Source organism: Bacteroides sp. f07 (assembly GCF_042854785.1).
In the GTDB taxonomy this organism is placed as follows: domain Bacteria; phylum Bacteroidota; class Bacteroidia; order Bacteroidales; family Bacteroidaceae; genus Bacteroides.
Genome location: NZ_BAABXI010000003.1, coordinates 1 through 57,671, shown reverse-complemented (window position 1 = coordinate 57,671; position 57,671 = coordinate 1). Strand labels below are relative to the sequence as shown.

Genomic DNA, 57,671 nt, shown 5'->3' with positions numbered 1-57,671 from the left:
TTCCATTACAGATCTTACTACAGGTGCACAGATTGCTGATGTTCCGGCGGTAGCAGACAAAGTTCTAGTACGTGGTAATGTTCCTACCAGTATGTCATTACCTACAAGCGGACTGATCACAGGAGTTGAAAATATGGAGGTTGAAGTTACAACTCAAAATGACAAAGGTAATATTCTTCTTGAGCATCTTGCCGCCTCTATTCTGACTTATGCCGGTGGAGGTGCCACTCCTATTGGTGGTATGCAAAATGGTGACAAATATGCCGAGATAGAATTAAAACCGGCTGTTGCCCGTATAGAAGTCGAGGGTTTGCAAGTTGCCAATGGAACCGCCATAAGCAGTTTCTCTTTGGACGGTATTTATTTGACCAATTTCTATCAAAAAATGAAAATGGGAGACGGAAGTTCTGTCACGAAAATACAATATGGTGCTGATCAGGCCAAGTATGATGAGAATGCTGTTGGTACCCTTTATACGACGGCAAATAAAGAAAAATTATTTGAAAAATTTGTATCACCATTAGGAGCGAGTGGTAATCCATTGGCGGTAGTTTGCACTCCTTCCACTAACCGTTGGGCTTATCATGTATTTGCTAATGATGCTACAACTGCTAACGACCAGTTACAATTGGTATTCAAGCTAAGTAACCTTCAAGCTTCTGCAGGAAGCGGCTTAGCTTTCCCTGCCGGTCACCAGTTCCTAACAGTCAGAGGTTTCAAGGATAATGCCGGTAATATCGTGAAATTGGAGAAAGGTAAAATATATACTATTTCTAAAACCGATTTTACTTTCGATGAAAGCAAGCTTTCTACAGTTCCTAATACAAATGCCGTTGGCGTTTGGCTTAAAGTAACTGTTAAACCTTGGACAGTTGTTGCGGTAAAACCAAATCTCTAAAATTAATACAAAGAAATAAATAAAGTTCCCCGATTGTTTGTGTTTACAAATTTGCTTTTGCAGGTAAGAAAAGAGAGTCCATTTCTATTCACACGTGTACCTTTACTATGTTGGGCATCTGCAAGCTACGATTTTCCCTGCCTCGTAAGCTTGCCTTTCGGGGAACACAAAGCTGAAAGAGAATTCTCCCCGCTCTATTCATTTATATTTAAAATATATTACTTTCAAAAAACGAGGGTTGTTTATTTCCATATATAATTAAATAATACACAGTTATTCACTTAAAATGACACTACACATAAAATTGTATAAAGCTGTACGCTTCCTGTTACTTCCCGCCCTTTTTTCTTTTCTTTTGTCGGGGTGTATTGGGGAGTCTTTAGAAGGATGTCCGTTGGATATTCTGTTGCAATTCACTTATAAGCCTGACGGGGCGTCTGCCGACCTTTTCAGGGACCGTGTGCAGCGAGTGACGCTGTGTGTGTATCGCACTGACGGCAGTATTGAGCATACACGGACACTTGAAAAGAATGAACTTGACCGCCTTCAAGGGGTTGAAATGTACCTGTCACAGGGTACTTATACAGTAGTTCTTTGGGCCAATGCCTCGAATACGCGTACCAAACTCGGCGGATTCATTGCCGGACAGACAATGAATGATCTTTTTGCCTCCCATCCTCAGGCAGAACGGTCGTCAACCATTCCGACGCTTGACCGTTTGCTTTTTGCCGCTGCCCGGTTGACCGTTGATGAACATAATGCGAAAACGAATGTCGTCAATTTCTCCCCCGGTACCATACGTGTAGGGGTACTGCTTGAAGGGATAAGCCTACAGCCGGTCGTTCATATAACTAATATGGCATCCGCTTTGCAACCGATGTATGACGAAACCGCCAGTAAGTGGAACCTGTATTCTGTGGTTCAGGGTAAAAGATTCGATCCGGAGGTGACTTATGAAGCTTCCACTAAACGTGCTGAAGTTTTCTCTGATATGCCGCGTTTTACGGAAGACACTCCCGGATTGGTTGAGATTATTGATCCGAATACGGGTGTTCACATTGTCCCGCCCATTTCGTTGGCTGATCTCATTCGCCGCTATCATATTTCTATCGGGCCCGCTAATGAGGTGATTATCCCCATACAGATAACTTTCGGTCCGGGCTATACCCGAATCACTATCAAAGACTGGCAGAGTCAATCTGTTAAACCCGGGGTATAGAAAACTGGACGGCTGATATCTCTCCTGCTAGATTGAAGTTACTATTATTAATTCATTTATTATCAATATATAATCATGCCTAACTCTATAATCACCCTATTCCGTCATCTGACCGGGAGTTTATTGCTTTTGTTTTTAGCAGTAAGTTGCCGGCAGGACGAATCTCTTCTTCCGCCTGCGCCTGGCAAAGGCGCAACGAGCGAAGTGACACTTTCCGTCAGGATTCCCGATTTCCGGGCGGCGAATACCCGTGCTGTAGACGAGAAAGGAATAGCAGAGATTACCGTACTGATGTTTGCCGATGAAGGCGGCACGGAAAAAGTCAAGGTGAAATATGATATTCCGGGCAGTTCGTTGCGCACACCCTCGGGCTCTTCGGATACGAGAACTTTCTCTGTGCCCGTTACTGCAGGTACATACAAACGTATAGCTCTTATAACTAATGCCCAAACAGAACTGGCAAGCATTGCAGCCGGTTCCACTTATGATGCTCTTAAGCAAGTGGAGGTCACGGGCAGGTTCGGACAAGCAGGAACGGGAACATACATCCCCATGTACGGTGAGCATGCCCCGGCGGGAGGCTTTGAGTTGAAAGCCGGTGTGTCGCAAACCATTGCGCAGGAAATACCCCTTATCCGTATGCTGGCCCGGGTGGATATTATCAACTCCATAACTTCGGGGGCCACGACAGCGGCAGGAAAGGTTTACTTCGTCAATCCTGTGGGCAACGGACGTGTTTGGGTAGATCTTGCTACATATAATACTACTTCTACACAGTCAGGATACATGACTCCCACACTACCTGTCGCACCGCAACCGGCAGTCGGTGGCGGACACCCGCTTGAGGGAATCGCAAATACCACCTCTCCGAATGTCATTACCTATTATCTGAACGAACAGTTGGCAACTGCCGGTGGCAGTCGTCCCTGTATCGTGATGTTTCTTAACTATCAGGGAAGAGAGTACTACTACCGAATGGATTATACATGGGATGGTATTAAGGGCGGCGGTGCACCTCCTTATGAAAAGGGTAAATACATGCCCATTCTGCGCAACCACCGTTATATTTTTACAATAAAAGAGGTGAAAGGTCCGGGGTTTGATACAATGCAAGAGGCAATAACCAGTCCGGAAAACTTTACCAACCATAACATCGTGGTGACGCCCATTGTGATAGATGAGGCATTCGCGGATATAGCGTTCAATGAGTCGGGGCATTTTCTGGCCGTAACACGTACGGAAATGCGGCTTCCACTTAATCAGACAATTGCTTCCACTGACAATAAGTTTGATTTGCGAACCAATTATCCTCCGGGCTGGAAGATCTCCTGTGTGGAAGCGGACGGAAGCACTGCTATTCCAAATACGGGCTGGCTGCAAGTTAATATATCTAATGGTTCTGCAGGAGCGAAATCAACAGTCTCTGTTCTGACACAAGGTGTCGGTGACAAAGAGGGATTGCTTGTGGTGCGCGCTGGTAGACTAATTACTCATATCCGGATAAATCAAAAAGATTTCTGTGGTTGGAACGGTACTGCAAAACCTTTACGTATCGGAAATAATGACTATCTTACTCATCGTTATGGAACAAAATGCTGGATGGTACAAAATTCCAAAGAGGGAAATCCTGAAACAGGATATCCTGGAGAAAATCCTATTAGAGCTTATTATTCTTATGAATATAGTAATGCAGTATCTCGAAATCCATGCCCTGTTGGCTGGCATATCCCGACCTTTACTGAAGGTGAGCAAATGGTTATGTTGGTTAAAGATAAACCTAATGGAATAGGTAAATTTTGGTGGGGACCTGAAGGAGCTGCCAATAATGCTTTTGAAGGGTGGATATACTTTTATAGAAATTACCTTGGCGAATCTGGTACTTCTGGATTGAATGGTTTTGGAACACATGGTCATTGGATTATTGAACCTCTTCCGGGAAGTCCGGGGGCAACTATTCAATCAGATTCAAGTAACATAACGTGCAGTGGACTATCCTTACAAAGAACAGTATATATGTCAGTCCGTTGTGTACGAGATTCCGATTACTGATATATTAAGATATATAAGAAATAAATACATTGCTAAAAACAAAGAAAAATGAAAATAGGATTTCAGACTTCCAATTTATTCGGTTTCGCCCGCGCAGCACGTCTGTGGAGGCGGCATGTCTCGGCTGTGCTGGGGACTACAATGATAGCAGCTCTCACGACCGGTTGCAGTGACGACATACAGCAGTCGATACCGCAGACGGACGGGCATACAGCTGTTATTTACCTGAGCTTCAAAATCGGTGCTTCATCAAAACCGGCCGCCGAAATGAACACCTCGCAAAGTGCCGAGACGCGTGCACCGATGCTACATGCTATAGATGAGAATGGTATCAATACTGTAGATGTACTTTCATTCAAGGTTGATCCTGCAGATCCTACGAATATAAAGAAAGGGACCTTCTTCTACCGTGCACAGGGTACATACAATGCGGGCACACAGACTGTACGCGTACAGTTGCTGGGAGCTTCCGAACATCAGACACTCGTGATACTCGCTAATGTCCGTGAACAGGTGAATACCCTTGCTGCCGCTTTAGGCGAACAGAAAGAGATGGTGATGAGCCGTCTCCTCCTGCCTGTCACGTCCGATGGCATGCCTGACTTGACGAACGGCATGCCTATGTGGGGAGAATTGCCCGACCAGGCTATTAATGAGACCTATGCACAATCTTCAATAACAGCTCCCACAGTGACGATGATACGTTCTTTGGTGAAAATCACTTATAAAGAGCACATTCCGCAATTACTATCTCCTTCAGGTGGTAATTTATGGTATAATGGAATAAAATTTTTGGTATATAATCACCGTAGCAAAGGACGTATTACTCCTAATAACTTTCAAGTGGTACCTCTTTCTGTAAGTACGCCTACTATCCCTGTCGGTGCAACAGGGATACAAGGAGTGCATCATACCTTACTTGATCATTCTGCTTTGACGGGTATTGGTGGCGAGGAATCGTTTTACATGTTTGAAGCGGACAATTCGAAAGTAAATTCAGGCTCCGCACTTGATGCTACTTGCCTTGTCGTGCAATTTCTCGGAGGTCCGGCGAGTGGTTGGCATCGTCTTGATTTTCGAGATTATATGCAACCGCCTGGTAGCGGTTTTATGGATTTATTGCGTGGGTATCACTATGTAATAGAACCAAAGGAATGGGACGGCAGCATGGGAGCAGCAACACCTGAAGAAGCGCTCAAGGGGAAGTATACACTTAAATGTAAGATTGTTCCGTGGAATGAGGTACAGGGAGAGGTTAAAGTAGATGGGAACAAACGGCTGAAAGTGGATAAAAGAGAGTTTGTATTTCCGGGGGATCCTAATGTAACGGGGGAAACCGAAGCATCACAGTTGCTCACTTTTAGCACGGAGAATACTGGTGGCTGGCGTATTGAAGGTAAACCTGACTGGATCAATCTTTCGCAAACCACAGGAGGTGACGGAACACCTGCGACTGTAACACTAACTGTTAATGGAGTTAATCCTAGTCGTACTGACCGGACAGCGACAATGAATCTCGTGGCCGGTAATCTGACCTATAAGATTCATCTCTCTCAACCTGATGCCTGCGGCAAGAATGGGGTGCCCAAGAAGATGCGCATCGGAAACAATGAATATTACACACACCGTTTCGGCGGGCAGTGCTGGATGCTGGAGAATTCATGTGAAGGAAATCCAGATAATATTTTGCCACCTTTGCCTGGGCAAACAAAGCAGCGGTACTTATGGAATGGTTTTGAGTTTGTTAAGCCAGAGAAAAATCATTGTCCATCCGGGTGGAGGATTCCTCTTTATACTGATGTTGTTCATCTGAGGCGGGATTTACATGATAATGTCACTGAACGTAACCTTTGGTTACATTGGCAACAGCCGGGCGTGATAGCCTATTATCCAACTTTTGATGCACATGGTGAGGTCGTAGGTCCATGGCCGGGTAGGGAATCAAAACGCTTTTGGCAAAATAACATGCTTGTTTGGGAAACAAGACAGCTACCTCGAATAGTTTCTTATACATGGAAACAACAAGATAATATATCAGCATTCTGGACACATCAGATGATTACTGACGTAAGTATGCACTCTGGTATTCAAGATATACCATCTCTCAGTGCTATGGGACATGCATATATGGCTCGTGTACCGATTGTCACACAAGCTCAATCCGATTATCAGTATCATTCATGTATTTTATTGGCTTCGATGATACAACAACCAGCCAAAGGCTTTTCCGATATATGGAGTTTAGTGAGGGAATTACTAACTACCTATGAAACAGTGAACAAAAATACTGGGGCGCAAGATTATGCACATTTTGATCCTCCTTGGGGGCATAATGAACAAATCGTAATACGTCGATTTGGCGGTGGAAAATACTGGTCTGCCCCATACAATGATATGCCATGGAAGTATTCAGGTACTAGATTTTATAATGATGCTGTTGGCTGTGTAGCTCCATCGGTAGACATTCTGAGAAGTCAGCAAACAGACAGCAGATTTGGCTATTATTTAACAAAACAGGATCATCGTGGTAGATATGAAAGAGATTATTATCCAGGATTGTCGGAATTGACGAATAGTACGAATCCCCCATATTACTCTCTTTATAGTTTTAACTCTGTCACCCAGGAAGGTTTGAGTGCTTATCTTGAGAATAGTCTTCCTCTTCGTTTTGTCCGTGAAGATTGATAGATTCTGTTTAGAACTTCCCTCCAGTATAGGGAAGTTCTGCTTCCTTTTTAATTTAAAAAGTATCTAAAATAATGAAATCACAAGTCTGTTCTTTTTTCTTTTGGGGGATGTTTGTTTTATTGTTTTGCTGTAGTTGTCATCAATCTGAAAGTAAAACGGAAGTCATGCTGCATTATGAAGGTTTGTCTCATGCAGTTGTAACGAATGATACGTCGGCTCTTCGTCGTGAACAACGCTATATGACAGATACGCTCTCATCTGATACACTTCTCAAATTCCCTCGCATGCACGATTATCTGTGTACATGGACTAATTCTTATATTTTTAGTAAACATATAGCAAAAGTTAGTTCACCCGGAAGTTCTGTTACTCTTGCCGTGGACTGCCTTTCTTCCGATGTTAAGCGTTTGGCTATACGTTTGCTGGATGCCGGCAAAGAACAGCAACTGGAGGCCATTTTACGGCCTGTGGCGAGTTGCCTAGTGAAACAGGGAATGAGCGATGCCGCTGCAGTTGCCGCTGCTACAACTGTAGGTATCGATGCAAATCCTGCCTGTCCGGGTGATATTGCCTACCGTCTACTCACTCGTTTGCTGCTTATAGGGAAAAAAGCTCCACGTTTATCCCATGCTGTTCCTTCAGTGTCAATCGGGCCGACGTTGCTGTTGTTCTATGAAACGGATTGTTCTAATTGTGAATCTGTTTTGCGTGATCTATGTGGCTTTTATCCTACCCTTAAGGATAAAAATATACGGGTGATCTCTATTGCTTCAGATGATAATGAAGAAACTTTTCTCTCTCGTGCTACCTCGTTACCATGGGCGATAAAATGGTATGAGCCTCAAGGTTTCTATAGTTCTGATTTTGAATCCTATGGCGTAGCGTTTACACCTACACTTGTACTCGTGGATTCGAATGGGTGTGTGGTGGGTTCTTACCGGACATTGGAAGAAACAACTCTCATTAGAAATGAGCTTTAGTCTTAACACTGAATGATATAAGTACGATGAACTTATTTTATTTATCAGCCTACACAGATATGCATATTGGGCACTCTGAATTATCCTGCTCGGGAGCTAAAAATTATTTGCTGTTACTGAACTCTTATCTGACACAAATCCCCAGATTGTATAATCGAGTTCCCGGGAAGGCATGGAATAATTCTCGTCCTGTTATTCGGCAAAATCCAAAAGGATGGTGGAATATTCTAAAATTTCTTATTATTCTCATCATTATTGTTCTTTTGTTCGTTCTATTATTTCTTGTGACTATATTGACTGAATAAGGATGGAAATTGGCTTGCTATTGTATATGTATATGAATATAAATATAAAAAAACAGGTGTCTACATTAATGAATATGGATGATTTATTTATATGTAAGAGTATTGATAACTTTAAAATAGAACTTGCATTACTCTGTTCACGAATTCAATTATACTATTTGATACAGTGGCGTATCTGGCGTCATCGAAATAAACGGAAAGTTCGTGAGGCCCAGAAACAACTAATGCAATTATCCAATATAAGAAGTGAATTTGCGGTAGGGCAGAGTAGTGAACAGCTGTATAAATACTATCTTCATCTTAATGAGTTTTACCGTCGTGAATTAGTATTGGTCGAATATATTCTTGAACAATATCCTGATTTATTGCTCATGCCGGAATGGAAGGTAGTAAAAGTTATGGAAGAATCAGAGGAATTAATAGAATTGAAACTAAGCGATATTGCTTCCTATTATCAACAAAATAAATTAAAACTGGATATTGAAGGTTAGTGGGTTACATGATGTATGATTTTATAATATGTTGATTTATTGTGTGTTATAGCTGTGATTAAATAACTATTCTATAAATTAGCACCATTTTAGTACCACTATTTAGCTATCGTAAATAAATCAAGCACCACTGCTGTTCTCTTCAGATAAAACAGGACTTTAAAGGTGTTTCTTTTTGTTTTCATAACTCTAAATATTCGTTTGTAAAGGTAATTACTTTCCCGCTATCATGAGTTATGAAGAATTATGTAAAATGCTGAAACAAAACTTGTTATTGTCGTGGTAGGGTGTCATGGATTAGGTAATGACTTAGTACCTGAACTATGGCTTAACCTTACTTTTCGGGACTTTTTTTGCCTATGACTGTTTCTTTCCGCTTTGCTACTAAGATATTGATTTGCTGGTTTTTAAACTAAATTTTACTTTTCTTTGCGACTGTTCCCGATTAAAGAAAATAAAACATTGGAAATATGTTTATAATTATATGTATTGTTGTTACTTTTATCATGTTATTTGAAGGAATATAGCATGAACGAACAGAAAAGAGATATTGAAGAAACTTTCAGGCGCTATTATAGGCCCTTATGTCTGCATGCTATACACTACCTTCGCGATATGGATTTAGTAGAAGATGTTGTTCAGAACACAAGGAACTTAAAAAAAACAATAAAATTTATTGAAAATTAAGTGGGTAAAGCTATAAGAAAACTAAAAGATGGAGCAATCAAAATATATAATTTCTTTTTCGGATAATTTTTTTCATTTTTGAGTAAGGGATTTTTTATTTATTTCAGTCTTAATTAAAACAAAAAGCAAAAGTATGAAAGAAATAGCAAAAAGTATCTTTTATACCGCTGAACATATAAAAGAGCAGTTTTTTAAGTCAGGTTTTGAATAAAACCACGACTATATTAATTGAAGAAACGTTTCTTTGCGATGACTTCAAAAATTAATCATTTAAAATAGAGTTATATGAGATTTGTAAAACTATTAATTTTATTATTTATGGCAACTGGTACTTTAACGACCAGTGCTCAAAATGCAGGTCAAGGAATCCGTCCTGGCGATAAAGCCCCTGATTTTACATTGAAAGATCAGAATGGAAAAGAGGTTAATCTCTATCAATTGCTAAAGAAAGGGCCGGTAGTGCTTAATTGGTATAGAGGAGGCTGGTGTCCATATTGTAATTTGGAATTGAAAGGATTGGCTGACAAAACAGCGGAAATAAATCAATTGGGAGCCACTTTGGTTGCAATCTCACCTGAGCTGCCTGATAAAACCATGACAACAGTTGAAAAGAACAATTTGTCCTTTACGGTCGTGTCGGATTCGGACAACAATATCGCACGCAAATATGATTTGGTTTTCAAACTGGACTCAGAAACAGCCGGGCGATACGAGAACAGTTTCGGATTGAGTCGGTACAATGGCAATGATAAGGGTGAATTACCTGTTCCGGCTACCTATATCATTGATCAGAAATGCATAGTCAGATACGCTTTTATTAATCCTGATTATAAAAAGAGAGCAAATCCAGATGATGTATTGATGTATTTAACACAGCTTGTCAGAACGTCAAATAATAATAAGCTGGTACTGCTCTGGAGCAGTGACGATCCTATGGTAGCAGAACGTGTAGCACTTATGTTTCCATATGCAGCCCAGAAAAAGAACTGGTTTTCAGAGGTGACACTGGTGATATGGGGACCTTCGGCAGAATTAATAGCCAATGATGCCGTTTTACAGAAAAAAATCAGTGAAATGAAGACTGCCGGTATAAAAGTCGAAGCGTGTATTGCCTGCGCAAATGCATATGGGGTAGCGGATAAGTTGAAATCTCTCAATTATGATATATTGCCGATGGGAGAGCCTTTGGCAAACTATCTGAAAAGAGGATATCAGGTATTAACTTTCTAAAACCGGTAGATACGGAAATAATAGGGAATTTCTGGCTACGGAATGACTTAAAAGATAAAGATATATAATGAATTTAGAAACTAAAAAGGAAAATGAACATGAAAACAATAATCACACGGCGAGACATATCTGTTTTTATTGGCAGGCATGTAATTTCAATCAGAAATTGCCTAATGTTCCAACAGTATTTATGTCTAACTTTTAATTTAAGTAACTCATTATGATTAAAAACATCTTTAACGCAGTGTTTATTTCACTGTTTTTCTTTTCTTGTTCTGATAATTATGAGAAAGAAATTATGAAGAACGCCCCACAGACAGCACTGTTTTCTTATAAGGTGACACCTGAAGAAGCACAAGAAGTAATACTTAATTTTATGGATGCCATGGAAGATAGTAAGCAAACGAGAAGTGTAGGAGAGTATTCGAGCAAGGAAATTGCCAATGTAAAGGCACTTCGCCGTGGTACATTCAAGACACGCTCAGGTTATGAGAATAGAAATATTCCTATTGATTTGGACACGTTAATGTATGTCGTCAACTTCTCTGATAACAATGGCTTTGCATTAGTTGCAGCCGATAAGCGCACTGACCCTATTTTTGCGATAATAGATGAGGGGAACTATGATTTTGAGGAATTAGACGAAGAAGAAAATGAGAGTTTTCTTTCTTTTGTGGACGGAGCTATCGCGACAGAGCTTGAAGATATCAACCAATATCAGGGTAATGAAGCTACGCGATCTGTAATCAATGGTTGGGACATAATAATCATATGCTATCCTATTCTCAAAACCAAATGGTCACAAGGAGGTTATAATAACCCAAACTCTTACGGGAAATATTGTCCTAATAAAGTGACAGGATGTACTGTAACAGCGACAGCGCAACTCCTTTCTCATTTTAAAACGATGGAGCATGTAGATTGGTCTTATAACGGAACCAGTGGCAGTACTAATTTGAATTGGAGACGGATTATCTCTGATTGCGGAAAATATAATGGTAGTTTATCTCCTACAAGTACGCCACAGTCAATGGATGAAATCGCACATTTATGCAGATACCTCGGGATTGCATTTGGAGCCAAATATAATGTAGACAAGAAGAACAAAAACAAGAATTCGACAAGTGTCGGCGAGGACAAGCCCATTGATTGGTTTGATAAATGGGGCGGACTGAAAGCTACCAAGCTAAAGAAGTATGATGAGACATCAATTATAAATGCTATCAGGCTGGGACCCCCCGTCTATGCACAGGGAAATTCAGGGAAAAAGAAATTTTTATTTGTTAGAATTAAGTATACAGGAGGACATGCATGGATATATGACGGATGTATTACAGCTACTAAAAACGGTAAACGCCAAAACTTAATTCATTGTAATTGGGGTTGGGGTGGCAGTAGAAATGGTTATTATTTAAGCAATGTATTTAAAGCGAATGTAGGTCCGGAGATTAATGACTTCGGTACTCGGAGTGCCCAGGAAAATTATTATCAGTATAACCTCGAATATTCTTTAATTACACGATGAAAAATAGTTTTTTGTATTTACTTCCTATGCTCATATTATCTATATTTGTGTTTGCTGCTTGCGAAAGTAAAGATGGTGATTGGGAAAAGATGAAATGGGGAACTGATGTTAAGATGGATAAAGAGAAGATTATCACGGTTCCTGTGACAGGAGGCACTTATGTATTTAAATGTACGAACTATGGTAGTTTTTGGTTGTCAGGGGTATTAGAGGATGACAGGGACGTTAGCATAGATGATGTGAGATGGGAAAATGCTATCGGCAAATGGAGCAGCGTTAAAATAGAAAAAAACGTAATGACCGTCATAGTGTTTCCTAACAATGACAATCGCAATCGTCTTTTAAAGGTAACACCAACGGCTGGCGATATATTCTCTTATTTCTCGTTCAATCAGGCAGGGAAGAATGATTAATATTTAAGGTCAAATTTTCTAGGGGAAAAACTTTGAAAACTTGACTATATATCCTGTATTTTACAGGAAAATATAAATTTGGATTGTGAACCGGAAATAAATTAGGGGATCTTTTTATTGGAGAGAACGGATGAACTGGTGTATATATTGGCATTGATAATTGGTGTACCCGCTGTACATCTGTCCATTTTCTATCTCGGTAGCAGATATACAAGGTTTGGAAGATGAATACAGAAGGAGTTGCACAAATGAGAAGAAATTAGTGGCTATACTGTTTTCGCTGTGCTGTATGCTGGCCGGAAGGATACTCCTTTTTTTGCATTTCTATCATTCCGGCATAATGCAAAAAGGTCGCTTTGGGAAACATAATGATAGACACTACTTGGTAAATGCATACAATATTTATTCAACTAAATAACGTGAATTTGATACAAGATAAAGTTGAAAATCAGTCCTAAAGAACAAAAACGTTGGCAGTATATCGCCCGTATGTTCGGTATATATCCATCGCATTGTATATTTATATATAAATCACAAAAGCTTGGAATACGGAATGTAGAGGATAGAGGATACCCGGGTGTGGGGTATCTTTGCCAAGGTATTCTATTAAGAAAGTCTTCGCTGAAGAAGCCTGAAGTACAGTCTATTCATGTGAAAAAATCCATGTAACCGGAAATATTCGCATACTAATCTTATCTCGAACTCACGTTATTAATGTTTTTTTATAATTGTAATCGTAATAGTACGTTTCTCTCCAAGACAGCTAAACGGTTTAGATGCGTCCTTACTTGTTAATACTTGATACTCTGTTTTTCTATTGTTTTCCTCTTTTGACAGGATAACAATGCTAAAGAAATAAACAGAAGAATAAATATTTTTCTCATATTATTGCCAATTAGTTACTATAGATAAAAGTAATATTTAATATTGTTGAAACCTCAACATCTGATACAATCTTCAAGCTCTTTGTTTTGAGGGCTTATTTTGATCGTTATCTTTTCTATCTTATTGGCATGGTTATAAAACATATACTATAATTCTGGGAGAAAACGTTGAATTTCTTTATAATGCAAAACTTTTTTCATGATAAAATCAATAATGTTATATTGCAAATATAAGACTATATAATTACGTAATAAAAAAAGGGAATAAAAAGATAAAAGAGCATATTTGCATCTGTAAAGAGGAGTACTGGCGGCAATGTAAGCTTGTAGCCAATATATGTTACAATGGAGGAAGGAGGAAAGAGAATTTGAAACTTACCTTACGCCGGTAGTAAATGTCGGCATAAGACAGCAAAATGAGCCCCTTGTAAATTGGCGGAGCAAATTAAGACTAACGTATCCTTGACATTTAGTCTGGCAAGTATGAGCTCAAAATGAAATGAGCTGACACATGTGTAAAAATACCTAATTATTAAATACTGATATACTTACACTTGTATGTCCTTCGATACCAGCATCGCTACCGTAATGGTAACTAACGGGACACTGATGGAAGTGACCGGAGTAACCACCGGCACGGCACGTATCACAGTGAAAGCAAGCAATAGAACAGATTGTCACTGTTACTGTCCGCAAAGTGGCCGGCGACAATGGTTGGATGTAATCTCTTGATGAAATGATGAAGCTTTTAAGCCAAACAATAATAGTTGCATTCCTTGCCGGAGCAGGGGTGTTCGGAGTACTCCGTGCACAGGACAGCCCCGCTTCTTTACAAGTACAAAGAGATTTGCTGTTGAATCCTCTATTGATGAAACAGTCGGAACAGTTACTGCGATTTGTAAAAAAATGCAGGATATGGGTACGCTGATAGAGGATAACGCTCCGGTAACCTGCCGATTTGTCTGCACTGATATAAGCAACCGCCTGCTTATCATTTCTCGTGCCATGCCAACATGCAGTTGTGTTACAACCAACGTCAATGATGAAAAACTGTTACCCGGTAAAAACGGACCGTCACCCTGACATTCCACCCGAAGAATCCCCCTAGTACGATAGACACTCATGTGTTTCTCTACCTCTCTTCTTCGGACAAAGTGCCTGTGACATGGCTCACACTGAGAGGAAACGTACTGCCAGGGAAGGACGAATGGGACCGCTATCCCTATGCTATGGACAAGTTTCGACTCAAACAGGATGTAATGAACCTCAGTGAAGTGAAAGATGGAGGCCGCTTCACGGAATGTATCCTATGTGGCACCAGTAACAATAACCCCATGCGGTTGACCGTTCTGATGCTTTCCGCCTATGCTACTTTTCGCACCGAACCTGCAGTGATTCCACTAGGTGGAGAAGCCGATATCGTAGTCACTGTGGATGCTTCATTGGTTCCTGCCGGGCTGAAAGACGAATTTACTTTTCCGATAATCATCCAAGGCATCAGTGCTCGCCCATCAGACCGTACATTGAATATTAAAGTTAAACGTATCAATTAATCAAAAAATAAATTCGACATGAAGAATTTTTTCAAACTTATGTTTTTATTTGCTCTTCTGCTCTGCAGTTTGTCTTGTAATGATGATGACCAGACAGTTGTAGCTGGCTTGGAAGTCAATGCCGTCAACCAGAACGGAGTATGGCAACAGGCAGAATGGAATGGTCATTCTCTGGCAGAAGATACTTGTTGTATAAAGTTCAATTGCAAGGACCAAACATTCGAAATGTATCAGAAATTTGATAGTATGTATGCCCGCTGCATTACCGGTGATTTCAGTATTCGCATAGAGCCTTACTTGGGGGCGCTTATCAGTGGTATTTACGATTACGGAGACAGAGAATGGAATAATGAATACGTCGTCACTGAACTTTTGGAAAGTGGCCTAATGGTTTGGACTGCCAAAGATGACAAAAGTGATTTAATACTATCTATTTTTTATTTTCCCTTCAAAATAGAAGAATACAGTTTGATTTCTTTTCAATTTGAATCGATATCGTTTCTTTTTACAGAGGGTGTTATACGGTCACCCTCGTAAAAAGAAATTTCGATATGGTTGTTATTCAGCATTAAAGTTTTCGCTTTTGCTTGGTCTGACAAATCATTTTCTCTATTTCCGGTAGCATCGTGTCCGTCATATTCTTGATTAGATAGAACCAGTTGCGGGTTTGTGTAAACCGGGGATTATTCAGTTTATAGACTCTGTGAAACATCTTCCACGGTCTCTCGTTATATATTGTATTTGAGGATTCCGGATGAGTTGGTTGTCAAGTACTTCTTCACTTCTATCCTCTAACAAAGCAATAGGTGTGTGTCATCTGGTCTACGACCACACTCATATAATCCTTACCTTTTTTATAGGCAAAATCATCAATGCCCACAAAAATACTTTTATAATGTATATAAAATGCGTAAGCAAGAAGAGCTACTGGCCGTTATATAGAACAGTCGCAAAATAGAAGATGCCTTTCGAGAAGTAAGTTCCAGGCTTATCGATCTGATGCGTTCCTCGACAAGATAGTTCCGTCTACCATACCAACGAGTCAGAAAAGATAATGGTTCACAGAATATTTTGCGGGGACAACAAACTTTGTCGCAATAATATTTACCAACCTTTATGACTAGCTCCAAAGCATAATCGTAAACTTCAAGATCCTGAATATGATGGGAGTGGTAACTATGCAGTCGGTGACTGAAATGCCCGCAATAAGGACAGGAAGCCCCCTTGCCGATCGTATGTAGAAAGACTATCAATGAACCAGTCTTGTTGCAGATTATCCCAGCAAAGACTGAATCTGAAATCATGGAATAATTCCCTATTTGTAGGGGTATTTTCTTTTTTTGATGTATATTTGTACGTTGTAGATATGGTTTGTTGCATTGTAACATCTTTATGATGTGGTGTCTTTTAAGTTACTAAAAAGCAAACATGTCTACAATTTTTCATAAGATTAAGGAAGAATAAGAGGAAGACCGGTGAGATTAAATAGAGTTTATCACCAAATTTGAAGAAGAACCGATAAAGCGATATTTTGCCCACACACCACCACACACACACATATATATGACGACTTTTTTAGTTAATATACTGTGACTTAGTGTTTTTATGGCTAGAATAAAAATATGCTTGGGTGAAGTGATTGTATGTCGTTAAATGTTTTTATAATAAATATAGCAATCGAGAAGAGTAATGTTAAAATAGATTAAACAGTTTTCTAAAAAATAAGCATTATATATTTAGAGAAGTAGCCAATTTAAGTAACATTATGTTTTTAGTATATCTGACCGATGCAATTCAGGATCAGATAGCAGTTTATCTTTTTTTATTAAATTATAACGAAGTATGTTTATTGCGGGATATTGTTAAAATGAAAGGTACTGATTGCATGATAAAGATACAAAAGAAACCAAACCTTGGTTAAGTCGTTTTTACTGAATTTGATATATCTAGAAAAAAAAGTTAAAGTTTCTTGACGAGTAAATTAAGTCATCTCCATGCTCTGTTCACTTTCTTAGATGTGGTCCAACAAATGCATTTGAGATCCTCTCCTTGGGACTGTAAAAGTGATTTTTCTCCCAAAGGTAAAATAGCCTTGAAGTCCTATACTAACTTTCCAAATTCACAATTGATTGGGCATTTAAATAGTAACATTCATAGCTGGTTGTTTTGTGAGGTGTAGATTGCTCTTTTTTTCATCCACTAACTAATTTTAAAATCGTAAGTACGATTCGTCAGGAGTTAGCGTATTCTATATTGGCTCCCTCTTACCTATTTATCTCTTGCTGTTTAATAAATCTTGTGTTACAGCAGATTCGTTGAGTATGACTTGAACATACGTTTTAGTCATCCACAATTATAGCATGAGTAATAGCACGTTCAGCCTGTAAAAAGAATATTCCGTTTGTTGGGTAAAATACTTTTTGAATTAGTTATCATCTTTTGAGATTTTCATAAAATAAGTTAAAAAATGTGTGAAGTTTTCACTCTAAAATAGCTTATTCACTAATGAAGAATAATATTATGGGGAGTATATGGTATTCGTGAGATATCATGAGAAGAATCTTTTTCAAATACTGTTAGGTACGCTGTAATAGTCGGTACTATAATAGTGTGTCAGTATGATTATGAGGATTGACAATATAATCAAAATTAGCAATGTGAAACATTGTATTTTTTTAGATCTGATATTGGAATAATATTGGTTTCTTAATGTTTCTCGAGTAGGTGTTAAATTGATGTGAGATAAAATAATATCTCACTGTTTTAAATAGCTGTTTATTAGATGTATATAAATAGATGTGTTAGAATTCTAAAATTGTTTTATAATTCAAATGCAATTTTGGCTTGTTATCTTTGCGGAGAAGAAAAAGAGTGGGAGGAATCTTACTTTTTTTGTTTATGAGTGCTCATTGATATTTTTTTTATTAACTTAATTTTTTTAGAAATGAAAACTAAACCTTTTTTTAAATTGATGACATTAATGATTTGTTGCTTAACTTCTTATGTATTGGTATCATGTGATAAGGATGATGATAAACCTAACTTAAAGATCAGACCTAATAGGGTGGAAGTTGTAGTTGGTAAAACGGTTACTGTGTCTGTTAGTGGTGGTACTGCACCATATACGGCGACATCAAGTGATGCAAAAATTGCAGTTGCGAAATCAAATAAAAATGCGATTGTGATTACTGGTGTAAAAGATGGTTCAGCAATGATAACTATTACAGACCGGAAGGGAATTACAGGAAAAGTTGCTGTAACTGTAAGAACTGTAAAAGAGACCCCAAACCCCCAAAAAGGACTGGATTTTGATAAACAGTCTATTACAGTGAATGTTGGAAAAGATGGTATAGTAACAGTTAAAGGTGGTGTACAGCCATATTCTGCCGTTGCGAAAGATGTCAATATTGCTACGGTATCAGTCAAGGAAAATAAAGTCAACATAAGAGGAGTTAAGGCAGGAACAACTACTATTACAGTTACAGATAAGGATAAGAAAACGGGAACTATCAATGTGACGGTTAAATAATTTTCTTTTTTTTCTAATTTTATTGTAATGCATAGCGAGTGAGACGAAGATCATTTCGTTATATGCCGCTATGCATTTACAATAAGTCTTTGTATATAATGATCTTGCGAGCTATAATTAACCTCAAAATATATGTTGAATATTTTAAATTATGAAATTGATTAAATTGTATTTATTGGTAGCAGCCATGATAATAGTAATATCAGGCTGTATTGGAACTGGAAAAAAATATAAACAATCGGAAAATAGTGCTGCCAGCGTAGTGGATAGCAGAAATAAAGATTATTATGGCACCTATGAAGGCATATTGCCTTGTGCCGATTGTGGTGGTATCAAAACGACATTGAAAATTAATAGTGATGCAACTTATGATTTGCGGAGTGAGTATCTGGGTGAGAAGAATGGTATTTTTGAAGAAAGCGGTGTGTATAATATGATAGGCGAAAACATCATTGAACTGGTTACTCCTTCATCGGGTGCTAAAACGTATTATAAAGTTCTCGGCGACGCAGTAGTTTTGTCTGACAGTACGGAAATCTTCAACAATAGCGGGCGGCTCGCAGAACAATATATATTGAAAAGACAGTAATGTTTATGTGGAATAGGACATGTGAATTGTTCAAGATAAAAAGTTTCAATATGAAGAAAGGATTATTATTTCTTGTCTGTATAGTGTTATTAGTTGCTTGTGGTGAGAACGATCCAATTGAATCCCGGAATCTACATCCCAGGCAACAGGAAGAATCTCATAGCGAACAATCCGGTTCAGTTCCCGCTGTGACTAAAGAGGATGTTGCAGCTTATTTTAGATTTGATATGTCTAGAGATATAAATGTTGCGTTAGGACTTGTTGAAGCACAGAAAGAGACGCTGCAAATAAACGGGAAAATGATAAAAATAACGGAGGCTGTAGTGAAAAGAAAAGATTATCAAAATGGCTCATTTGTGCTATATGTTACAGGCACGGTAAATGATTCACCTTTTAAGAATGAATTTACTTTTACCGGCTTTATGAGTAAACCTGACGATTATCAAATGGTTAATGGTGCACAAGCTGAGTGGAAAACAAATGCTGACTATTATGCAAAGCTTGATTTTGATAGCTTTTACAGATTACATAAAGTGGATATGTTTACAACTGAAAATTTAGGTCGGTTAGTAGACTTTTATTCTATAAATGTAGGGGGAGAAAAATATCTTTTTACTCCGGAAGATCTTGAGAAGACGATTCTTGAAGATATAAAATATGAGCAAAATCAGATTTCTTTCTATCTTAGGTACAATAATAGTAGGTCTAAAAAAAGAATATCACTTCTGTTTGACAAGAATAAATATTATGAAAGAAAGGTTACTGTAAATACAGATTTTATAAAACAGAAGTATATGAGGGGGATATATGAATATACATCTCTATTTAATGGTCACATTTTTTCATATGATGAAAGTGCGTATGCTGTGGAAATCAGTACAACTCTGAAAGAAAAAAGCGACACAGACAATATGCTTACACTACGTTTAAGCATGTATGCGAAGGGTAATGGTGACTTGTTGCTTGCAGAATTTGATAAAATATTCACCGGCTTTAAGCCCTTAAGTGAATTGAAGAATGAGTTGATAGCCTACTCAACACCAGATTTGCATGAGTTTGTGAGAAACAAACTTAAAAATAGTAATTATGGTGATGTGAAAAATAAGTTTTCAAGTTCTATAGATAGATGGATACAGTATGTGGAATTTGTAATTAAGGATCATGATTCATTGCAGTGGGAAAAGAATAAATGGAGCAAGAACGTCTTGAATGGTATCTTTTCTTCTGTAAAGGATATATATTTGGATAATGTAAGATTTGAACTTATCTCCGCCCAATTAAGGGAGATTGATGGAAAGCGTTTCTTGTATATTGTTTTTCAAATGATTGGTGCTAATGATTTGGTATTGACGAGTGACGCTATTCTTTTTAATATGTCCATACACATACCCTCTTCGTTATAAAATGATTTGTGACAAATTGATCCGGTCCAATATTGTGTTTATATTTAAATTGAAATTCACAATGATATCTAAGACAAAAATATTCCTTTTTTTTTTCTTGTAAGAGTCTTATTTATTAATGCACAACAATTAGAAAAAAAAGAGGAAGTAAGAAATGATTCCGTTTACCAGCTTCAGGAGGTAGTAGTAGCCTCTCGGCAAATATTAGGGAGTAAATTCCAGGCAAGAAACAGAACGGGATCGGCATATTATATTTCACCCGAAGAAATACGTAAATTTGGATATACCGACATCAACCGTATGTTGAAAGCCATTCCAGGAGTAAACATGTATGAAGAAGACGGTTTCGGATTGCGACCTAATATCAGCTTACGCGGAACAAAAGCTGAACGGAGCGAACGAATTTCTATCATGGAAGATGGCATATTAGCAGCTCCGGCCCCTTATTCTGCTCCTGCAGCTTACTACTTTCCCAATGCTGCTCGCATGGAAGCCGTCGAAGTGCTGAAAGGAAGCAGTCAGGTTCAATACGGTCCGTTTACCACTGGGGGGGCTATTAACATGGTATCGACTCCTATACCTAATTCTTTTTCCGGTAAGGCTAATTTGTCTTATGGAAGCAAAAACACGTTTAAATCGCATACATACATTGGAAATATGTGGAAGCACTTTGGATTTCTGGTGGAATATCTGCGTTATCAGTCGGGTGGGTTTAAAAAATATGAAGACCATTCTATCAAAGGTTTCATCAGAGATGACTTTATAACCAAAGTAATGGTGAAAACCGATAAAGGCATGGGAGTAAACCATGCGCTCGAATTGAAATTTGGATATGCGGATGAGAATTCGGATGAAACATATGTGGGGCTTTCCGAAGATGATTTCAAGAAAACCCCTTTCTTTCGTTATGCAGGTTCGCAGATGGATGAAATGAAAACTAGTCATCAACAATGGGTGGCTACTTATCTACTTAACTTTTCTAATAAGCTGAAAGTAACCACTAATGCATATTATAACCGTTTCCATCGTAACTGGTACAAATTGAATGACATACGGGCGGGAATTACTTCTGAAGAGAAAAGATCTATTGCAGATGTGCTCATTGATCCGGAAACAAACATCCGCTATTTCAATATTTTGACGGGAAAAACAGATAGTGAGGGTGAAGCTTTGCTGGTAAGGGCTAACAATAGAACGTATCGTGCCAGAGGAATACAAACCAAAGTGGAATCTCGGTTCAATATGAATGAATTTTTCTTCGATGTGGAGTTCGGCCTGCGTTATCACCATGATGAGGAAGATCGTTTCCAATGGGATGACTCTTACTCTATTAAAAGTAAAAAAATGGTGTTGTTCATGAAAGGTATTCATGGAACGAATGCCAATCGCATCACTTCAGCTGATGCATTAGCAAGCTATCTGCTCGTCAAATTAAGATATAATTCCTGGGTCGTAACTGCCGGATTGCGTTACGAAGACATCAACCTGCTGAAAAAAGACTATACAAAAGCAGACTTGGGACGTACGGGCAAAGTACGCGTTGAAACACCGAACCATGTGCGTGTCTGGATTCCCGGTATCGGGGCAAATTATCAGATTGTTTCAGGAGTGTCGCTCTTTTGGGGAGTACACAAAGGATTTGCACCACCGAGTGCGGAACTGTATCAGAAACCTGAAAGCAGTGTGAATATCGAATTGGGAATGCGTATTGCTACTGCTGACTTCAAAATGGAGCTGATCGGTTTTTATAATAACTACAGCAATATGCTCGGAAGTGACCTTGCTGCTTCGGGCGGATTGGGAACACTCGAACAATTTAATGTAGGTGAAGCCCGCGTAAAAGGCATGGAGCTTCTTATACAATACCAACCTTTGCCAAAAGCTTGGAAGGTGCGTCTTCCCTTGCAACTATCATATACCTATACTGACACGGAAATGAAAAATTCGTTCTCAAGCCATTCATGGGGTAATGTAATGGAAGGAGATGAGATTCCCTACATTTTTAAACATGCTTTAAATGTGCAAACGGGAATAGAACACAAATGGTTTGATGCCAACATAGGAGTGCGTTACAATGGTGACATGCGTACTTCTCCTGGCCAAGGAACAATTGCGGAAAGAGAGAAAATACCGGCACACCTCGTATTGGACGCATCCGCCAACATATACATAAACAAGTTTCTGACAGTAAAGGTGAACGCAGTCAACCTGACCAATAAAGTTTATCTCACTTCCCGGCATCCGGCAGGATTAAGAGCAGGGCATCCATTTGGTATCTATGCAGGTGCTAACGTCCGGTTCTGAACTATTCATCATAATAAAAATATAGTAAGATAAGACAATGAATATATTATCGGTTATAAAATTAGTAATCGGCATACTGTTGATGGCAATTTTCTCTCAGGCTTGTCCGGCACAGGAATTAATAGAAATAAATGGCACAATACGCTCTGTTAGTGGGGAGCCTTTGCCAGGGGCCACTGTCATTGTAGTAGGTATGGCAAAGGGAGCCATTGCAGATATCAACGGACGGTTTACGCTCAAAGCTCAAAAAGGACAAATGTTGGAAGTGAGCTTTGTAGGTATGAAAAGCCGGAAAGTGAAAATAGTGTCCAAGATTATGAATATAACGCTCCTGGATAATGCACATGAGATAGAAGGAGTGGTTGTTACCGGCTACCAAAACATCAAGAACAGGGTATTTATAGGGGCAGCCGCTTCCGTCAAATTGGACGATATCAAATTGGGCGGTGTGGCAGATGTGTCACGCATGCTTGAGGGGCGTGTAGCAGGGCTCTCTATACAGAATGTGACGGGTAGCTTCGGCTCGGCTCCCCGTATCAATATACGTGGTGGAGCTTCCATTATGGGAAATGTACAGCCCTTGTGGGTGATTGATGGAGCAGTATATGAAGATCTCGTTTCGCTCACACTTGACCAATTGGCTTCGGGTGATGCTGTAACCCTTATCAGTTCAGCCGTTGCCGGACTGAATGCCTCGGACATTGAGGATATACAAGTGTTGAAAGATGCTTCGGCTACATCTATTTATGGAGCCAGAGCACTAAATGGAGTGATTGTAATCACTACCCGCTCAGGTAAAAGAGGCATGGCTAACAGGTTCTCTTACTCATACGAGTTAAGTATGCGTGCCATCCCTTCTTATACGGATTTTGACCTGCTCAATTCGCAAGAAAGCATGTCTGTTTATCAAGAGATGAACAGAAAGGGGTATTTTTCTGTGCAAAATACACTATATGGTCGCCGGAGCGGTGTTTTTTACCAAATGTATAAAGCACTCGGCACTATTGATCCAGCTACCGGACGATATTATCTGGAAAATACGGATGAGGCTAAACGTGCGTTCATGCGTGAAAGGGAGTATGCTAACACCAACTGGTTCAAGGAATTGTTTACATATAAACCAATTCATACACATACCGTAACTTTCTCCGGAGGAGGAGAACATTCTACCATGTATGTTTCCTTAGGTTTCTATAATGACAGGGGATGGACACTTGCCGATAATGTAAAACGCATTACGATCAATGTTAAAAATTCTTTCTATTGGAATGAAGACAAGATGAAGGCTACCATATCTGTACAAGGAAATTTGCGTAACCAAAACTCTCCAGGTACACTTTCGCAAAAAAAGAATATGGTAACCGGAACATTTGAACGCGATTTTGACATCAATCCTTTTTCTTATGCTTTGGGAACGAGCCGTACTTTGCGTCCTCGAAATATCAACGGTGAACTGGAGTATTATCGTAACAATTGGGCACCGTTCAATATCTTAAACGAATTTAAAAACAATTATATGAAAATCGAAGTACTTGATTTTAAATTACAGGGTGAACTTTCATATAGATTGAATGATAATATTGAAGCGAAGGGATTGGCTTCCGTACGTCATGCAGTTACTAAAAATTCACATTTTATCACTGAACGTTCAAATGTGATACAAGCTTTCCGTGCCAATGAAACTCCTTATGTGGCACAAGAGAATATTTATTTATTGAAAAATAGAGACAATCTCTTACAATTGCCGCAAGTAGCGTTGACTCACGGAGGTATGTTCAATAAAACCGAAACTTCTCTGCGAAGCTATATGGCGCGCTTTGCACTGGATTATCATAAACAAATGGGAAAACACGACATACGTGCTTTCGGATTTTCCGAAGTGCGCTATGCTGATCGCAGTATCAATCCTTTCCAAGGTTATGGGATACAGTACGATAGAGGGAATCAGGTATTTACCAATTCTTCAATTTTCGATAAGCTTGCTAATGAAGGGAATACTTACTTTTCACTTACCGAACATTATGAAAGGGGGGGGACATTCTCTGCCAGTACTACTTACGGATATGCAGGAAAATATATTTTTAATGGGGTATTCAACTATGAAGGCTCGAACATGGCAGGTAAATATAGCCGTTCCCGTTGGTTGCCTACCTGGAATATCGGGGCAAAATGGAATATGGATCAAGAGAAGTTCATGAAAGGCTATCCTGCTGTCTCCAAGCTTGCGTTGCGTGTCAGTTATGGGTTGACAGCCAAAATGAATGAACAGGCGATTAATTCCACAACGGTGTTCAAGCATCTTATCGTCAACCGCACACAACTCAAAGACCGGGAGAATGCATTGCGTATCCTGCACCTTGAGAATCGTGACCTGACTTGGGAGAAAATGTATGAATTGAATCTCGGTCTAGAACTCGGATTGTTCAGTAACCGTGTTAGTGCCACATTCGATGTCTATCAGCGAAACTCTTTTGATCTGATAGACCGTGTTCGTACATCCGGTGTAGGTGGACAGTACTATAAATATGCCAATTTCGGAGATATGCGTACACGAGGGGTGGAACTGGCATTACAAACCCAAAATATCGTAATCGATAACTTTAATTGGACCACTGCCTTCACCATTAGTGGTATGAAGCAGAAAATTATCCGTTTGTTGAATACGCCAAACACCTTTGATATGGTTGCTGGAACCGGACGCGGTAATATTGTCGGTTTCCCGCGCGGTTCTCTGTTTTCTTTTAATTTCCGAGGACTTAATAACAACGGTTTGCCTACCTTCGACTTCGGACTTTATCCTACTAACCGGGGGAGAAATAGTGAAATTTCAGGAGCGGACTTTCTGGATGTACAGTACTCGAAATCGTATCTCATTTACCATGGTCCTATTGAGCCTACTTACATAGGAGGAATTTCTAACACGTTCAAATATAAAAATTGGGAGCTTTCGTTTTTTATTACTATGCAGGGAGGTCATAAAATAAGATTAAATCCGACATTTGATCCGGCATTTGCTGATTTAAACGTATTCTCTAAGGAGTATTATAATCGTTGGTTGAATCCGCGAGATGAGTGGAAAACAAATATTCCTGTTATTCCTTCTCAAGATTTAATACGGAATGTCGGGAAAGAAAACATTGAAAAGGCTTACAATACTTATAATTATTCTCAGAATAGAGTGGCAGATGGAAGTTTTGTGCGTATGAAAAATATCTCATTGGGATATCGTTTGCCCCAGAAACTTCTTTCCAAGCTAAATATCAAGCAAATGAGTGTAAAGGCAAATGTTACCAATCCGTTTTTGATCTATTCGGACAAGAAATTGAAGGGACAAGATCCTGAGTTTTACAAATCCGGAGGAGTTGCATTGCCTACTCCCAAACAATATACGATGACACTTTATGTTGAATTTTAATCGGACTAAAATGAAAAAAACAATCTATTTAAGTATCATACTTCTGTTATTTACGGCATGCCAAGACTATCTGGAAACAAATCCCGACTCTACGCTTGATGCGAAGATAGACAGTGAGGAAAAAATAGCAGAGTTGCTTACCGGTGCTTATCCTGAGGCCAGTTACTTCGCCTTCTTGGAAACACGTACCGACAACGTAGGTGAGCGGGTGAATGGCATCCATTCACGGTTGAACGAAGCCATGTATTATTGGGAAGACTACGATCAGGAGGATTTGGACACTCCGCTGAATTATTGGAACGCATGCTACGCAGGTATTTCACAAGCCAACCATGCATTGGAGCTTCTGAGCAAATATCCTAAAAGTGACCGTGTTAAAGCTTTATATGGTGAAGCTTTTTTATTACGTGCTTATTTACATTTTATGGTGGTCAACATCTGGGCGGAGCCGTACGGTACATCCAAGTCAGAGACTGCACCCGGCATACCTTACCTGACAAAGCCTGAAAAGAACGCATTGGTGGACTACAAGCGCGGAACCGTAAAGGAAGTATACGATAAGATTGAGAAAGACTTGAAACTTGGCATTTCATTGGTAGACGACAGTTATTATAGTAAACCTAAATTCCACTTCAATAAAAAAGCCGCCTACGCTTTCGCTTCTCGCTTTTACCTGTTTAAAGGAGAATGGGAACTTGTTATTGCTTATTCAAACTATGTACTTGGTCCGGATCCCAAACTCATTCTCCGAAACTGGAGGCAATACGGCAAAAAAAAATACTTCAATCGCAAGTCTCTCTATACTCTCTACGCAAGTACGGAGGAGCCCGCCAATCTACTACTCTCCACGACAGAATCGAGAATTTTTCGTAACATTCCTACGGAAAAGTACGGAGTGACAAATAAAAGCGCAAACAAAGTGTATAACCAGCATGGAGTAGACGGATGTGCCAATTTTCGGAAAGTGTACATGGAGCCAATGTTCCTTTTTAACTATAACGATGGACGCATAGGCGACGGACAATATATCGGCAAATTCGACGAGCTTTCGTTATCGGGTTATACTGGAATACGTCCGAAGGGGCTGTATGTCACTAATGTTTTATTCTCCACCGATGAGGTTATGCTCAACCGTATGGAGGCATATGCCATGGCCGGAGAATACGACAAATCCATAAATGATTTGCTTATCTATCTTTCTGCCAAATTCGGAATAACTCCTTCTTGCGTTCGTCGGGACTACACGCAAACAAGCAGCGACAATTACCAGATTTATACTCCTTTTTATGGAATGAGTATCAAGCAATTGGCAATGGTAAAAAACATTTTAGGATTCAGGCAGCAGGAATTCATCCACGAAGGATTGAGGTGGTTCGACATCCGTCGTTTTTATATATCGGTAAAACGTACATCGAAATATAAATTCTATAAGCGGTTGGAAAAGGAAGATCCGAGAAAGCTCTTGCAAATTCCGGCTGAAGCTATCAATCGTGGATTAGAACCTAATCCACGATGAATATATTGGAAAATATAATGAACAGAGAATAATTAGAGACATGAAAACAATAAGCAAAAGAATGAGATTTAAATACTTTATCGGGCGGAGTCTATGTCTGTTTGCCGCATGCCTGCTATTAGCGGGCTGTGAGCAGGAAGCTGCTTTATCCAGCCAAAGCGTAGTAGATTTAGGGACTGTACAACGTAGTAAAACAGAACTCGACGAGTGGATATTGAATACATTTACACATCCTTACGGTATCGAAATCGAATATCGTTGGAATAAAAACGTGGCACAGAACGGAAGCTATACCTATCCGCCGGAAGCCGCTAATGTAAAAAGTATACTGGAAACTATTAAAGCGTTATGGATTGACCTTTATACAGCTTCAGATCTTGGAGGAGAGGCGTTTTTTCTGAAGAAAAATCCTATTAAGATTTGTATGTATGGGGGGGGGGATATAGACGGTAATGGCGTGAAACTTTTAGGAAATAAGGATGCGACAACCAATGAAATGTTCTTGTATGATGTAAATGACTTTGACCCGAAGGATGAGGAAAAAGTGTTTATCTTGATGAGAAGCGTACATCACCAATTTGCAAAACGTTTGATGGAACTATTTCCTTACGATAGAAATAAGTTTCTGACCATCAGCAGGAGCAGATACATTGAATCAACTAAACTCATTGCAGATATCTTCAAAGGAAAAACACAAGGGTACAGGCTGTTTTCTCTTTCATCTTATGCCAACAAAAGAGGTTTTTTAACTTTCCATTCCTTCCTCTCAGCTGAAGATGATTTCGCTGAAATTATCAGTGCCAAGCTTACGCATACCCCTAAAGAGGTACTTAAAGCTCTGGCAAAAGCCAAAGAACCTGATTATGACCCAGATCCGGAAGTTCAGAAAACTTATGATGAAGAGGCACGCCAAGCATACAAAGAACTGACAGAGAAAGAAGCATTTGTAGAAGATTACTTTATCAAAGAAATAAAGATATCTCTCGATTATCTCCAAACGATAAGCATCAAGCAATTAAAAGCATATACGAAATAAAGATAAAAAGTATGAAAATAGGATTCCAACTACTTATTCTGATAGCGGTTTGCTTCTCCTGCAAGGATGAGAATATCTTCGATTTGTCTCCCTCCGAACGGAGTGCAAAACATATCAGCGAACTAAGGAAGGAACTTGTAGAGGCACCCTATGGGTGGTGTGTCATCTACTTTCCTAAAACAGACTCGCTACTGTTTACAAACGTAAATGAGCAGATAACCCAGTCCGAATATCGAAACAAATACGGATATGGCGGACATTGTTTTTTAATGAAGTTCGTGGATAACGGAATGGTAGAGATCATAGCCGACTATGACGAGCGGAGCCGGACAGATAGCCGGATAAGTGAATTTGAAGTAAGTCAGAATACATTCACTCAACTGAGCTTCACCACTTACAACTACCTGCACAGTCTTGTGAATAACCAATTTGCCGCCTCTTCCGATTTTCTTTATACAGGCAAAGACGTCGATGGCAATCTCGTCTTTCGAACAGCTTCATACATAGAACCGGCTCGCGAGTATATTGTCTTTACAAAACTGAAAAGCGAAAACAGTTGGGTGGAAGATATGTATAAAGCCTACGAAAATAACCGGTTTTTCCAAAAAATGAAGAATCCGCAACTGATAATCAGAAAAGCAGACCGGATATATTTCTGTAGCGATATGCAAACCAGGGTCATTGTTGACGACAGAGATGAAAGCTCGAAGAAAAGGAAAGAACAAGAAGCATATCAACGTTATCATTTGTTTCTTTTTGCCAAAGACCCCTATGCGCCTCACGGATGGCCCAAAGAGGTAGTAGGACTGGGAACCGGATATGTAGGTACATCTGAAGGGTTAACTTTCAGACCCGGCATACAGTACAGCAAAAACTATGTGTTCTACGATTTCCAAAGAGAAGGAAACAGGTTTGTTTGCGAACTCGTAAAAGTGTTTGACCCCTATAGTAGGACTGAGCGCTGGTTAAGCAAACATCTTGCTCCTGGTGGAGAGACAACCGGAGTTATAGCTGAAATCTGGGATAAATCAGAACATTAAAAAATAAAGAAAGATATGAAATATATATGGACAATCTATTTATTGTTGGTATGCGGCTGCAACACGGTGAATGAAGATACCATAATAAATGAAGAATATGAAAAGCTATTTCCGCCAAAGGAAATAGAGAAACCAGAGAACAAACGTGGAGAGCTGATCGTGCAGTTATGCGATCCAGATCAGGCATTGGAAAACTACAAATATCCCGGCACGGAAATGCCCGATGATGCAGAACAGTATGAAGTAACTCTGATGTGTCGATTTTATGAGACAGACCGAGGGGGAGCTTTGGTAGATGATTCCTTGGTAACATCACACTATGAAGTGAAATATATTAATGAAAAAAAGGCATTGGTGACAATTAGTTGCGGAAAGAAAGTTTTCCAAGAAGGGAAGGAGGAAACAATTCAAACAACTCCTCAAATCATACAAAACGGGAAGCCTTTGAAAATCAAATTCAAAGTTCGGTCTGGATTCCCTCTTTACTTATGTGTGACGGGAATAGGACCACAAAATTCCAATGTAGAAGCAAGTATTGAAGCTGTTTCTACCGACGGGTTGCTTGGAATCCCTAAACTGGAAACAAAGCAGTACCAAAATGAAGAGGGACCGAATATGCTGAAGCATCCTTATTGTGAATATATTATTTTACCTTAAGAAAAAGAAAAATGAATTGCATAAAACATATATTTTCCTTTTGCTTGCTGATGGGGGTAACAGCATGCACCCAAGGCATTAACGAAACGATAGAAAGCGCATACCAGTTTCCTGTATTGCCGGAGCCGTCATACAAGTTCTCAAGAAATGGAGAGAGCAGTGTAAACACGTTGGAGTGTGAATTCCTGAAAACTCCTATTGATAGAATCTTTTCAAGATACATGAACGAAGCGCGCATGGGGACACAAATGGAGTATGACAAAGCAATCCGAATGTTCTGCGAAGGTGAGTACGGTCTGAAGCCGCAGAATGAGATAGCCACTTCTTCACTACGCCTTACCGATAGAGAAAAAATCCTGAAAGATTTCAGCAGTTGGTTTGATACGTCAGCACACATATCCGGGTTAGGGCAAGAAAAACCGTATGAACACAGAAATATGGAAGCTCAAAGGGGAATAACAGGATATGTAGGAGTCAATATAGGCGACAAAGACATCTGCTTTGTAGACAAGAAAGGGATTGCAGTAGCCGAAGTTTATAAATATGCCATCATGGGGGCCATATATTTGGACAAAATACTCAACGTTCACTTGAGCGAAGATGTAATAGATAACTCGAAAGTGCGTTCTGCACACGATCTGACCCAACTGTCTGTCGGACATAACTATACGGAGTTGGAGCATCACTGGGATCTGGCTTACGGGTATTATCGTTTTTGGGAATCGATCGCACAGTCCGAAGGCTTGCCTGCGTTGAAAGATTCACCCCGTCGCATCTTTCACTCTTTTGTAAGAGGACGCACCTATATGGAAACATCACGCTACGATGAAATCAAACTGCAGGCAGATACTATCAGGCACGAGCTTGGGCGTGTGGTGGCTGTCAGAGCTATGGATCTGTTGGCAGGAGCCAACACCCTCGCCAATCTGAAAGAATCCCCCAAACAGGCGTTTCGTCTTCTCTCGCAGGCCTATGGACTCATCTATGCTTCTCAATTTGCTCGTAATGCACAAGGGAAACCGTTTATTACATACGAGGAAACCCGGAAACTTTTGCAAACACTGGAGCAGGAAGGCGGACTATGGGATAAGGAGCGCCTGCTGGGAGAAGAAAAAGCCGAAGGTTCATTACGCCATCTGGCAGCACAAATAGGCGAAAGGTTCGGAGTGTTACTTGAAGAAATAAAAAAATAAAAGGAAAATGAAACAGATATGTAAACTCTTTTTGCCGATAATCATATTCATATCGGTATTATCTCAAGTGAAGGCGCAAAATGCGGCAGATGGCAACATTATCCCGAACGGGGGATTTGAAGAATGGAGATCAGATGTGTTAAAGCCAGTTAATTGGATTATCGGAAATTCCCTTAGTCCGGAACAAATAACAGGCGATACTCCTCCTGAAAGTAAAGGCATGTATGCACTTAAAATGTGGGCTAACGGAGGAGGAGTTTCCCTGACCGGAGAAGTCCCCGTGGAGAGGAAGAAAAAATATACTTTTTCTTTCTGGTATAAAGGCACTAAGCTCAATCATGAAATAAAGGTTTATTTTTCATGGTATGATGATAGTGCTTATAAGGGACGTGAACAAAAACTGTCTGTTAAAACTGCTACCAATTGGAAAAAGAAAGAATGTACGATAGAAATTCCCGAATATGCCAATAAAGTAGGAATAGAGTTAACTCCATCGACAGATTATAGTGGTGTAGGCATTTTATTCGATGATGTTTCCTTGGTTGCAGCAAAAAATATGCCCGGGGGGACTCCTTCGCTGGAAGCTCCGAAGCATCTGGAGGTGAATGCATTTCAGGGTGAGATGGAGATTTCTTGGGACAAACCTGTAAACAGTGATGGAATGAAATGGGAAGTCGTGTTTGACGATCGAATGGAAGCAACCGTATCGAGCAATTCGTATATGAAAACAAAGCTGAGGCCGAATACCAGACATCGTATAAAAGTAAGAGCTGTAAAAGGAGGAGAGGTTTCGCCATATACCGAAAAGGAAGAATCTACAAAAGAAATGAAAGAACCAGAACATTCTCTCGACCGTATTCCTTACTTGCGTACTCTTGAACCTGCCGGTTCGTGCAACGGGAGGTTTCTCAAACTCTACTACAATGAATTGGCAAATCCGGATGCAAAGATATCTTATAAGCTGAACGGAATACCTGTACAACCTCAAAATGATACGTTAGAGTTTCCTGCTTTCGAAGGATACTACAAAAGGTTCCAATTGGAAATTCATATTGACGAAGGAGAAGGGCGAGAATGGGATATTTTATATAATGAATTGAGTGTGCAAAATTTTTAAGAATAAAGATATTGATAAATTGTTTATAAACTAATGATTAATAATATAATAGCCAGATTTTGTATTGCTTCCTGTATCATTTGCTGTTTTGCATGTGAAGAACAGAAAGAGGAGTATCCGGATATCCGGATCGGGAAAGAAACACCTGTTGATAAATTGTCGTTGAATAAACAGACAGAGAAGAGGCTTATTGTTTCGGGGGGAAATGGAAAATACCTTGTAAATGTAGAGAACTCGCAAATAGCCTCAGCACAAATAAGTATGGATACGCTAAAGGTGAAGGGATTGATGGAGGGTGAAACGTTTGCCACTGTCCTCTCACACGATAAGTGTGTACGGTTGAAGATTAACGTAACTTTCCCTGAACTAGGAATAAGTCATTCGGTTGTTCAGCTTCGCCCTAAAGATATAAGCAAATTTGTGAGTATTTCGGGAGGAGGAGAGCGTGTCACACTACAAGAAAATGATCCGGCAGATGTGATGGATATTAAATGGGATGGTTCTAACGGTATGCTCGAAATATTTCCTAAATATGAAGGAGAGGCCGAAGTTATTGCCATCTCGGAAGATGGTCAAGAAAAGAAAACGATTCATGTTAAAGTAAGACCGGAAGGGGAGTTGACTGTTCCGGGATGGTATACTACTCGAGAAAGTTCATATTATGTGATACTGAATAATAAAATGGTAATAAAAAGAAAAGGAGTAGGTACATGGATTGTGGATAGTGCTCGTCCTTATGGCGGGCAAATCATAACTTACAATGGTTCCTCAATGAAGATTGCCTCTATCGTGAATCCCATACAAGGTGATTCGATAGACTTGAACATTCTTCGCTATTCTTCTGATAAGAACAATCGGCTATTGAAAGAAGGAACATATCGGTTCTATGTTGAAGAAGTCCGTGTGTCGGAAGTCATGTTGAGGGGAAAAGGGGTTAAGTTTTTGCTTCCCTATGAGAGATAAAAAAGCTGCTTGTCAAAATGCAAGTTGTATATGACCGTTCTTAAAGCAGGGGATTTTTTTGTTCTTAGCTGTGATTTACAATAAAAAATCCTTTTGTGTTAGCCTTGTGTTAGATTTAATCAGAGTGAATGTGTATAATGTATTTATTATCAGTATGATACGGGATTATGTGTAAGATTTGTATGCTTTTTAGTTAACTGAAAAAATAAAAACTTTTTGCACCTTTGTAATGAATAGAATGACTTTACTGATTCGCGTGGGGGAAAAGGTTTGCATCCAAATATAAATATAATATATGAAAAAGAGAAATGTGTTTATGTCGACTTGTTTATTTTTATGGACAGGTATAGCAATGGCTCAAGTATCTCAGGCTACGGGTGTTGTTGTCTCATTAGAAAATAATGAGCCGATCGTTGGAGCTTCGGTTCTTGTGAAAGGTACTACCCTTGGGACTATTACTGATATAGATGGTCGGTACAAAATTGATGGTATTCCCACTAATGCAAAAACTTTGGTTATATCATTTGTTGGCATGAAAACGCAAGAATTGGCAATAAAGAATGGAGAGCAAAAAGTGACAATGCAAAGTGACTCGGAAATGATTGATGAAGTGGTTGTAGTTGCTTATGGAACACGAAAGAAATCATCTTTTACCGGAGCAGCTTCCACGATTGGCGTTAAATCTATAGAAAAGCGTGCTATAACCAACATAACGGCGGCATTGGAAGGTAATGCTTCCGGAGTTCAAGTGACTGCCGCAACTGGGCAGCCTGGTTCTTCATCGTCTATCCGTATCCGTGGTTTCGGTTCTGTTAACGCATCCAATGCCCCTCTCTATATAGTAGACGGAGCCATATACAATGGTAGCATAGGTGATATTAATCCTGCTGATATTGAGTCTATGACCATATTGAAAGATGCAGCATCTACTTCTTTGTACGGTTCAAGTGCAGGTAACGGTGTTGTTTTAATTACTACTAAAAAAGGTAAAGGCTCTGGCGGAACGGAAGTAAACTTAACTATTAACCAAGGATGGTCAAACAGAGCTTATAAAGATTATAAAAAAATTGGCATTTATGATTATTATCCTCTACAATGGGAAATGTTGAAAAACTCATATATTACATCTGGAAAAGATGCTGCAACAGCAGCTACATTGGCGACGTTAAGAATTGGTAGTATATTAAAGTATAACCCTTTTGCAGGTATTGCAAATGATGCAATTGTAGGAATAAACGGAAAATTGAATCCATCTGCCTATTCATTGAAATGGGGGGATGATTTGGACTGGGAGAATGCGGCTTTTAAAACTGGTTATCGACAGGAGTATAATTTGAGTTATAACACAAAAGCTGAAAAAAGTGATACTTATGCTTCCATTGGTTATTTGAATGATGCCGGTTATATGATTAAGACAGACTTTAAACGTTATTCGGGGCGTTTGAATTATAATGTATATCCTACTAAATGGTTCAAGGCAGGTTTGAATCTGGGAGTAACCCGTACGGTATCCAACTATTCAACTTCTGATCAGGATAATTCAGGCGCATATAGTAACTTGACCCGTTTTATTCGTACAATGGCTCCTATATATCCCATTCATAAGCATGATTTGGAAACAGGTGCCTATTTGGACGCTAACGGTAAGACGACTACTAATCCGAGCGAATATATTTATGATTATAAAGGTTCCCGTTTGTCGGACAATGGACGTGATGCGATAGCTGAAGCAGAGTTGAACCGGCGTGAACTAGTGCGTATTAACCAGACCGGACACACTTATCTCACTTTGGCTCCTATTCAAGGATTGAATCTTACAGTCAATTATTCTATCAATAATATTGATTATCGACGTAAAATCTATGAGAATCCTTATGTGGGTGACGGAACTGCAGGTCCAGGACGTTTGGAACAGCGGTCTATCCGGACACTGACTCAAACATTTAACCAGTTGCTCACTTATAATAAGTCTGTAGGAAATCATTATTTTGATATTTTATTGGGACATGAAAATTATTCTTATAAATATGAAAATTTGCATGGAATGAAGACTCAAGAAACAATTGCGGGTATATATGAATTTAATAATTTCGTAAATACCAGTTTACTTCGCTCTTATACAAATACATATAAAAAGGAAGGCTACTTTGGACGTATTAATTATGATTATGCTCATAAATATTATGCTTCATTTTCTTATCGTTACGATGGCTCTTCACGTTTTGCAAAAGAGAACCGCTGGGGTCATTTCTATTCATTCGGAGCAGGCTGGAGGATTAGTGAAGAAACATTTATGAAAGATGTGAAATGGGTGAATAATTTGAAGTTACGTGCTTCCTACGGTGAAACAGGAAATGATAATATATTGGATCGTGATGGGCTTCCTGATTATTATCCTTATCAAACCTTATATGGTTTAGGATATAAAAATGGTTCGGAAGCCGGAGTTTACTTCACGACAATGGCCAATCCGGCATTGAAATGGGAAACACAGATATCTACGGATATTGCTCTGGAATTTAACTTGTTTGACTGTTTAACGGGTACTATTGAATACTTTAAGAAATATTCCAAGGATTTGTTATTCGCTGTTTCCCAGCCTGCTTCTATTGGAGTAACTTCCATTATACAAAATATTGGTAAGGTCTCTAATTCAGGGGTGGAAATAGAGTTGGATTATAATATTATTAAAAATAAAGACTGGAGTGTATCTGTTGGGGCTAATGCCACTTTTATGAAGAATAAGATCAAGAATTTGCCAACTACAATGAAGGAAAATGGATATATCAGTGGTTCTAAAAAGTGGATGGAAGGAAAATCCATTTATGAATTCTGGCTTCGCCAATGGTACGGGGTGGATCCTAAAACCGGTAATGGCTTATATGTGGCTGATGTAAATAAATATAACTCGGGAAATATCGGTGTAGGTAAGGGGAATATTACGCAGAGTCAGTTTAATGAGTATAAAAAAACTGTGGTGACTATTGATGGTAAGGAATTGACCAATTCTTATACTTATGCCAAATATGACTTCAGCGGTTCTTCTATTCCTGATGTATATGGTGGATTTAATGTCAAAGTAAGTTATAAAAACTTTGATCTGTCTGTTGTATTCTCTTACCAGTTGGGCGGTCAGATTCTAGATACTAATTATGCTACTATGATGAGTACGGCCAATTTCGGCTATGCCCAAAGTACAGATTTGTTGAAAGCATGGAAGCAGGCGGGAGATATTACTAATATTCCGCGTATAGATAATAATGCAACTCATGCTACGAATATCGGCCAGCCTTACTCTACCCGCTGGCTTACCAGTTCGGATTATCTTAATTTAAGATCAGTTACCATTGGCTATCAGTTTCCAAAAAATTGGCTAAGTAAGTTGATGCTTAAGAGTGCCCATTTGAATTTGACTGCAGAAAACTTATTCATGTTGAAAGCTCGTCAGGGCTTGAATCCAATGGCCAACTATTCCGGCATAACTTATAATGAGTATATGCCATCCCGTAATATTACATTGGGGCTTAATGTTTCATTCTAAAAAATAGAGAATCTATGAGAACAATCAAAAATATGACTTTGGGATTAGCAATGGCTGGTGTAATATTCATATCCGGTTGTGCCAGTGATTATCTGGACACAGTTCCATCCTCCTTAATTTCAGAGACTACAATAAACTCTTCGTTGGACAACCTTTATATAGCATTGAACGGAATTCATAAAGAAATGGTTTCTCAAGAGAGTGGTTATCAATGTTTGGGTGGTGAACCCGGTTTTATGATGTCACGTGATGCAGAAGCAGATGATATGAATTGGCAGGCAAATACATGGATGAAGACTGCTTATTTAGGATGGCAATGCAATATGAATGAAACGGACGGTTATAATCATACGTTTTGGCGGATTTATTATCAATGGATTCTGAATGTTAACAAAATTCTATCCGGTTTGGAAAAAGTTGAAGTGACTGACAAAAGATTGTTTGATCAGATAAAAGGGGAAGCATTGTGCATCCGTGCATGGGCTCATTTTAATTTAGTCCAGCTTTATGCGAAACGTTATGAAGCAGGTAAAAATAATACGCAGGACGGGATTCCTTATCGTGAAAAGGCTATGTTTGAAGGACAGGCACGTAATTCTGTAGAAGACGTTTATACTAAAATCAACAGAGATTTGGATGAGGCTTGTATGCTTTTGAATGGAATACAAGTGAATGATATCAACCATTATAGCGAGATGGTAGCATGGGGGCTAAAAGCTCGTGTGGCACTAGTTATGCAAGATTATGATAATGCAGCGGCTTATGCAAAAAAATCTATAATTTTAGCAGAACTGGGGGGTCGTCAATTGATGGTCGGTAGTCAGTTAAATTGTGGATTTGCTAATATCACAACAGATACAAAGGAGGCCATGTATGCTGCAAAGACCCCTGGTGACATGACTGTTTATTTTTTCTCCTACTATGCATTTATGTCATGGAACTTTAATTCCGCTGCTATTCGTCAGGGAGTAAAATGCATTAATGCGGATGCTTATGAAACAATGTCCGAAACAGACTTGCGTCGTGCGTGGTGGGATCCGACCGGAGAAGCATCTGTTCCGGCATCAAGTTATGTGAAGAACGCTTATCAGAACCGTAAATTCACTGCACGTTCTGCTGCTGATGCTGTAGGTGATGTGGCATTTATGCGTTTGTCTGAAATGTATTTGACTCAAGCAGAAGCTTTAGTTCGTGCAGGAAAAAGTGGTGAGGGACAGAATGTATTCACAAAATTTCAGATAACCCGTGATCCCTCTTATACCTCAAAAGGGAATACCGGTGACGCTTTGGCAGAGGAAATTATGAATAGTCGGCGTGTGGAATTATGGGGTGAGGGTTTTCGTTTTTATGATTTGAAACGTTTACATTTGCCCATTAAACGTGGGGCGAACTTTGATATAGCCTTCTGTACTTTTCTTGAAAAGGATAAGGATGCACAAGGTTGGGTATGGGAAATACCTAAAATTGAGACGGACTTTAATTCTCTATGCACGAAGAATTACTGATAATTTTTTTCTAACATGTAAATTTTCTCTTAGAGGTGGAGAAGTTTTCTTTTAAAGATTTTCTACCACCTCTTTTATTATATGTATAATCTTTATACGAATAAGAGAGGATAGCAATTCCGTGTACTAAAAAAATGAATAAGGCGTTGGGATTATAAATTAAATGTTTCTTTTGACCATTTTTGTGTTCCCGCATAATTTTATCTAAGTAATAAAAAAATTAAAATATGAGATTTTTTTGTTTTCTTGTTTTCTTAAATTCAGCCTCTTTTTTTATATGGGCTGCAGATACTGTGTTTGTACGTGAAACTCAGATTCCTATTTTGATTGAGAGACATGACAATACGTTGTTTATGTTACGTTTGAATGCAAAAGAGAGTCTTGTTTTAGATGAAGTCGTTTTAAACTTTAGTAAAGATGTGAATTTCTCCGATATTAAATCCGTCAAGTTATATTATGGAGGTACGGAAGCTCGTCAAAACTATGGCAAAGATTTTTTTGCCCCTGTTACCTATATTTCTCATAATATTCCGGGAAAGACACTGATTGCAAATCCTTCCTATTCGATAATTAAATCACAGGTAAACAATCCCGGACTGGAAGTGACGTTAGATGCTAATCAAAAGCTTTTCCCAGGGGTCAACTATTTCTGGATTAGTTTGCAAATGAAGCCGAAGGCTTCTCTATTGGGTAAGGTCTCAGCCATGATTACTACTGTAAAAGTTGATGGTAAAACCGCTCTCTTACATACCGTTTCGCCCCCAAATATAGTCCATAGATTAGGAGTGGGTGTGCGTCATGCCGGTGATGACAGTTCGGCGGCTTTTCGTATTCCTGGACTGGTGACTACCAATAAAGGGACACTGTTGGGAGTATATGATGTGCGTTATAACAATAGTGCTGATTTGCAGGAACATGTAAATGTTGGCTTAAGTCGCAGTGTCGACGGTGGTAAAACATGGGAAAAGATGCGTTTACCCCTAGCTTTCGGTGAAACTGGTGGTTTACCTGCCGCGCAGAATGGCGTCGGTGACCCTTCTATTTTAGTAGATACTAAAAACAATACAGTGTGGATAGTAGCAGCATGGACACATGGAATGGGCAGTCAGCGTGCCTGGTGGAGTTCTTATCCGGGAATGGATATGAAACATACAGCACAGTTGGTAATGTCTAAGAGTACTGATGATGGTAAAACGTGGTCTAAGCCTATTAATATAACGGAACAAGTGAAAGATCCTTCCTGGTATTTCCTTCTGCAAGGACCGGGACGTGGTATCACAATGCAAGATGGTACGCTGGTATTCCCGATTCAGTTTATCGACTCTACCCGTGTCCCGAATGCAGGAATCATGTACAGTAAAGACCATGGCGAAACATGGAAAATCCATAATTACGCATATGCTAATACGACTGAAGCTCAGGTAGCGGAAGTAGAACCGGGAGTGTTAATGTTGAACATGAGGGATAACCGTGGAGGTAGCCGTGCAGTTGCTACCACTATGGATTTAGGCAGGACTTGGACAGAACATCTTTCTTCACGCAAAGCATTGCAGGAACCGATATGTATGGCAAGTCTGATTAGTGTAAAAGCCGAAGAGAATGTATTAAACAAGGATATCCTCTTGTTCTCCAACCCGAATACAGTAAAGGGGCGCCACCATATAACAATCAAAGCCAGTTTGGATGGAGGTATGACATGGTCATCCGAAGATCAGGTGATGCTAGACGAAGATGAGGGGTGGGGATATTCCTGTCTGACTATGATCGATAAAGAGACAGTCGGCATACTTTATGAGAGCAGCGTGGCGCACATGACTTTCCAGGCTGTCCGCCTAAAGGATATCATCAAATAGATTCCTGCCTATAAATATTGAAACAGAAAACAATCATGAAAAAAAAAATCTTTTCGATGCTTGTATTGTCCTTGTCCTTGACATGCTTTGCACAGGAACATAAGCATTCTACATTTTACTACCAACGTGCCACATTATTTGAAGAGCTACCTATTACTTTCAACGATATTATATTCTTGGGAAACAGTATTACGAACGGTGCGGAGTGGACAGAGCTCTTTGATAATAAACATGTGAAAAACCGGGGAATTAGCGGTGATATTTGCATAGGAGTATATGAGCGTTTGGATGCTGTATTGAAAGGTAAACCTGCTAAAATATTTCTTTTGATTGGTATTAATGATGTAAGCCGGGGAACTTCTGCTGATACTATTGTAGCCCATATTGGAATGATTGTCAGTAAAATCAAGACTGATTCGCCGAAAACCAAACTCTATTTACAAAGCATTCTTCCGACGACCGACCATTATAATATGTTTAAAAGTCATACTTCCCGCTGGCAGGTTGTTCCGCAAATCAATAGAGGATTAGTCCGTTTAGCAGAGGAAGAAGGAGTAGAATATATAGACTTGTACTATCATTTTGTAGATAAGGAAACCGGAAAGATGGACACTGCCTATACAAATGACGGTTTACATCTTTTGGGGAAAGGCTATCTGAAATGGGTAGAGATTGTAAAACCATATATTGAGGAAAATAAATGAAAAAGATTCTGATTCTATCCGTCTGCTTATCCTTTTGCTGGATGTTATCTGCCCAAAAACAGATAAAAGTTGCCTGTGTGGGAAACAGCATCACATACGGAATCGGACTGTCCGACCGTTTGGTGCAGTCTTATCCGGCACAGTTGCAGAAAATATTGGGCGATCGTTATGAAGTTAGAAATTTTGGAAGCTCTGGTGCTACTCTGCTCAATCAGGGACATCGCCCTTACACCCGGCAGGAAGAATATAGGAAGGTATTGGATTTTGCAGGAGATATTGTTGTCATTCACTTGGGTATCAATGACACCGACCCTCGCAATTGGCCGAACTACCGTGATTTTTTTGTGAAAGATTATTTGAACCTGATTGACACTTTCCGTAAAGCTAATCCTTCTACACGGATTATCATGGCACGAATGACTCCGATTGCCGACCGGCATGCCCATTTCTTGTCGGGAACCCATGACTGGCACGGCGAGATACAAACGGCTATCGAAACGGTGGCAAGCTGTGTCGGTGTGCTGTTAATCGACTTCCACGAGCCGCTTTATCCATATCCTTATCTTTTGCTCGATGCCGTTCATCCTACAGCCGAAGGAGCTGCCATAATTGCAAAAACTGTTTATTCGGCCATTACCGGTGATTATGGTGGCTTGAAATTGCCATCGCTTTATACGGATAATATGGTTCTCCAGTGTGACACTCCTCTGTTGATTCATGGCAGTGCTGATGCAGGAGAACAGGTAACTGTCCGCATAGGCAGCCAACAGCGGGTTGTTAAAACTACACCAGATGGAAAATGGTCGGTGAAGTTACTACCATTGAAAGCGGGCGGGCCGTATACATTAGCAGTCTCTACTCCCAGAAGGACCCTGAAATACGTAAATGTATTGGCAGGGAGGTCTGGCTATGCTCCGGTCAATCGAATATGGAGTTTATGTTGCGGCAAAGCACTACCGGAGAGAAAGATATTCCTTGCGCTGCTGACGAGCAACTCCGTCTGTATGACATGAAGGCGCGTTGGCGTACAGATGCAGTGCAATGGGATGTCTCTGTCCTAGATTCCTTGAATCATCTTCAATATTATAAAGACACCCGATGGGAAGTTTGCTCCCCCCTCCAATGCCGCCTGTTTCTCGGCGATAGCTTATTATTTCGGTCAGATATTGCGGGATAGCTTGAAAGTTCCGGTGGGACTGATATGTAATGCTATCGGCGGTGCGCCAATCGAATCATGGGTGGACAGGAACACGTTGGAATATCAATTTCCGGCTATATTAAAAGATTGGATGCATAACGATTTTATACAAGATTGGGTACGCGAACGAGCTGCATTAAATATCAGACTCTCGAAAGAGAAATTCCAACGACACCCTTATGAACCTTGTTATTTATATGAGTCAGGCATTCGTCCGTTAGAACAGTATCCGCTCAAAGGTGTGATTTGGTATCAGGGAGAGTCAAATGCTCATAATTACGAAGCCTACAAACTACTTTTCAATTTGTTAATCAGCAGTTGGCGGAATAACTGGGAGAATGAGGAACTGCCCTTCTGCTACGTCCAGCTTTCCAGTATAACCCGTCCTTCATGGTCGTGGTTTCGTGACAGCCAGCGCAAGATGATGAACGAAATACTGCATACTGGAATGGCGGTATCGAGTGACTATGGTGATTCGTTGGATGTACATCCTCGAAACAAGAAACCTATTGGGGAGCGTCTGGCACATTGGGCACTAAACACTACTTATGGATATACGCACCTTGTTCCTAGTGGTCCTTTATTCCGCAAAGCCGATTTTCGCGATCGGGACATTTTAATCACTTTTGACAATGGAGAGGGTATGAGGAGTTCAGATAACGGTCCTATACGCGCTTTTGAAGTAGCTGAGATTGAGGGGGGGTATTATCCTGCCACAGCTGAGGTGTTGGAAAATAAACAAAGAAAATTTGCCGGCATCCATCTTTCGGGCTATTGCTCCTATAACCAAACAGATCCCTTCACTTCGATGAAGATGCCTGCAAGTTAACGGATGGATGAGGAACACGTAAAATTGACCGGATAATAGATGGAAGTTCCTCCTATGAAATATCTTATTTTTATGTCTGTGATTATTGAAATATAGTTTACGAATAGGTTTTAATTCTATCTTTTTAGCACTGATCTGTTAAGCTATTGTGGTTAATGTTAAAATCTAAGATGAAGTGTCAACTTCCTGCATTATGACGCCATAAAAAATGAATGCTAACTTAATGTTAGATAACTTCACAACGATGCGATGCAAGGTTCTGTGTATTAATAATTTGCGATTTAAATTGTTAGATTTTTGATGTTTTTTTATAATTCAAAAACATTCCAGCAATATTATCTTTATGTCGATTATTAAAATCTCGATTGAGAAAAGAAAAAACGCCAATGGATGGCAGGTAATAAAAAATGATATGTAGTAGGCAAATTAAAAAACAAATATATGTATGAAAAAAAATATCTGGAGTAAGGCTGCCACCTCACTTCAGATGTGAAATCACTTTTTTTTGCATTAAATGCAATACATCATTCTTCATTTTGAGATATAAAATAGAAGTATCATGATTAACACTAAAAAATGTTCTAATCTATGAATAATTATCGATTCAAAACAATAATATTTGCACTTTTTTACGGTTTCCTCATGCAAAATGTTTTAGCGCAGGCGAATGTTCAGATTACAATCAAAAAGAACAAAATTACGCTACAGGAAGCTTTATTACAAATTGAAAAACAATCATCATTCCTTATCGACTTTAACGAATCGGAATCCGAAAAGATGAAAAGGATTGATTTAGATATTGACGCCCAACCTTTGGATAGGGCACTTACCACGATATTGGAGGGAACGGGGTTATCCTATCAAGTTAAAGATAATTACATTATGATTATCACAGGGGAGAAGCATGTTGAGAAGAAGAGAAAGATAACCGGTACGGTGAAAGATGAAAAGGGGGATGGACTGATCGGTGTAAATGTTTCCGTAAAAGGAGGTTCGGGGGGAACCATCACAGATATTCAGGGGAGGTTCTCGTTGGAGGCTTTCAAGGGACAGGATATCGAGTTCTCTTATATCGGATATACCACTCAAACAGTAACTTTAGGAGATGTGGATGTGCTGAATATTGTACTTCGCGAAAATGCCAAAGCGTTGGATGAGGTGGTGGTAACGGCACTCGGTATCAAACGTTCCGAAAAAGCGTTGAGCTACAACGTGCAGAAGGTGGACAACAGTGCGTTGACGCAAGCAAAGGATATCAACTTTGTTAATGCCCTTAGCGGTAAGGTGGCGGGTGTCAACATCAACACTTCATCGGCAGGAGCCGGAGGTGCCACACGTGTGGTGATGCGTGGTGCCAAGTCAATCACCGGAGGCAACAATGTGCTGTATGTAATCGACGGTGTGCCGATGAATAATGTCAGTGGCGGGGACATCGGAACAGATCTTCGTTTTGCCAGACAGCCAAGCGGAGAAAGCATTGCCGATATCAACCCTGACGATATTGAGAGTTTGTCCGTACTGACGGGACCGTCGGCTGCAGCTCTATATGGTTCATCGGCTGCCAACGGTGTAATACTGATCAACACGAAAAAGGGGCAGGAGGGAAAGGTAAAGGTGAGTTTCTCATCCAGCGTGGACTTTTCGTCGCCTTTTGTGAAACCGGAGTTCCAGAATACGTATGGCAACGAGAAAGGGTCGTACGAGAGCTGGGGAAAGAAGTTAGACAAGCCTTCATCATTCAACCCAATGAATTTCTTCCAGACAGGACACAACTTCATCAACTCGCTGACCCTGACAATGGGGACCAAGACCAACCAGACGTTTGTCTCTGTGGCAACTACCAACTCCGCAGGTATCATCCCCAACAACAAATATGACCGTTACAACTTTACCCTACGTAATACAGCTAGCTTCCTGAATGACAAGTTGCATTTAGATCTCAGCGGCAACTACATCATTCAGCAGACACAGAATATGTATCGCTCTGGAGAATACTACAACCCCATCCCCGCTCTTTATCTTTTTCCCAGAGGAGAGGATTGGGAAGCAGTGAAACTCTATAAGCGTTATGATCCAGTGCGTAAATTTCCCGTGCAGAACTGGAAATATGGAGACAATGGTATGCAAATGCAAAATCCCTACTTTATTGTCAACGACATGATGACGCCTAGCCACCGCAAACGTTATATGTTTATGGCAAGCCTGCGATATGACATTCTGGATTGGCTCAATGTAACCGGACGTGTGCGGGTGGACAACACACACACCGAGAGCGAAACCCGTTATCATGCTTCCGGGCAGGGACTGCTTTATGCTAATACTCACGGAAACGGTATATACGGACACTCACAGTCACTTTCGCAACAGACGTATATGGACTTGATTTTCGGTATCAACAAAACATTTGCCGATTTCAGTCTGACGGCTAATTTAGGAACAAGTCTGGAAGACTATTACACCAGCAGTGTAGGTTTCTCGGGTCCCATACTGAAAGTGCCCAATGTATTCTCGTCCGATGCACTCGACCCCAATTTTAATCGGGGATATGACAGCAGTTTCCGCAAGCGGGGAACAGCAATCTTTGCCAGTGCCGAGGTCGGTTGGAAAAGCAGCGTGTACCTGACACTGACCGGACGAAACGACTGGAGCTCGCTCTTGGTCAATGCCAAGCAACCCTCGTTCTTCTACCCCTCGGTAGGTCTCTCCGGAATCATTTCCAATCTGGTGGATCTGCCAACAGTTATTACCTTCCTTAAACTAAGAGGATCATATACCGAAGTCGGCGCGCCTATTCCTGACAGATATCGGGGGTTGACACGTGGAACGATAACTTTCCCGATGAGTAACGGGTTGCCGTCAACAAAGACCACCCGTCCGTTCTACGACTTCAAGGCGGAGCGTACACGATCATACGAGTTGGGTATGAATCTACGTATGTTCAAAAACAAATTGAACTTCGACTTCACCTATTACCTGTCGAACACCTACAACCAGACATTCCTCAACTCACTACCGGCATCATCACCCTATTCAAGCTTTATCATTCAGGCGGGAAATATTCAGAATCACGGTTTTGAGGTGGTATTGGGATATAATGATCGATTAGGCATAGTAGACTTTTCTTCCACATTGACCTATTCGCGCAATGTGAACCGCGTTAAGCAACTGGTACGAGACTACCCTATGGGAGAGGATGGAAAAAACATCAACTTCAAAGAGACCAGTGCTGGAGGAGGATACATCCGTGAAGGTGATGCCATAGGCGATGTATACGTGACCAAGATTTTGAAGAGAGACAAGCAAGGCAATGTAGAAGTGAGTCCCGAAGGCAAAATATCTTCCATGGACTTACCCAACGGGCAGCGTCTGAGGATAGGAAGTACCAACCCCGATTTTACTATAGGTTGGAGAAACGATCTGGCTTACAAAAACTTTATGCTCTCTTTCCTTATCAATGCCCGTGTAGGAGGTATTGTGACCTCAGGTACTCAAGCGTTGATGGACCGTTATGGTGTATCAAAAGCATCTGCCCAGGCTCGTGAGAGAGGAGGTGTAAGGGTAGCGGGAGGTAAAATCGTAGATGCCAAGGAATATTACTCTGTAGTAGGAGGCGAGCAGCTCACTGCCTACTACTATTACAGTGCCACCAATGTACGCCTTCAGGAACTCACTTTCGGATACAAGCTCTCCAAAAATATATTGGGACACGGTTGGCCTGACATTACACTTTCCTTCATAGGACGGAACCTCTGGATGATTTATAACAAGGCACCATTCGATCCCGAGCTGACTGCCACTACTGGCACTTATGGGCAAGGGGCAGAATACTTCGGAGCACCAAGTCTACGTAATTTGGGATTCAGTGTTAAAGTACAGTTTTAAATCAACATCAAAATGATATGAAAAAGACAATGATCAGATATATAGCATGGATGGTAGTCGGAGTGCAGGTACTTACAGCCTGTCAGGCTGACTTTGAAAAGATTAATACCGATTTCAGACATCCTACAGAGAAGGACCTCAATCTTGACGGATTGAAAGTAGGTGGATTTCTTACTACTTTCCAACAAACGATCTTTCCCGTTGGAACCACCGGGACCGATTATGTAAATGATTACCAGATTCCGTATACACTGGCTGGTGCCTGCTGGATGGGATATATGTCACCTCCACAGAATAAATGGGTGGGCAGGGGGTTCCCCTCGTACGCTCTTCGGGCATGGAGTGACTACACCTTTAACATCATGTATAAAAGAGCGATCGGCAACTATATGGAGCTGAAAGAGAGAACTGCAGATGATGTAGCAGTTAGAGCCATGATAGACATCATCAAGATAGCTACCATACATAAGGCTACCGACAGCTTCGGCCCCATCCCTTACTCTCATCCGGATGGCAGGAACTCCCTGCTTGCCGTGTACGACTCACAAGAGCAGGTGTACCGTTCTATGCTTAAGGAATTGGATGAGGCCGTACAGACATTAAGCAAGCAGGCCCGCAACATCCTGCCCAATTATGACATGATTTATGCAGGTGATTATACCAGGTGGGGCAAGTTGGCAAACTCATTAATGTTGCGCCTTGCCATGCGAGTGGTGTATGCGGAATGGCAACTGGCAAAAGAGTACGCCGAAAAGGCGGTTTCCAACCCTTTCGGCATCATTGAAACTACGGCGGACATCGCACAGTTGAGCCGTGGGGCGGGTATTACGCTCAACAATCCGTTAGTTATCATTAACGGATCGTATAATGATGTACGCATGGGAGCAGAAATCTACTCGTACATGAAGGGATATGACGATCCGCGCATCGACACCTACTTCCTGAAAGGGAAGATGGGGCAAACGGTGGATTTTTATCCTGTGTTTAAAAGCTTGGACAAGGTAGATTCTTATCTAAGTCGGGAGGACGGGGTAGATGCGAAAATCTTCTCAAGCCTGAACGTGGAGAATGCTACACCTATATATATAATGAAGGCTTCCGAGGTGGCCTTCCTACGAGCCGAAGGCGCATTGCGCGGATGGGACATGGGAGGAAAGACTGCTGATGCATATTATAACGAGGGGATTTCATTATCTTTCAGGGAGAACGGTGTAGCGGATAATAAGCTGAACGGATATATCACCGGTCAAGGCAAACCCGTGAAATTTGTAGATCCTGTCAATCCCGCCAACAACAAGGATGCAGTAAGCACCATTACCGTACCTTGGCAGAACAACAATGATTTCGAGCAGTCATTGGAGAGGATCATCACGCAGAAGTACATCGCTCTCTATCCTGACGGACAGGAGGCATGGAGCGAGTATCGCAGAACAGGCTATCCGCACATCTTCACGGCAACTTTTATTCGGACGGATGCAGAAGTAGATCCCCGAACCGGTCCCACACGTATTCCTTATTCTAACAAAGAGTACACAGACAATGGGGAGAATATAAAGAAAGCTGTAGAGTTGTTGGGGGGAGCCGATAACGGTGCCACACGTCTGTGGTGGGACAAGAAACCAAATAAGTGAAATTAGAAAAAGAAGATTATCATGAAAAAGAAAAATATACATAAGCTATTGCTGGCAGTTATATGCCTCTGTCTGCAAACTGCTTGCTCAGACTGGACGGAAGTGGAACGTCAAAACATCGACAAACTGTTGGCTGGTGCTGACAGTGCTATGGCAGATGCGCACCGCAAATATTTAGAGAATCTGAGAGCATATAAAAAGTCTAAACACGAAATCACCTTCGGGTGGTTTGCGGCATGGACAGCTAACGGTTCAGGTTCTACCTTTCTTTCGCAGCTGCCTGACAGTACCGATTTAGTGGCACTATGGGGAGAGAACCTTTGGGCACATCCCACCAAAGAAATGCTGGCAGACTTAAAAAGTGTGCAGGAGACGAAAGGTACCCGGGTGGTCATAGCCTGTCTGTTATTCGACATCGGCAAGGGGATCACCCCGCCTCTACCTGCAGATTATACCGGAAATTGGGAGACATGGTCTAAAAGCTTTTGGGGATGGGTAGACAATGATGAAGTAGCCATCACCAAAGCGATAGAGAAATATGCCAATGCTCTCTGTGATACCATCTTTAAGTTCGGGTATGACGGATTTGATCTGGATGCGGAGCCAAGCTACGCACAACCTTTCCCAACTAAAAGGGAGATGTGGCAACCGGCTAGTCGCATGTATACTTTTATAGAGACTATGGCTAAACGTATCGGTCCGAAATCCGATACGGAGGAGGGTCGACAGAAACTGTTGATAGTAGACGGCGAACCGGAATGGTTTCCTGCCAAATACGGTCCATACTTGAACTATTTTATACATCAGGCATATAGAAGTACTTCTTTTTCAGTTCTTGAGGGCCGGTTACGAAGATTGGTCAATCATTTTGCTTCTGTACATACCGAAGAAGAAGTAGCAAACAAATTTATAGTCACCGAAGAGTTCGAGCAGTATGGCACAACCGGTGGCGTAACCTTTACCTTGTCCGATGGTAGAAAAGTACCCTCCTACATAGGTATGGCGGAATGGAAGCCCTTTGGAGGTAAATATCGTAAAGGTGGCATAGGTTCTTATCACATGCAAAGAGACTTTGCTGCAACTCCGGTGTATAAATACTTGCGACAAGGTATCCGGATTATGAATCCTCCCATTAAATAACTCTTAAACTATTTTTGATATGAATAAGAGACTCACATATATAATAGGTATAGTTACCTCTTGCATAGTGACAGGTTGTGCTAATGTGGATGTGGACGACGTAAACAAACAGTCCAACCTGCCCAATGCCATTTATATCGATGGAGCTGAAAACTCTCCGATGAAGAAAGTTGTAGTGGACAATTTAGGAGGTGAAGTAACCTTCCTGCCGCGTGCAGCCAATCTGCTGACCTCCGCCGTACAGGTAGATATCGCCATCGACTCACTCTCTTTGGTACATTATAACAAAAAGAACGAAACATTCTACCAGTTGCTTCCCACCGAATATTATGAGATAGAGAAAGCGGCGGTGACCATTCAGGCCGGTAACGTAAGTGCGGAACCTGTGAAACTGAAAATTAGAAAGAGCGCGTTGAAAGTGAACCCATCTGTAAAGTATGCTGTTCCGGTGAAATTGACTACACGTTCCTCTGTATCCGTATTGGAATCGGGCTCGTATGCTGTTTTCGTGCTCGAACGCGTGTTGGAGACTTCTGCCATTCGGCAAAAGGGTTTCTATATGCGCTGTGACCTTGCCGATGCCAATAATCCGATGGTACTGAAAGAATGGACACTGCACTACGGCATGAAGATTGATAGATGGTTCAACAATCAGCAGCCGGTAATGAGTTCCTTCTATTCGCGTATCACAGGTAACGGTAAGTTGCAGTACAAACCTGGCGGATCGGACGATCCAAAGGGATTCTCTAAACAGTCTATCATGCCGGGCAAGTGGTATCATATAACCTATATTTATAAAAAACAATACGTAAAGGCATACATCAACGGAGTACTCGAATTTGAACTGGAGGTACCAAGCCAAAATGAAGTTCACACTAAGATACAAGCCAGCTTCGGGAATTTCGAGGGATACTTACGTGATATTCGTCTGTACAGCAAGGCATTGAGTCCGGCACAAATAGCCGAGAATCTGTATGTGGAGAATCCTGCTAATCCCGATTTGCTGGTTTATGCACCATTGGATAAGGAATCAGGATTGAAAGACGTTAGCGGGAACGGTCGTGACTTTAAAGCCTACAAGACGGGAGGAAACCAAGCATATCCGGAGGGACAGATTACTTGGCAATCTCCACTTTATTTTCCAGAAAAATAATCAATATGGGTACTATTATGAATTGTAAAAAAATTATATATATTTTTTTTGCTGCGTGTGTAATGTTGATAGCATCATGCAGTGAAGACTTGGGATATACGAGCGAATACAATATCAAAGACTATTACAATGGTTCCGACCCACGCACCAACCTGCTTGCCTTCCGTAAAAGCGTGCAAACGCTGAGGTTGCCTTTTGTCGGTGACGTTTGTTTGGAAGAGAAGACGGAGGTATTCTTGGATATGCGTTCCACCCGCGAAGTGGTTGCCAACGAAAAATTAACTTTTGAGGTCGTCAGTAAAAATGATCCTCAAGTGGCCACCCACAAAGAGAAAGTATTTGTAGCCGCCAACCGTGTAACATTTGACGAATCTTCTTTGACATGGCCTGCCGGGAAGGATACACATACGTCCAAAATGTCTGTTAGTATAGTTGGTGTGCCATCAGGGGCTATTCTGCCTATCAAAATGAATATTGGTGGCTCTTCGCAGTTTCGGGCAAGTGAAAACTATTCCTTGCAAATAGTGCAGATAGAAAGTCAGCAGGTTGTATCTCTCAGTCAACAGATATTCGAGCTGGGTGCCGCCATCACCTCGGATGGAGTGAGAGTAGAAGAAGACGGACAGGTGACAGTCTCTGTTTCGGCCTCACAACCTTTAAGCGGATACCGGGCGAAGCTGATACGCGATGAGCAAATAATGAAGGATTACCCCAGTAGGCTGAAGGGCTATGAGGTAGCACCGGATAATATGTTCCCTGCATTCGAAGAACAGTCCTTTGATGATAAGCAGAACATAACCTTTTCTTTCCAAGTAGCTAACACCAACGTTATTCAGAGCAATAAAAAGATAGTGTTACCTCTGAGGTTGGTTCTGCTGAATAAAGATGGAAAGCAGATTGATTTGCAAAAGAACAAAGGGGATGTATTAGTACAAATAGAGTTTTACGAAGCTGCTGTAGTCGCCACACAGAACGAGGCCGAATTAGGTACTCCCATTATGCCTAAATCAGAATGGACTATTGACACAAATCCGGTTTCTCAAAATATCGCACGCTTGACAGATGGTGACGAACGAGGGAGTTCTTGGTATGGCCGCGTGCTGGACAATGGGACTTCTAATCTGATAGTTGACTTGAAGGAGAGCAAATCGATCAGTGGTTTTAAGTTTAGCAACTTGCCGAACAATTACTATTCGGAGCCTTCGCCCTCTTCTTACCGCTTTTTTATCAGTCGGAATGGGAGCGATTGGGAAGCCATCTCTGGAATTCTCAGTGGAGACGCCCGAACGGGTGCTTACCTGTTCAAGACCTTAAAAGCGTGTAATACCCGCTATGTTATGTTCCGACTGACAGCTGTAGATGACTATGTGGGGCTGACCGAAATAACAATCTACAGACAATAATAGAGCCTGTACACTGTTGTTAAACAAACTAATATCACTTTTTTGCAAAAACGTCCTGTCATTCCTTACACATGAGTTGTGACCGGACGTTTTTTCCCGTTTGTATTTTCTGGCAATAAATTAGTATATTTGTGATATGAGAATAGTAAAAGAGTTTTACCTAAAGTTTGGCATTGTCCTTTTAATCTTTGGAATTTTACTTTTCTCTTCATGTGAAAAGGACGAAAATCAAAAGGTTAAAGCCAATCAGAAAACATTATTCATGTATTTGCCATGGTCTTCAAATTTGACGCACTATTTTTATAATAACATTTCTGACCTGGAAAAATGTATAATGAAAAGAGGGCTGAACAATGAGAAGGTTATTGTTTTTATTTCTACTGATAGTACGGAGGCTATGATGTTTGAAATAACATATTCTAATGGGAAATGTAAACGTGAAATACTTAAAAAGTATAAGTCTCCGCCTTTTACGACAATCGATGGGATAACTGCAATTCTGAATGATGTAAAGGCATTTGCTCCGGCTTCTGTTTATGCCATGATTATAGGATGTCATGGTATGGGATGGCTTCCTGTTAATGAGATGAAAGTGCGTTCCGCACCTCACATGAAAATGCATTGGGAATATCAGGGTGTTCCATTGACACGTTATTTTGGAGGACTGACTGCCGAATACCAAACAGATATAAAATCTCTAGCCTCCGGTATCGCTAACGCAGGCATGAAAATGGAATATATTCTATTTGATGACTGTTATATGTCATCTATAGAAGTTGCCTATGAATTAAAGGATGTTACAAAATATTTGATTGGTTCTACCAGTGAGATGATGGCATACGGAATGCCTTATGCCACTATTGGGGAATATTTACTGGGGAATCCCGATTATCAATCGGTATGTGAAGGATTTTACAATTTCTATTCAACCTATGAAATAATGCCTTGTGGAACATTAGCAGTAACGGACTGTTCTGAACTGGAGAATATGGCAGCCATCATAAAAAGTATCAATAGTAAATATTCTTTTGACAAATCCCTGAGGGGAACAATCCAACGATTAGATGGCTACACCCCTGTAATATTTTATGATTTTGCAGATTATATAACCTCACTCTGTAACGATCCTATATTATTAAACCAATTTAGGGAGCAGCTAAATTGTCTTGTCCCATATAAAATCCATACAAAAAATTTCTACTCTATGGCTAAAGGTGTTATTCCTATCAATGCATTTTCCGGTATAACAACATCTGATCCTAGTGACAACCCTATGACTGCATTGAAAGAAAAGACATTATGGTATAAAGCGACACATAATTAGATTCGATAGTAAATAGTAATAAGATGAAGATTATCTTCTTTTTATATTGAGAAATGTAATCAGATAGTAAAAAATGTACGTCTTGTTTCGTAAATATGAAGTTTTATTGTTCAACTATCAGCCACCATAATTAGTTGCAATGTTGACTCCACTGAACTAGCATCGATCGCTTTTGTTGACAGTGTTTATATTTTTATATGTTCAATATAACGATGAATGAAATAGGGAAATAACTAGGCTATTTTAGATATTATGAATTCACAGAAAAAATGTAGTGAAGTTTGTAGGTATGGGATTTGGGGGACTGTTATCTGATTCAGTGGCATACCTACCACTAACTAGGAGGAGAGAGGATGAAGTTCGGAAACAATTTGTCTTGTTTACTGATGTGTTAATGAATTTATGATAATCCAATTGAATAATAAGCAACCATCCCAAATATACTCTGTACTAAAATTAAACTTCATGATCGTGAGCTAATTCTGGTAAGAGATAGTGTTGATAAATACCTCGACGTAATGCTCATAACTGAAAAAAAATGCAAAGAATGATGTAAAAGATGGAAAAAGAAAGCAGGGCTAGGATAGTTTTTTATGATGAATCTTGTTTGAGACAGATACTTTTTTTACCTCTTTCCAGTATTATGCAGGAAAAATGATATATGTCCTATTTTTTATTTTAAGTTTCATATGCAGTTATTATCGTCGATATGGTTATCACTGTTACAAAATATTTCTAGTTAACTATAGCTAGGTGCTAAAAAAAATAAATGTTTTATAGTTATACAGTTTTTAATCTTGTTATTGAATTTCATTATTTTTCAGCCCCTTCAGGGCTAAGCAAAAAAATACACTACGCAAGAAAGGAAAAGAATTGGTAGAAATATACTATCTGGCAGAGAAGAGTTACATAAATTGCTGGACATCTTTACCAACATAAAGATTGCCATTGTATGGAATGATGCTCTAAAGGTATATAGCAAGTATCAAGGGGCGACAACTTGCTATTTTTAAAGGAGTGTCCATGTGCTGCAATAAAATCAGAATAGACAAATACCGGGGGATATCGTATTCGCCTTTAGTATTCTGTCGTAAGAAATAGATAGTTAAACTAAAGTTTGAGTATATGAAAACATCAACAACACACCGCCTGATGATCCATTTTCAAGAAGCTGTCTTGAAAAGAAAAAATGTTATGGAAAACGTACTGGCATCCGCATACGACGAATTTTCAGAACATCTGGTATCCCTAGCGGGGAGCGGGCTTTCGCTAGTTGCGCGACTACGCTATCTGCGTCATATGGAAACTGAGCTGGATGCCTACATGAATATACTTGGGAGTAGGTCTAACGACCAACTACATATCTATCTGATGAGGACTTCTGGCCTTATCAAGACGGAAATAGAGCTGTTATATTTCACGTTGCGGGATCCTGAATACCAAGACGCTATTCCCGATACCGATAAGCAACAAACAGACCTGTCATTCCCTCGTTGGAAAGATTCGCTGGTGAACCTGATGGAACTAATCGCTTCTCTGTATTACTTGGGAGTGATAACGGATGCTAACGGCAACCGCCAGTCATTCGCCTCCTTGGTGGTGGCATTTGAGAAGTTCCTTCATATCCGGATTCCTAAACCTTATGATTTGCGTGCAGATCTTGCCAGACGTAAGAAAAGTCTTTCTGTGCTACTACCTAAACTCAGGGAAGCCTTTGAAAAAAATATCATAAATTGTGGAATCGGCTACAAATGACAAAGAAAAAAAATCTCCTGTCATGAATAGTCATTTCCTGTTATGAATAGTCACATTACGGAATTTGGACGGTACCCAAATAATCGTTTATTTTGCTTCCGATAAAAACATTAAAAATATGGCTAAAATCAAACAGGCTTCCAAAAAAGAGAAAATGACCGTTTCTCAGGCATGAAGAGGCGGTCGCAATCCGAAAGAACCCTCCCAGCTTCATTCCTATTATTACGGGTTTCGATTGAACGAGTTCCAGAACATTGAGTTTGAGCGGCTCTATGAAAATTCCGGTGCCGGAACCAAGTCGCAGTTCATCCTGTCGGCCATTTTCGACAAGCCGATGAAAGTGGTGAAAATCGACAAGGCGGCCACGGACTACTACATCAAGCTCACCAACTTTCAGAGCGAGTACCGCCGCATTGGGGTGAACTACAACCAGGTTGTCAAGGCGGTCCATAGCGGGGAGCTGACCGAAAAGAAAGCCCTTGTTTTGCTTTACAAGCTGGAACAGCTGACCGTGGAGCTCGTATCGTTGAACAAGGAAATCATCCGTCTTACTAAAGAGTTCGAACAATGGTTGCAAAGATAACATCCGGTGCCGCCATCTACGGGGCGCTGTATTACAATCAGGAAAAAGTGGAGAAAGGGAAAGCGCGGACGCTGGCATGAAACCGCATGATGGAGACACCGGAGGGAAAGGTCGGTATCGCCGAATGCATGCGCAGCTTCGAACCTTACCTTGCCATGAACCGCCGGACGGAAAAGCCGGTGTTCCATCTCTCGCTTAATCCCCATCCCGATGACGTGCTCTCCGACGAACAGCTGGAAGCCATTGGGCGGGAATACATGGACAAGCTCGGATATGGCGACCAACCTTACATTATCTTCCGCCATGACGACAACGCGCGTTCTCACATCCATATCGTCTCCCTGCGTATCGATGAACAGGGAAGAAAGCTGAGGGATTACAAGGAATGGGAACGTTCGACGGACATCTGCCGGGAGCTGGAAAGGAAATACGGCCTGCTGCAGTCACGCAGGGAGGAATACAGGGTTTCTCGGCCGATGATCGCGGTGGACTACACGAAAGGCGATCTGAAACACCAGATCGCGGGTGTGGTAAAACCGGCCGTGCAGAATTACCGCTTCCAGTCGTTCAAGGAGTTCAGGGCACTGCTCGGACTTTTCAACGTGATCGTGGAGGAAGTGCATAAGGTCGTGGACGGAAAACGTTGCAACGGCTTGGTCTATGCGGCGACCGACGAGAAGGGAAAACGTATCGGGATCGGAATCAAATCCAGTGATATCGGGAAAAGCGTGGGATATTGTGCCCTCCAAAAGAAGTTCTCACAAAGCAGGGCATGGATGAAAAAGCATCCCCTGCCGGAAAAGACAAGGGAGAACATCCGTACGGCACTCTGCCAGGATACCCGTCAGGGATTCCTGCAGGGACTCACTGGGAAAGGCATCACCGCCATGCTTTATGAGAACGCTGCGGGGGTGATTTACGGAGTTACCTATATTGACCATACCTCCCGAACCGTATTCAAAGGTTCGGCATTGGGAAAGAAATATTCGGCATCGGTTATCAACCGGCAGTATGGCGTGGTTTTACCGGGAAAAGAGGAAGAAGTGCCTGTCTTGCATCCGACCGAACCGGAAACAAAAGAACCGGGGCTGGTGGAAGGATTGCTGGATATCTTCTCTCCGGAATCCTATCCATATCCGGGAGAAGACCTGGCTCAAAGCCCTTATGGGAAAAAGAAGAAGAGAAAGCGCAAAGGTTCGCATCTCGGCTAATACAATGTATCACTATTAATCCATTATGATAATATGTCACAGGACGAAACCAGAGGACTCAATAAGAACCTCGATTTTATGAGGGCTGTCAGCATCATTTTTTTAGTGATGAATGTTTATTATTTCTGTTATCCCTACTTTCTTTCCATGAATCTGACCATCGGTGTAGTGGATAAGATACTGCTCAATTTCCAACGGGATACGGGACTGTTTTCCCATTCGTTGGTCAGCAAATCCTTCAGCCTGCTCTTCCTCTTCTTCTCCTGTATGGGAGG

The 57,671-nt window shown here is 40.5% G+C and carries 42 protein-coding genes and 1 pseudogene (1 of these 43 running past the window's edge); 41 read left to right on the top strand and 2 right to left on the bottom strand.

Features of this window, described 5'->3' with window-relative positions:
• From ACGHVY_RS20040 to ACGHVY_RS19975, 14 genes are all read left to right on the top strand, one after another.
• Window positions 1-898, top strand: the 3' portion of a protein-coding gene (locus ACGHVY_RS20040) for a fimbrial protein (RefSeq protein WP_390601094.1). The gene continues 242 nt to the left of window position 1, outside the view; only the last 898 of its 1,140 coding nucleotides appear in the window; its start codon lies beyond the left edge, outside the window; its stop codon occupies window positions 896-898.
• 286 nt (window positions 899-1,184) lie between these two features.
• Window positions 1,185-2,117, top strand: coding sequence for a FimB/Mfa2 family fimbrial subunit (locus ACGHVY_RS20035; RefSeq protein ID WP_390601091.1), 933 nt, complete (start codon window positions 1,185-1,187; stop codon window positions 2,115-2,117).
• 75 nt (window positions 2,118-2,192) lie between these two features.
• The gene (locus tag ACGHVY_RS20030) at window positions 2,193-4,166 is read left to right on the top strand and encodes a fimbrial protein (protein ID WP_390601089.1); all 1,974 of its coding nucleotides are present in this window, start codon (window positions 2,193-2,195) and stop codon (window positions 4,164-4,166) included.
• Window positions 4,167-4,214: 48 nt separating this feature from the next.
• Complete coding sequence (locus ACGHVY_RS20025; RefSeq protein WP_390601086.1) at window positions 4,215-6,851, top strand: BACON domain-containing protein; 2,637 nt, start codon at window positions 4,215-4,217, stop codon at window positions 6,849-6,851.
• Window positions 6,852-6,925: 74 nt separating this feature from the next.
• Window positions 6,926-7,834, top strand: a complete 909-nt coding sequence (locus ACGHVY_RS20020) for a peroxiredoxin family protein (RefSeq protein ID WP_390601084.1) — start codon at window positions 6,926-6,928, stop codon at window positions 7,832-7,834.
• A 379-nt stretch (window positions 7,835-8,213) separates the two neighbouring features.
• The gene (locus ACGHVY_RS20015) at window positions 8,214-8,630 is read left to right on the top strand and encodes a hypothetical protein (RefSeq protein WP_390601082.1); all 417 of its coding nucleotides are present in this window, start codon (window positions 8,214-8,216) and stop codon (window positions 8,628-8,630) included.
• Window positions 8,631-9,602: 972 nt separating this feature from the next.
• The gene (locus ACGHVY_RS20010; RefSeq protein ID WP_390601079.1) at window positions 9,603-10,547 is read left to right on the top strand and encodes a redoxin domain-containing protein; all 945 of its coding nucleotides are present in this window, start codon (window positions 9,603-9,605) and stop codon (window positions 10,545-10,547) included.
• Window positions 10,548-10,845: 298 nt separating this feature from the next.
• On the top strand, window positions 10,846-12,072 hold the full coding sequence (locus tag ACGHVY_RS20005) for a C10 family peptidase (RefSeq protein ID WP_390601077.1): 1,227 nt from the start codon (window positions 10,846-10,848) through the stop codon (window positions 12,070-12,072).
• A gap of 26 nt (window positions 12,073-12,098) precedes the next feature.
• Window positions 12,099-12,485: a hypothetical protein gene (locus tag ACGHVY_RS20000; protein WP_390601075.1), complete on the top strand. Its 387-nt coding sequence runs from the start codon at window positions 12,099-12,101 to the stop codon at window positions 12,483-12,485.
• A gap of 1,442 nt (window positions 12,486-13,927) precedes the next feature.
• On the top strand, window positions 13,928-14,101 hold the full coding sequence (locus ACGHVY_RS19995) for a hypothetical protein (RefSeq protein WP_390601072.1): 174 nt from the start codon (window positions 13,928-13,930) through the stop codon (window positions 14,099-14,101).
• Window positions 14,102-14,105: 4 nt separating this feature from the next.
• Complete coding sequence (locus tag ACGHVY_RS19990) at window positions 14,106-14,297, top strand: hypothetical protein (protein ID WP_390601070.1); 192 nt, start codon at window positions 14,106-14,108, stop codon at window positions 14,295-14,297.
• On the top strand, window positions 14,285-14,452 hold the full coding sequence (locus ACGHVY_RS19985; RefSeq protein WP_390601067.1) for a DUF1573 domain-containing protein: 168 nt from the start codon (window positions 14,285-14,287) through the stop codon (window positions 14,450-14,452). Before ACGHVY_RS19990 ends, ACGHVY_RS19985 begins: the two co-directional genes overlap by 13 nt.
• 41 nt (window positions 14,453-14,493) lie before the next feature.
• Window positions 14,494-14,922 carry a hypothetical protein gene (locus ACGHVY_RS19980; protein WP_390601066.1) on the top strand — a complete coding sequence of 143 codons (429 nt, stop codon included), beginning with the start codon at window positions 14,494-14,496 and terminating at the stop codon, window positions 14,920-14,922.
• Window positions 14,923-14,940: 18 nt separating this feature from the next.
• Window positions 14,941-15,459: a hypothetical protein gene (locus tag ACGHVY_RS19975; protein WP_390601063.1), complete on the top strand. Its 519-nt coding sequence runs from the start codon at window positions 14,941-14,943 to the stop codon at window positions 15,457-15,459.
• Between the two features lie 31 nt (window positions 15,460-15,490).
• Here the strand turns inward: ACGHVY_RS19975 and ACGHVY_RS19970 are convergent, their stop codons facing one another.
• Together ACGHVY_RS19970 and ACGHVY_RS19965 are read right to left on the bottom strand one after the other, a co-directional pair.
• Entirely contained in the window at window positions 15,491-15,634 is a 144-nt protein-coding gene (locus ACGHVY_RS19970; protein WP_390601061.1) for a hypothetical protein, read from the bottom strand.
• Between the two features lie 178 nt (window positions 15,635-15,812).
• The gene (locus tag ACGHVY_RS19965) at window positions 15,813-16,226 is read right to left on the bottom strand and encodes a transposase family protein (RefSeq protein WP_390601059.1); all 414 of its coding nucleotides are present in this window, start codon (window positions 16,224-16,226) and stop codon (window positions 15,813-15,815) included.
• Between the two features lie 1,640 nt (window positions 16,227-17,866).
• On the opposite strand from ACGHVY_RS19965, the gene ACGHVY_RS19960 reads away from it, so the two are divergent.
• The 27 genes and pseudogenes from ACGHVY_RS19960 to ACGHVY_RS19830 all read left to right on the top strand — a co-directional run.
• Window positions 17,867-18,451 (top strand): hypothetical protein, encoded by a 585-nt coding sequence (locus tag ACGHVY_RS19960; protein WP_390601057.1) that lies wholly within the window; start codon window positions 17,867-17,869, stop codon window positions 18,449-18,451.
• A gap of 151 nt (window positions 18,452-18,602) precedes the next feature.
• Entirely contained in the window at window positions 18,603-19,040 is a 438-nt protein-coding gene (locus tag ACGHVY_RS19955) for a copper resistance protein NlpE (protein WP_390601056.1), read from the top strand.
• The gene (locus ACGHVY_RS19950) at window positions 19,040-20,443 is read left to right on the top strand and encodes a hypothetical protein (protein ID WP_390601054.1); all 1,404 of its coding nucleotides are present in this window, start codon (window positions 19,040-19,042) and stop codon (window positions 20,441-20,443) included. The genes ACGHVY_RS19955 and ACGHVY_RS19950 overlap by 1 nt, the downstream gene beginning before the upstream one ends.
• A 114-nt stretch (window positions 20,444-20,557) precedes the next feature.
• The gene (locus ACGHVY_RS19945) at window positions 20,558-22,747 is read left to right on the top strand and encodes a TonB-dependent receptor family protein (protein ID WP_390602055.1); all 2,190 of its coding nucleotides are present in this window, start codon (window positions 20,558-20,560) and stop codon (window positions 22,745-22,747) included.
• A 37-nt stretch (window positions 22,748-22,784) separates the two neighbouring features.
• Complete coding sequence (locus tag ACGHVY_RS19940) at window positions 22,785-26,162, top strand: SusC/RagA family TonB-linked outer membrane protein (protein ID WP_390601051.1); 3,378 nt, start codon at window positions 22,785-22,787, stop codon at window positions 26,160-26,162.
• A 10-nt stretch (window positions 26,163-26,172) separates the two neighbouring features.
• Window positions 26,173-27,678 (top strand): RagB/SusD family nutrient uptake outer membrane protein, encoded by a 1,506-nt coding sequence (locus ACGHVY_RS19935; RefSeq protein WP_390601049.1) that lies wholly within the window; start codon window positions 26,173-26,175, stop codon window positions 27,676-27,678.
• A 40-nt stretch (window positions 27,679-27,718) separates the two neighbouring features.
• Window positions 27,719-28,714: a putative zinc-binding metallopeptidase gene (locus tag ACGHVY_RS19930; protein ID WP_390601046.1), complete on the top strand. Its 996-nt coding sequence runs from the start codon at window positions 27,719-27,721 to the stop codon at window positions 28,712-28,714.
• Between the two features lie 11 nt (window positions 28,715-28,725).
• Entirely contained in the window at window positions 28,726-29,754 is a 1,029-nt protein-coding gene (locus ACGHVY_RS19925; RefSeq protein ID WP_390601043.1) for a DUF4302 domain-containing protein, read from the top strand.
• A gap of 15 nt (window positions 29,755-29,769) precedes the next feature.
• Window positions 29,770-30,411 (top strand): hypothetical protein, encoded by a 642-nt coding sequence (locus ACGHVY_RS19920; RefSeq protein ID WP_390601040.1) that lies wholly within the window; start codon window positions 29,770-29,772, stop codon window positions 30,409-30,411.
• An 11-nt stretch (window positions 30,412-30,422) separates the two neighbouring features.
• Window positions 30,423-31,604: a DUF4856 domain-containing protein gene (locus tag ACGHVY_RS19915; RefSeq protein WP_390601038.1), complete on the top strand. Its 1,182-nt coding sequence runs from the start codon at window positions 30,423-30,425 to the stop codon at window positions 31,602-31,604.
• Between the two features lie 7 nt (window positions 31,605-31,611).
• A complete protein-coding gene (locus tag ACGHVY_RS19910; RefSeq protein ID WP_390601036.1) occupies window positions 31,612-32,721 on the top strand; it encodes a fibronectin type III domain-containing protein in 1,110 nt (369 codons plus the stop codon).
• A gap of 33 nt (window positions 32,722-32,754) precedes the next feature.
• Window positions 32,755-33,684, top strand: a complete 930-nt coding sequence (locus tag ACGHVY_RS19905; RefSeq protein ID WP_390601034.1) for a hypothetical protein — start codon at window positions 32,755-32,757, stop codon at window positions 33,682-33,684.
• A 295-nt stretch (window positions 33,685-33,979) separates the two neighbouring features.
• On the top strand, window positions 33,980-37,225 hold the full coding sequence (locus ACGHVY_RS19900; protein WP_390601031.1) for a SusC/RagA family TonB-linked outer membrane protein: 3,246 nt from the start codon (window positions 33,980-33,982) through the stop codon (window positions 37,223-37,225).
• Between the two features lie 14 nt (window positions 37,226-37,239).
• Window positions 37,240-38,730: a RagB/SusD family nutrient uptake outer membrane protein gene (locus ACGHVY_RS19895; RefSeq protein WP_390601029.1), complete on the top strand. Its 1,491-nt coding sequence runs from the start codon at window positions 37,240-37,242 to the stop codon at window positions 38,728-38,730.
• A 227-nt stretch (window positions 38,731-38,957) separates the two neighbouring features.
• Entirely contained in the window at window positions 38,958-40,583 is a 1,626-nt protein-coding gene (locus ACGHVY_RS19890) for a BNR-repeat neuraminidase N-terminal domain-containing protein (RefSeq protein ID WP_390601026.1), read from the top strand.
• Window positions 40,584-40,618: 35 nt separating this feature from the next.
• Entirely contained in the window at window positions 40,619-41,287 is a 669-nt protein-coding gene (locus ACGHVY_RS19885; RefSeq protein ID WP_390601024.1) for an SGNH/GDSL hydrolase family protein, read from the top strand.
• Window positions 41,284-43,314, top strand: a pseudogene (locus ACGHVY_RS19880) (GDSL-type esterase/lipase family protein). Before ACGHVY_RS19885 ends, ACGHVY_RS19880 begins: the two are co-directional and overlap by 4 nt.
• 588 nt (window positions 43,315-43,902) lie before the next feature.
• Window positions 43,903-47,196, top strand: a complete 3,294-nt coding sequence (locus tag ACGHVY_RS19875; protein ID WP_390601022.1) for a SusC/RagA family TonB-linked outer membrane protein — start codon at window positions 43,903-43,905, stop codon at window positions 47,194-47,196.
• Between the two features lie 17 nt (window positions 47,197-47,213).
• The gene (locus tag ACGHVY_RS19870) at window positions 47,214-48,827 is read left to right on the top strand and encodes a SusD/RagB family nutrient-binding outer membrane lipoprotein (RefSeq protein ID WP_390601020.1); all 1,614 of its coding nucleotides are present in this window, start codon (window positions 47,214-47,216) and stop codon (window positions 48,825-48,827) included.
• Between the two features lie 21 nt (window positions 48,828-48,848).
• Complete coding sequence (locus ACGHVY_RS19865) at window positions 48,849-49,967, top strand: glycoside hydrolase family 18 (RefSeq protein WP_390601017.1); 1,119 nt, start codon at window positions 48,849-48,851, stop codon at window positions 49,965-49,967.
• Between the two features lie 19 nt (window positions 49,968-49,986).
• On the top strand, window positions 49,987-51,120 hold the full coding sequence (locus tag ACGHVY_RS19860; RefSeq protein ID WP_390601015.1) for a DUF1735 and LamG domain-containing protein: 1,134 nt from the start codon (window positions 49,987-49,989) through the stop codon (window positions 51,118-51,120).
• A 62-nt stretch (window positions 51,121-51,182) separates the two neighbouring features.
• Window positions 51,183-52,523, top strand: a complete 1,341-nt coding sequence (locus ACGHVY_RS19855) for a discoidin domain-containing protein (RefSeq protein WP_390601012.1) — start codon at window positions 51,183-51,185, stop codon at window positions 52,521-52,523.
• A gap of 136 nt (window positions 52,524-52,659) precedes the next feature.
• Entirely contained in the window at window positions 52,660-53,847 is a 1,188-nt protein-coding gene (locus tag ACGHVY_RS19850; RefSeq protein WP_390601010.1) for a clostripain-related cysteine peptidase, read from the top strand.
• A gap of 1,194 nt (window positions 53,848-55,041) precedes the next feature.
• Entirely contained in the window at window positions 55,042-55,602 is a 561-nt protein-coding gene (locus tag ACGHVY_RS19845; protein WP_390601008.1) for an RteC domain-containing protein, read from the top strand.
• Window positions 55,603-55,837: 235 nt separating this feature from the next.
• Complete coding sequence (locus ACGHVY_RS19840) at window positions 55,838-56,185, top strand: hypothetical protein (RefSeq protein WP_390601006.1); 348 nt, start codon at window positions 55,838-55,840, stop codon at window positions 56,183-56,185.
• 86 nt (window positions 56,186-56,271) lie between these two features.
• A complete protein-coding gene (gene mobB, locus ACGHVY_RS19835) occupies window positions 56,272-57,396 on the top strand; it encodes a conjugal transfer protein MobB (RefSeq protein WP_390601004.1) in 1,125 nt (374 codons plus the stop codon).
• Between the two features lie 33 nt (window positions 57,397-57,429).
• Window positions 57,430-57,671, top strand: a 242-nt coding sequence (locus ACGHVY_RS19830; RefSeq protein ID WP_390601002.1) for a YWFCY domain-containing protein, incomplete at its 3' end; no start/stop codon positions are given.

What these genes read in the sequence shown, in the direction of transcription:
- ACGHVY_RS20035 (WP_390601091.1), top strand. Translation starts at nt 1,185, where the DNA reads ATGACACTACACATAAAATTGTATAAAGCTGTACGCTTCCTGTTACTT.
- ACGHVY_RS20030 (WP_390601089.1), top strand. Translation starts at nt 2,193, where the DNA reads ATGCCTAACTCTATAATCACCCTATTCCGTCATCTGACCGGGAGTTTA.
- ACGHVY_RS20025 (WP_390601086.1), top strand. Translation starts at nt 4,215, where the DNA reads ATGAAAATAGGATTTCAGACTTCCAATTTATTCGGTTTCGCCCGCGCA.
- ACGHVY_RS20020 (WP_390601084.1), top strand. Translation starts at nt 6,926, where the DNA reads ATGAAATCACAAGTCTGTTCTTTTTTCTTTTGGGGGATGTTTGTTTTA.
- ACGHVY_RS20015 (WP_390601082.1), top strand. Translation starts at nt 8,214, where the DNA reads ATGGATGATTTATTTATATGTAAGAGTATTGATAACTTTAAAATAGAA.
- ACGHVY_RS20010 (WP_390601079.1), top strand. Translation starts at nt 9,603, where the DNA reads ATGAGATTTGTAAAACTATTAATTTTATTATTTATGGCAACTGGTACT.
- ACGHVY_RS20005 (WP_390601077.1), top strand. Translation starts at nt 10,846, where the DNA reads ATGAAGAACGCCCCACAGACAGCACTGTTTTCTTATAAGGTGACACCT.
- ACGHVY_RS20000 (WP_390601075.1), top strand. Translation starts at nt 12,099, where the DNA reads ATGCTCATATTATCTATATTTGTGTTTGCTGCTTGCGAAAGTAAAGAT.
- ACGHVY_RS19995 (WP_390601072.1), top strand. Translation starts at nt 13,928, where the DNA reads ATGTCCTTCGATACCAGCATCGCTACCGTAATGGTAACTAACGGGACA.
- ACGHVY_RS19990 (WP_390601070.1), top strand. Translation starts at nt 14,106, where the DNA reads ATGATGAAGCTTTTAAGCCAAACAATAATAGTTGCATTCCTTGCCGGA.
- ACGHVY_RS19985 (WP_390601067.1), top strand. Translation starts at nt 14,285, where the DNA reads ATGGGTACGCTGATAGAGGATAACGCTCCGGTAACCTGCCGATTTGTC.
- ACGHVY_RS19975 (WP_390601063.1), top strand. Translation starts at nt 14,941, where the DNA reads ATGAAGAATTTTTTCAAACTTATGTTTTTATTTGCTCTTCTGCTCTGC.
- ACGHVY_RS19970 (WP_390601061.1), bottom strand. Translation starts at nt 15,634, where the DNA reads ATGTTTCACAGAGTCTATAAACTGAATAATCCCCGGTTTACACAAACC.
- ACGHVY_RS19965 (WP_390601059.1), bottom strand. Translation starts at nt 16,226, where the DNA reads ATGATTTCAGATTCAGTCTTTGCTGGGATAATCTGCAACAAGACTGGT.
- ACGHVY_RS19960 (WP_390601057.1), top strand. Translation starts at nt 17,867, where the DNA reads ATGAAAACTAAACCTTTTTTTAAATTGATGACATTAATGATTTGTTGC.
- ACGHVY_RS19955 (WP_390601056.1), top strand. Translation starts at nt 18,603, where the DNA reads ATGAAATTGATTAAATTGTATTTATTGGTAGCAGCCATGATAATAGTA.
- ACGHVY_RS19950 (WP_390601054.1), top strand. Translation starts at nt 19,040, where the DNA reads ATGTTTATGTGGAATAGGACATGTGAATTGTTCAAGATAAAAAGTTTC.
- ACGHVY_RS19940 (WP_390601051.1), top strand. Translation starts at nt 22,785, where the DNA reads ATGAATATATTATCGGTTATAAAATTAGTAATCGGCATACTGTTGATG.
- ACGHVY_RS19935 (WP_390601049.1), top strand. Translation starts at nt 26,173, where the DNA reads ATGAAAAAAACAATCTATTTAAGTATCATACTTCTGTTATTTACGGCA.
- ACGHVY_RS19930 (WP_390601046.1), top strand. Translation starts at nt 27,719, where the DNA reads ATGAAAACAATAAGCAAAAGAATGAGATTTAAATACTTTATCGGGCGG.
- ACGHVY_RS19925 (WP_390601043.1), top strand. Translation starts at nt 28,726, where the DNA reads ATGAAAATAGGATTCCAACTACTTATTCTGATAGCGGTTTGCTTCTCC.
- ACGHVY_RS19920 (WP_390601040.1), top strand. Translation starts at nt 29,770, where the DNA reads ATGAAATATATATGGACAATCTATTTATTGTTGGTATGCGGCTGCAAC.
- ACGHVY_RS19915 (WP_390601038.1), top strand. Translation starts at nt 30,423, where the DNA reads ATGAATTGCATAAAACATATATTTTCCTTTTGCTTGCTGATGGGGGTA.
- ACGHVY_RS19910 (WP_390601036.1), top strand. Translation starts at nt 31,612, where the DNA reads ATGAAACAGATATGTAAACTCTTTTTGCCGATAATCATATTCATATCG.
- ACGHVY_RS19905 (WP_390601034.1), top strand. Translation starts at nt 32,755, where the DNA reads ATGATTAATAATATAATAGCCAGATTTTGTATTGCTTCCTGTATCATT.
- ACGHVY_RS19900 (WP_390601031.1), top strand. Translation starts at nt 33,980, where the DNA reads ATGAAAAAGAGAAATGTGTTTATGTCGACTTGTTTATTTTTATGGACA.
- ACGHVY_RS19895 (WP_390601029.1), top strand. Translation starts at nt 37,240, where the DNA reads ATGAGAACAATCAAAAATATGACTTTGGGATTAGCAATGGCTGGTGTA.
- ACGHVY_RS19890 (WP_390601026.1), top strand. Translation starts at nt 38,958, where the DNA reads ATGAGATTTTTTTGTTTTCTTGTTTTCTTAAATTCAGCCTCTTTTTTT.
- ACGHVY_RS19885 (WP_390601024.1), top strand. Translation starts at nt 40,619, where the DNA reads ATGAAAAAAAAAATCTTTTCGATGCTTGTATTGTCCTTGTCCTTGACA.
- ACGHVY_RS19875 (WP_390601022.1), top strand. Translation starts at nt 43,903, where the DNA reads ATGAATAATTATCGATTCAAAACAATAATATTTGCACTTTTTTACGGT.
- ACGHVY_RS19870 (WP_390601020.1), top strand. Translation starts at nt 47,214, where the DNA reads ATGAAAAAGACAATGATCAGATATATAGCATGGATGGTAGTCGGAGTG.
- ACGHVY_RS19865 (WP_390601017.1), top strand. Translation starts at nt 48,849, where the DNA reads ATGAAAAAGAAAAATATACATAAGCTATTGCTGGCAGTTATATGCCTC.
- ACGHVY_RS19860 (WP_390601015.1), top strand. Translation starts at nt 49,987, where the DNA reads ATGAATAAGAGACTCACATATATAATAGGTATAGTTACCTCTTGCATA.
- ACGHVY_RS19855 (WP_390601012.1), top strand. Translation starts at nt 51,183, where the DNA reads ATGTTGATAGCATCATGCAGTGAAGACTTGGGATATACGAGCGAATAC.
- ACGHVY_RS19850 (WP_390601010.1), top strand. Translation starts at nt 52,660, where the DNA reads ATGAGAATAGTAAAAGAGTTTTACCTAAAGTTTGGCATTGTCCTTTTA.
- ACGHVY_RS19845 (WP_390601008.1), top strand. Translation starts at nt 55,042, where the DNA reads ATGGAAAACGTACTGGCATCCGCATACGACGAATTTTCAGAACATCTG.
- mobB (WP_390601004.1), top strand. Translation starts at nt 56,272, where the DNA reads ATGATGGAGACACCGGAGGGAAAGGTCGGTATCGCCGAATGCATGCGC.